Raw genomic sequence first — 50718 nt, 5'->3', positions numbered from 1 at the left:
CCGCCGTCCGGGCAGGACGCGTTCCGCGTGCCGCCGTCCGGGCACGAGTCGTTCCGCGCGCCTGGCGCCCCGCCCGCCCAGGCCGGCCGCACGGCCTATCGTCCGGAAGGAGGGACGTCGATGAGCACGAAGGACTTCGTCGAGAAGGACTACTACAAGGTCCTCGGCGTCCCCAAGGACGCCACCGACGCCGAGGTCAAGAAGGCGTACCGGAAGCTCGCCCGCGAGTTCCACCCGGACGCCAACAAGGGCGACGCCAAGGCCGAGGAGCGCTTCAAGGAGATCTCCGAGGCGAACGACGTCCTCGGTGACCCCAAGAAGCGCAAGGAGTACGACGAGGCGCGCGCCCTCTTCGGCAACGGAGGCTTCCGGGCGGGTCCCGGCGGCGCGGGCGGCAACTTCAACTTCGACCTGGGCGACCTCTTCGGTGGCGCCCAGGGCGGCGGCCAGGGCGGTGCCGGAGGCTTCGGCGGTGGCGGCGGCGGTGGCCTGGGCGACGTGTTCGGCGGGCTCTTCAACCGTGGTGGCGGCGGCACGCGGGTCCAGCCGCGGCGCGGCCAGGACATCGAGTCCGAGGTGACGCTCAGCTTCACCGAGGCGGTCGACGGGGCCACGGTCCCGCTGCGGATGTCCAGCCAGGCGCCCTGCAAGGCGTGCTCGGGCACCGGCGACAAGAACGGCACCCCGAGGGTCTGCCCGACCTGCGTCGGCACAGGACAGGTCTCCCGGGGCACCGGCGGCGGCTTCTCGCTCACCGATCCCTGCGTCGACTGCAAGGGGCGGGGCCTCATCGCCCAGGACCCCTGCGACGTCTGCAAGGGCAGCGGCCGGGCGAAGTCGGCGCGCACGATGCAGGTCAGGATTCCCGCGGGGGTCCTGGACAACCAGCGGATCAGGCTGCGCGGCAAGGGCAGCCCGGGCGAGCGCGGCGGACCGGCCGGCGACCTCTACGTCGTCGTCCACGTCGACGCCCACCCGGTCTTCGGCCGCAAGGGCGACAACCTCACGGTCACCGTGCCCGTCACCTTCCCGGAGGCGGCGCTCGGCGGCGAGGTGAAGGTGCCCACGCTCGGCGGGCCCCCGGTCACCCTGAAACTCCCGGCGGGCACCCCCAACGGACGTACGATGCGGGCCCGGGGGAAGGGCGCCGTGCGCAAGGACGGCACCCGGGGCGACCTCCTGGTCACCGTGGAGGTGTCCGTCCCCACGGACCTCGGCGCGGACGCTCAGGACGCACTGGAGGCCTACCGGAAGGCGACCGCGGGGGAGGACCCGCGGGCGGAGCTGTTCCAGGCTGCGAAGGGAGCTTGAGATGGACGGCCGTCGACGCAATCCGTACCAGCTGACCGACGAATCACCGGTGTACGTGATCTCGATCGCGGCCCAGCTCTCGGGCCTGCACCCGCAGACGCTGCGCCAGTACGACCGTCTCGGCCTGGTCTCGCCCGACCGCACGGCCGGGCGCGGCCGGCGGTACTCCGCGCGGGACATCGAACTGCTCCGCACCGTCCAGCAGTTGTCGCAGGACGAGGGCATCAACCTCGCGGGCATCAAGCGCATCATCGAGCTGGAGAACCAGGTCGCCGCGCTCCAGCAGCGCGTCGCCGAGCTCTCGGCGGCGGTGGACGGCGCGGCCGTCGCCATGCAGCAGCGCGAGGCCCAGGTGCACGCCTCCTACCGGCGCGACCTCGTGCCGTACCAGGACGTGCAGCAGACCAGCGCGCTGGTCGTCTGGCGGCCGAAGAGGCCCAAGGACTGAGGCGTCCGCCCGGCAGGGCCCGCCCCGGAGTTCCACTACTCCGGGGCGGGCCCTGTCCGCGTGCCGGGGGCGTCCACGATGCCCGACCGCACGATGAGGGCGCCGAGATGGGTGCGGCTGGTGGCGCCGAGGGCCTGCATGAGCTTGGCGATGTGGGAGCGGCAGGTGCGGACGCTGATGCCGAGCTTGCGGGCCACGACGTCGTCGACATGGCCCTCGCTGAGGAGCCGGGCGACGGTCTGCTGGACGGTGGTTACCTGGGCGCCGGGGGCGGTCGTCCGCAACTGCTCGGTGAACGGGGTGGCCTGGGCCCAGAGGACCTCGTAGACCTGGACGAGATAGCGGACGAGCGCGGGGTGGCGGATCTCCAGGGCGATGGTGCGCTCGGGAGTGGCCGGGATGTACGCGAGGGCGCGGTCGAAGATGATCAGGCGCTCGACGGACTGCTCCATCGTGCGGACCTGGAGGCAGCCGGACGGCACCTGCGCCATGTAGTCCTTGACCCGGGGGTTGTAGCGCGCCGGGTGCTGGTAGATGTGCCGGAGCCGCGCTCCTCCGGCGATGGCCGAGCGGGCGTTCTCCACCCCCTGCCGCATGTTGTGTTCCAGACGGTTGCCTCCCGGCTGCGCCGTCAGCACCTCCTCCCGGGCGCGGAGAGCCGCCTCCTGGAGCGCCGAGACGATCTGCGGCCGTCCGGTGAGCACCGTGATCCCCAGATTGGGGTCCTCGTCCACGACGGAGGCCAGCGGCGCCAGGGCGTGGCTCAGGGCGGTGCTCAGCCGTATCCGCTCGTCGATCTCCCGCGTGATGGGCTGCAGCAGGTGGGCCAGCGCGGCGGTGGGCGGGACGGGGCGCATCCAGGCGTCGTCGCCCGGGTCCGGGTGCACCAGGGCCATCTCGATCAGACAGGGGGCCGGTGCGAGGGCGGTGCGGGAGACACGGCCGACGCGGAGCGCTCCCTCGTACAGCTGGATCGCCGGTGCGCAGAGTTCCCTGGGGCCGTGTGAATGCGCCGGAATTGTCTCGTCGGTATTCATTTGATGACCCCTCACTTTGTGCAGTGCCAAAAGATGACGGTGGTGCGGGTGGCGCCGTCGGTGGAGTGTGGACCTGCCGGGAGAGGGGGGCCGCCCGGCACGATGTGGGCATGGCCGCCGCTCTCCCCCTGATGGGGGCATGCCCTCGGCCCTGGGGGGGATGCCTCGGGCCTGCACGTTCAGGAGTCCTGGTCCAGGATTCCTGAACGTGCGATCAGATAGCCGAGCTGGGCACGGCTGGTACTGCCCAGGGTGGCCGACAGCTTGGCGACATGGGCCCGGCAGGTGCGGACGTTCATGCCGAGGCGGCGGGCGATGGAGTCGTCCACATGGCCCTCGACGAGGAGTTGGGCGATGGAGCGCTGGACACCGGTGATCCCCTCGGGGGTCGGCTCGTACTTGATCTCCTCGAGCAGCGGGGCGGCCCTGGTCCAGAGCTGCTCGAACACCTTGGCCAGATACTCGACCAGGCCGGGGTGGCGCAGTTCCAGGGCGACCATGCGGTCGTCCTGGGCGGGAATGAAGGCGACGGTGCGATCGAAGACGATCAGACGCTCGATGAGCTCTTCCAGCGTGCGTATCTCCACGTGGTCGCCGGCCATGCGCTCGGCGTAGGCCAGTGTGCTCTGGCTGTGGCGCGCCGTGTGCTGGTACAGCGTGCGGATCCTGATGCCGCGGTCCACGACGGACAGGCCGCGCTCCAGGGACCGGCTGAGGATGTCCTCGGGCCTTCCTCCGCCCGGCTGGACGGTGAGGACCTCGGAGCGGCACTCCGCGGTCGCGAGATCGAGGGAGGCGTTGATCCGGTTGACGCCCTCCAGCACGGTGATCGCGTGGGTGGCCGACGGGCCCTGCGCGCTGATGTCCATGAACGGCTCGAAGCATTCGGTCAACGCCAGGGAGTGCCGCCGGCGTTCCTGAATCTCGCGTTCTATGGGATGAAGGTGTTGTGCGAGTGCCGCCGACGGTGCGACGGGGCGGAGCCAGTCCGCGGCATCGGGGTCGGGGTGCAGCAGCGCGAACTCGATCAGACAGGGCGCCGAACCCACTTCGGCGCGTGCGATGCGTCCGGTGCGCAGCGCGATGGCGTAAAGGCGTGCTCCGTCCTCACATAGTTCGGCAATCCCGTGAGGATGTGTCGGTTTTGTGGTTCTTGCGCCCATATCTCCACCCCCCAGGTTCCTGAACTTGCAGGAACATGATGCATCGACGCAGTGGTGTTCGAGTGCCCAGGTGAGACATCGTCTTCAGTGCGGGGGAGAAGAATCCACAAGTGAGGACGAAGCCGACTATGTACAAGCGAATGCTTCGCTCGGCGCTTGCCGCCACGTTCGTCGCGGCCATGGGTTTCGGGCTGTCGAGCGCAGGCGACATCGGCTGGAGCAGCGAGGCGGCTGCTGCGCCGGGTGACATCGGCTGGAGCGTGCAGGCAGCCGCGCCGTCCGACATCGGCTGGGCCGCTCCCGCGAGCGGCCAGGGCGACATCGGCTGGTCTTCTCCGACCGACATCGGCTGGTCCTCTCCGACTGACATCGGATGGGCCGCCCCGACCGGCACCGCGGCATGACCACCCCACCGGACGACCGCACCTTCCGGCGGGAGATGGCCACGGCGTACCGCTCAGGGTGGCATTTCATCGATCTGCTCACGGCACTTACCCGCCAGGGCGATTCGTTGATGGTCACCCTGTTCGGAGAGCCGATTGTCGTTGTGATGGAAACGGACGACGATATCCGCGCCTATCGCTGTCTTCGCCGACCGCGCGGAGCGCCGCAACCTGTTCGCTGTGCCGTGAGGTACGGCATGATTTTCGTAAATCTCGATCAGCGCGACCATGAGCTGTTCGAACCAGAAACCATTTCCGCCACCCCCCGCAGTGCCTGAACGATTCCCCCGTCGTTCCATATCGTTCCGGCACTTCCCCCACACAACGGCGCCATCGTGACCTGAACACGGTGGCGCCGTTGTGCTGCCCGGAATTGTTCAGCCTTTTCCGAGAGCCCTGTCGACGGCGATCTCGATGACGACCCGGTCCGGGTTGTGCCGGGGTGTGCGCTCGTAGCGATCCGCGTAGCGGCGTACCGCGTCCGCCACCTCCGCGGGCTCCGCGCGGACCACCGCCCGGCCCTCCAGGGTGGCCCAGCGGCGCCCCTGCATCTGGCAGACCGCGACCCGTGCCCCGTCCGGGCCGGCCGCCAGGACATGGGCGACCTTCCTGCTGTTCCTGTCGGTGATGACGCGGGCGGTCCGCGTCTCCGGGTCGTACGTCACGCCGACCGGCACCACGTGCGGGGTGCCGTCCGGGCGGAGCGTGGTCAGGGTGCACACGTGGCGTTCCCGCCAGAAGGCGAGGTACTCGGGGCCGGGGTTGCGTACGTCAGGCATGGGGTCAGCCTAGAGACAGCGGGATACGGAGGTCCGTGCAGTGGTGCGCACAGCGGGACACCGAGACCCGGGGAGGCGTGCGCGTACAGCCTTGAGTGGAATAGACTCAAGTTTGTACCTGTTGTGGGAGTCATAGTTCCAGGAAGCACCCGTACGAGGAGGAGGCAGCGCCCGTGGACGCCGAGCTGACCAACAAGAGCCGCGACGCCCTCAACGCGGCCACCGGCAGGGCCGTCAAGGACGGCCACCCCGACCTGACCCCCGGGCACCTGCTGCTGGCACTGCTCGCGGGCGAGGACAACGCCAACATCACCGACCTGCTGGCCGCCGTCGAGGCCGACCAGGCCGCCGTGCGCGCCGGCACCGAACGGCTCCTGGGCTCGCTGCCCAGCGTCACGGGATCGACCGTGGCACCGCCGCAGCCCAACCGTGAGCTGCTCGCCGTCATCTCCGACGCCGCCCAGCGGGCGAAGGAGCTCGGCGACGACTACATCTCCACCGAGCACCTGCTGATCGCCGTCGCGGCGAAGGGCGGCCGTGCCGGTGAGATCCTCGACGGGCAGGGAGCCAGTGCGAAGAAGCTGCTGGACGCATTCGAGAAGAGCAGGGGAGGGCGCCGGGTGACCACTCCCGACCCCGAGGGCCAGTACAAGGCGCTGGAGAAGTTCGGCACCGACTTCACGGCGGCCGCGCGCGAGGGCAAGCTCGACCCGGTCATCGGCCGTGACCAGGAGATCCGCCGCGTCGTGCAGGTGCTGTCGCGCCGCACGAAGAACAACCCCGTGCTCATCGGCGAGCCCGGCGTCGGCAAGACGGCCGTCGTCGAGGGGCTCGCCCAGCGCATCGTCAAGGGCGACGTCCCCGAGTCCCTGCGCAACAAGCGGCTCGTCTCCCTGGACCTCGGCGCGATGGTCGCCGGCGCGAAGTACCGCGGCGAGTTCGAGGAACGCCTCAAGACCGTCCTCTCCGAGATCAAGGAGAGCGACGGCCAGATCATCACCTTCATCGACGAGCTGCACACCGTCGTCGGCGCGGGCGCCGGTGGCGACTCCGCGATGGACGCGGGCAACATGCTCAAGCCGATGCTCGCCCGCGGTGAGCTGCGGATGGTCGGTGCCACCACGCTGGACGAGTACCGCGAGCGCATCGAGAAGGACCCCGCCCTGGAGCGCCGCTTCCAGCAGGTCCTGGTCGCCGAGCCGTCCGTCGAGGACACCATCGCCATCCTGCGTGGCCTCAAGGGCCGCTACGAGGCCCACCACAAGGTCCAGATCGCCGACTCCTCGCTGGTGGCCGCCGCGACCCTCTCGGACCGCTACATCACCTCCCGCTTCCTCCCCGACAAGGCGATCGACCTCGTCGACGAGGCGGCCTCCCGGCTCCGCATGGAGATCGACTCCTCGCCCCTGGAGATCGACGAGCTCCAGCGGTCGGTCGACCGGCTGCACATGGAGGAGCTGGCGCTCAGGAACGAGAACGACGAGGGCTCCAAGCAGCGGCTGGAGAAGATCCGCCGCGACCTCGCCGACAAGGAGGAGGAGCTGCGCGGTCTCACCGCCCGCTGGGAGAAGGAGAAGCAGGGCCTGAACCGCGTCGGTGAGCTCAAGGAGCGCCTCGACGAGCTGCGGGGCCAGGCCGAGCGCGCCCAGCGCGACGGCGACTTCGACACCGCGTCCAAGCTGCTCTACGGGGAGATCCCCGGTCTGGAGCGCGAGCTGGCCGAGGCGGACGAGGCCGAGCAGGAGGCCGCCGTCGACACCATGGTCAAGGAGGAGGTCGGCCCGGACGACATCGCCGACGTCGTCGGCGCCTGGACCGGCATCCCGGCCGGACGGCTCCTGGAGGGCGAGACCCAGAAGCTGCTGCGGATGGAGTCGGAGCTCGGCAGGCGGCTGATCGGCCAGGGTGAGGCCGTGCGATCCGTGTCGGACGCCGTGCGCCGTACGCGCGCCGGCATCGCCGACCCCGACCGGCCCACCGGCTCGTTCCTCTTCCTCGGCCCCACCGGGGTCGGCAAGACGGAGCTGGCCAAGGCGCTCGCGGACTTCCTGTTCGACGACGAGCGGGCCATGATCCGCATCGACATGAGCGAGTACAGCGAGAAGCACAGCGTCGCCCGGCTCGTCGGTGCCCCGCCCGGATACGTCGGCTACGAGGAGGGCGGCCAGCTCACCGAGGCGGTCCGCCGCCGCCCGTACAGCGTCGTGCTGCTGGACGAGGTCGAGAAGGCCCACCCCGAGGTCTTCGACATCCTGCTCCAGGTGCTCGACGACGGCCGGCTCACCGACGGGCAGGGCAGGACGGTGGACTTCCGCAACACCATCCTGATCCTCACGTCGAACCTGGGAAGCCAGTACCTCGTCGACCCGGCGACCGACGCCGAGACCAAGAAGGCGCGGGTCCTGGAGGTCGTACGCGCCTCCTTCAAGCCGGAGTTCCTGAACCGGCTCGACGACCTGGTGGTCTTCTCCGCGCTGTCCGGCGACGAGCTCGCCCACATCGCGGGGCTCCAGGTGGCCCGGCTCGCCGACCGGCTGGCCGACCGCAGGATCACCCTCGACGTCACGCCTCAGGCCCTGGCCTGGCTCGCCGAGGAGGGCAACGATCCGGCGTACGGCGCCCGGCCGCTCCGCAGGCTCATCCAGACGGCGATCGGCGACCGGCTCGCGAAGGAGATCCTCGCGGGCGAGGTCAAGGACGGCGACACCGTCCGGGTCGACCGGGCCGGCGACGGGCTGATCGTGGGGACCGCGACGGCGGCCAAGACCCTGTAGACGGAGGTACGGACGCTCCCCGTGTCCCCGGCCGGCGGCCCGCGCCCCGGCCGGGGACGTCCGTGTGAGGGCACCGGCCCTATTGATGTGTGCATCCGGCACGCATCGACGGTGGAGCCGCCCTCGATATTGAGCCGAAAATTTACATTCCGTGGCTGATTGGCGGACGGGGAAGGCTCCTGGCCGTTGTTATTTGTACCCGGGCGATACATATCGACACCCTCGGCGGGAGCGGGAACGGCCGAGTTCGACGTGATCGTGATCCGCGCAATATCGGGACACTCCGGGCCCTTTTCCTTTACGTCGAGGGAGGCTCTGCGGAATTCGGAAGCCGGTAAGGTACGCGCATGACGGAGCGGATACCTGGCGGGACGAGTGCGGAGTCGAAGGATTGCAGAAGTGACAGTCTGATTCGCCTCAGCGAATTCAGAACGCTGTGGGCTGCTTTCGCTCAGTCCGTGCTCGGCGACCAGCTCGCCCGGGTCGCGCTGTCGCTCCTGGTCTTCGAACGCACCGAGTCGGCGGGCTGGACCGCGGCGACGTACGCCCTGACGAGCCTGCCCGCCCTGCTCTCCGGAGTCCTGCTCTCCGGTCTCGCCGACCGCTTCCCCCGGCGCACGGTCATGATCGGCTGCGACCTGGTGCGCGCCGTCCTCGTCGGACTGATGGCCCTGCCCCATACGCCGCTGCCGGTGCTGGCCGGACTGCTGGTCCTGGCCCAGCTCGCCGAGGCCCCGTTCGGGGCCTCGCAGGGGGCCCTGATGCCCGCCGTGCTGGGCGAGCGCCTCTACGAGCGCGGGCAGCGCGTGATGATGATCACCCATCAGACGGGACAGCTGCTGGGCTTCGCCGCGGGCGGGGTGCTCGTCGTGTGGCTGGGGAGCCATGTCTCGCTCGGGCTGAACGCGGTGACCTTCCTGATCTCCGCGCTCCTGATCCGGCTGGGTGTGAAGGCGAGGCCCGTGGAGAAGGGCACCGACGAGCAGCCCAAGCGGGTGCACACCCAGGTGTGGAGCGCGGCGGCGCTGATCTGGTCGGACCCCCGGCTGCGCTCGCTGGTCGCGCTCGCCTGGCTGGCGGGGTTCATCGTGCTGCCGGAGGGTCTCGCCGCCCCCTTCGCGGAGGAGGCGGGCGGGAGCGCGGCCTCGGTGGGGCTCCTGCTCGCCGCGCACCCCGCGGGCATGGTCCTGGGCGCCGCCCTCCTCGGCCGGGCGGGCTTCGACGCCGAGCGCCGCCGCCGGCTGCTCGGGCCGCTGGCGGTGGGCGCGAACCTTCCGCTGGTCATCTACTGGGCGGGTCCCGGCGTGGGCGTGGCCCTGGTGGTGCTGCTGGTCTCCGGCATCTGCTCCGTGTACCAGATCACCGCGGCGGCGACCTTCGTCCTGCTCACCCCGGACGCCCAGCGCGGTCAGGCACTGGGGCTGGCCAGGTCGGGGCTGACCGCCATGCAGGGCATCGGCGTCGCGGCGGGCGGCCTGGCGGCGGAGCTGTCCGGGTCCTCGGCCCAGACCATCGGCGGGGCCGGCCTCGTCGGAACGCTGTGCGCGGTCCTGGTCGGGGTTTCCTGGTCGCGTGCCAGGGGAACGAGCGCCGGGACGATTCCCCTCAGCGCGTAGAAGCGGGGGCAGGACTACTGGCCGCCATCGCGGCTAGGGTCGGAGCCAGGAAACCACGTGCGATCCACAGGAGTACCCAGCGATGTCTATCGACCCGTCCTCGATCCCCAACTTCGGGGGACAGCCCGAACCGCAGGCGGCAGGACCCGAGGGCCCCGTGGTCCCTGACCAGGACCTCGTCAAGCAGCTTCTCGAGCAGATGGAGCTGAAGTACGTCGTCGACGACGAGGGCGACCTCGCCGCACCGTGGGAAGAGTTCCGCACGTACTTCATGTTCCGCGGCGAGGACGAGCAGCAGGTCTTCTCGGTCCGGACGTTCTACGACCGGCCCCACGCCCTGGACCAGCGCGCCGTGCTCCTCGACGCGATCGACGACTGGAACCGCCGCACCCTGTGGCCCAAGGTCTACACGCACTCCCACGAGGGCGAGGAGGGCGCCGCGGCGTCCGTGCGGCTGATCGGTGAGGCGCAGATGCTCATCGGCACCGGCGTCAGCCTGGAGCACTTCGTCTCCTCGACGGTCAGCTGGGTGCGGGCCTCGATCGAGTTCGACAAGTGGCTCGTGGAGCGCCTGGGCCTGGAGCCGGCGGACAAGAAGCCCGAGGGCGAGGCCGCGGGCGAGGAGTCCACGGAGGCCTGATCCGGCTGACGGGCGAAGGCCCGGCCGGGGGCGTGGTCCATGCGGCCACCGCCCCGGGCCGGGCCTTCGCCGTGCCGCGGGTCAGGACGCCTGGAGGCTCTTCAGCCGGGTGACCGCGTCGGCGAGCACGTCGGTGCGCTTGCAGAACGCGAAGCGCACGAAGTGCGCGCCCTGCTCGCGGTGGTCGTAGAAGACGGCGTTCGGGACGGCCACGACCCCGCACCGCTCGGGCAGCGCCCGGCAGAAGGCGAAGCCGTCGCCGGACCCCAGCGGGCGGATGTCGGTGGTGACGAAATAGGTCCCCGCAGGCTTGTAGACGTCGAAGCCCGCCTCGGCGAGGCCCGTGCTCAGCAGGTCGCGCTTGGCGCGCAGATCCGCGCGCAGCTCGTCGAAGTAGCTGTCGGGCAGCCGCAGGGCCTCCGCGACGGCGTACTGGAAGGGGCCCCCGGAGACGTACGTCAGGAACTGCTTCGCGGAGCGCACCGCCGCGACCAGCTCGGGGCTCGCGGTGATCCAGCCGATCTTCCAGCCCGTCACCGAGAAGGTCTTCCCCGCGCTGCTGATCGTGACCGTGCGCCCGCGCATGCCGGGGAAGGACGCGAGGGGGATGTGCTCGCCCTCGAAGACGAGGTGCTCGTAGACCTCGTCGGTGATGACGAGGAGGTCCCGCTCGCACGCCAGCTCGGCGATGGCGGAGAGCTCGTCGCGGGTCAGGACGGTGCCGGTCGGGTTGTGCGGGGTGTTGAGCAGGATGAGCCGGGTGCGGGGGGTGACGGCGGCGCGCAGCTCGTCGAGATCGAGCCGGTAGGCGCCGTCGTGGGGGCGGAGTGTCACGGGGACCCTGGTTCCGCCCGCCATGGCGATGCAGGCGGCGTACGAGTCGTAGTAGGGCTCCAGGGCGATGACCTCGTCGCCGGGCTCCAGGAGCGCCAGCAGGGAGGCGGCGATGGCCTCGGTCGCGCCCGTGGTGACGAGGACCTCGGCGTCGGGGTCGTACTCCAGCCCGTAGCGCCGCAGCTGGTGCTCACTGATCGCGGTGCGCAGCTCGGGGACCCCGGGGCCGGGCGGGTACTGGTTGCCGTGGCCGGCGCGCACGGCGCGGACCGCGGCCTCACGGATCGCCTCGGGCCCGTCGGTGTCGGGGAAACCCTGGCCGAGGTTGATCGATCCGGTCCGCACGGCCAGCGCCGACATCTCCGCGAAGATGGTCGTCCCGAACTCCGCGAGGCGGCGGTTGAGCAGCGGTCGTTCCTGTGTCATGACGCCATCCTGGGCCGAAGCTCTGGAGTTGCTCAAGTCTGCTTTCGCCGTGGAGGGGCGCGGGAATCCAAGGGGCACGTGAGAAGCGGGGACCTCGCTTCGGGGGAAGAGAAGGATGTGGGGTCGATGGAGTTGTTCGTCTTCATCGTGTTCCTGGTGATCGTGGTGGCGGGGATCGCCGCGCTCGCCTCGGGGTCGGGAAGCAGGAAGAAGCCGCTCGCGGGACGCTCCGGGCGCCGTGGCCGGCAGAGCGGGGACAGCGGCGGTGGTGGTGCCGCCGACACGGGAAGCTGGTGGGGCGGCGGCGACTCGGACGGGGGCGGCGGGCACTCCGGCGGGCACTCCTGCGGTGGCGGGGGTGGCTGCGGGGGCGGCGGGGGCGACTGACCCGGCGCCGTCGGCCGCGTGCAGCGGACGGAAGGGTGCGAGATGTCCGGCGGGAGGTGAACTCCCGCCGGACATCTTTTGGTTGGAGGCACCTGGAACACGTGAACCGTGCTGCCCCCTGACGGATGGAAACCACGGCAAGTTGGGTAAAAGCGCTGTGAGTGCCGCGTACTTCGTGATTGCATCGATGTAGAGAACATTCAGCCCTCGGAGCCCAGTTGGGCCGGATCGGGCTTCCCTGCCCCCTGTGTGCGCCGCACGGGGGCCTCCTGTCCATGTGTCCCTGTGTGTCCTGCGGAGCCGATCCATGCTCACGACCCTCCAGACCTCCTATTCCGATACCCGCGCCGCCGATCTGGCCTGGGCGCTCGGGTGCGAACCCCTGCCCGCGCTCGCCGTGCTCGACCTCGAACTGGACGGCGCCAAGGTGCAGATGCGGCTCCTCGGCGCCTCCCACCAGGTGCTGATGGAGGAGGAACGGCGGTCGTGCTCCGAGACCGTCGCCTGCCTCCCGGGCAGCAGCACCCCTCTGCCCCTCGGAGTCGCCGAACGTGTGGGCGACTGGGAGTACGAGTTCGCGGCGCGCGTCGAGACGCTCTCCGAGGGGTCCTTCGCCGGACGCGCACAGGAGTTGCTCGCACTGGTGACCGACCACCCCCATGGGCTCGCGGGGACGTTTCCCGGCAGCCCCTACGCCTTCACCGCGATGCTGGCGCAGCGGACGGAGGGCCAGGTGCGCTGGCGCACCTGGCACGCGTACCCGCAGGAGGGCCAGCTCGTCGTGACCCGGACGCGGGTGGGGACGCGCGTCCGGGCGGGGGTTTCCTGAGCGGAGCGGGCGGGCCGGTCCGGGGTGGCGCGAAAGGGGCGGGGCGCATGCCTGGTGCGCCTCACTTGCACCCGTGTGGGTGACAAGGGGCAACGGATTCGTCACGTAGCGTTCGCCTCATGATCGACCAGCAGATGCCGCTGCGAGGGGGCGCGGCGCGACTTCCCGTGCGGCCGAGGACCGGAAGGTTCCTGGTGCTGGCCGTGGTGTTCATCTGCGCCGCGTGCGGTCTGGTGTACGAGCTGGAACTGGTGGCGCTGGCCTCGTATCTGATCGGCGACTCGGTCACCCAGGCCTCCGTGGTGCTCTCCGTGATGGTGTTCGCGATGGGCATCGGCTCGCTCCTCGCGAAACGTTTACGCAGCCGCGCGGCCGTCGGCTTCGGACTGCTCGAAGCGGCGCTCGCGCTGATCGGGGGCACCTCGGCGCTCGTCCTCTACGCCTCCTTCGCCTGGCTGGGCGAGTCCCGCCATGCCCTGGTGGGCTTCTCGCTGGCGATCGGCATCCTGATCGGTGCCGAGATCCCGCTGCTGATGACGCTGATCCAGCGGGTCGACCGGCAGGACGCGGGCGGGGCCGTCGCGGACCTCTTCGCCGCCGACTACGTGGGCGCGCTGGTGGGCGGGCTCGCCTTCCCCTTCCTGCTGCTGCCGATGATGGGCCAGCTCACCGGGGCGCTGTTCACCGGCGCGGTCAACGCGGCGGCGGGCGGGGCGCTGGTGCTGTGGGTGTTCCGGCGGGACCTCGGCACCCGGGAGCGCTGGCTGCTGATCGTCGTCAACGCCGCCGTCATCGCCCTGCTGGCCACGGCCACGGTCCTGGTCGACGACTTCGAGCGGGCGGCGCGGCGCGCGGTGTACGGGCCGCAGGTGCGGGTCGCCGTGCAGACGGGGGTGCAGGAGGTCGTCCTCACCGGGCCGGGGCGCGGCGCCCTCGACCTCTATCTGGACGGGCGGCTGCGGGTCAGCTCCCGCGACGAGTACCGCTTCCACGAGGCGCTCGTGCACCCTGCGATGAAGGGGACCCACCGGCGGGTGCTGATCCTGGGCGGCGGCGACGGACTGGCCGCCAGGGAGGTGCTGCGCTATCCGGACGTCGAGTCCGTGGTGGTGGTCGAGCTCGATCCGGGCGTCACCCGGTTGGCCCGTACGGACCCGGCGCTCTCCCGGCTGAACGGGCACGCGTTCGACGACCCGCGGCTGACGACGGCCTCGGCGGACGCCTTCAACTGGCTGCGGGCCACGCCCGACCGGTACGACGTGGTGGTCGCGGACCTCCCCGACCCCGGGATCACGGCCAGCACGAAGCTCTACGCCGCCGAGTTCTACGGGCTGGTCGCCGAGGCGCTGGAACCGGGCGGACGGCTGGTGGTGCACGCGGGGCCGGTGAGCGGCAGACCGGCGGTGTTCTGGACGGTGGACGCCTCGGTGCGGGCAGGCGGCCTCACGACCGTGCCGTACCGCGTCGACGGGCGCCTCACCGGCTTCGCGGCGGGTCCTGACCGGGCCACGGGCGGTTCCGGGGCGCCACGGGACTGGGGATTCGTGCTGGCCTCGCGGCGCGCGACCGGCGCGCTCGGTCTCGACCCCGGGGCGCCCGCGCTGCGGACCCTGGGCGTCCGGGAGCTGCGGGCCGCGCGGGAGGCCGCGGAGCGGACGCGGCAGCGGGGGGTGGAGCCGTCGACCCTGGTGCATCCGCGCTACCGGGAGGACCGGTGAGCGGGTGCGGTACGCACGGTGTGCGGGGTGTGGAAGCGCTGACGGGACGGCCGCGGCTGAGTAGGCTCGGGCGGTATGGAGCATGAGGTGTTCGTTCCGGTTCCGGCCGCGTCCCTTCGGCGGACGCTGGGTGATCCCGCCCGTGTCGCGCGCTGTGTGCCCGGCTTCCAGCAGGATGCCGACGCGTCGGCGGGCCCGCTGGCCGGCCGGCTGAAATTCCGGGCCGACGGCCACACGATCACGTATCGCGGGGCCCTGACGCTGCGGCCCTCCGACGGAGGTGGCCCCGATTCCTTCTCGGTGACCGGGGAGGGCGTGGAGGCGAGGGGCACGGGCTCGGCGAAGCTGACCCTGACCGTCGTGCTCACGGAGACGGACGGCGGTACGACGATCGCCTTCAGCGGGACGGCGGGCGGCGAAGGCCGCATCGCGGACCTGGAGGCGAAGACGGCGCTCGGCGCCGCGCAGCGGCTGCTGGACCGCTTCACGCAGCAGCTGGTGACGGAGACTCTGGCGGAACGGGACGGGGCGTTGGCGCAGGAGGCTTCCGGATCACCGTCCGCCTCCGGTGCCGCTGGGGCGGCGGCTGCTTCCGGTTCCGGCCCGGGAGAGCCGTCCGTGGAGCCGTCCGTGGAGCCGCCCTCGGCCGAGCAGCCGTCCGGTGAGCCGTTGTCCGGTGAGCCCTCGTCCAACGAGTCCGCCTCCACCGAGCCGTCCTCCGGCGAGTCCGCCTCCACCGAGCCGTCCTCCGGCGAGTCCGCCTCCACCGAGCCGTCCTCCGGCGAGTCCGCCTCCAACGAGTCGTCCTCCAACGAGTCGTCCTCGACCGAGTCGTCCTCCGGCGGGACGTCTCACGAGGCGTCCGGGGGGCCGGCCTCCCCGGACCCGGACCAGGAGCCGTTGTTCGACACACCCGTACCGCCGTCCTCGCTCGACCCTTCCGCGGAGCTGGAGTTCACCGTGCCCGACGAGCCGCCCGCCGAGGCCGCGCATGCCCGCCGCACCATGATCGGCCGCAGCACGGAGGAGGTCGACCACGCCCCGCCGCGCGGCCGGTACGCCCCCGTCCCGTCGCCCGAGGCCGGTGCCGGGGGCCTCACCCTGCGCTGGGCCGCCCCGGCCGCCGCCCTCGCGATCGCCTCGGCCGTGGTGGTCGGCAGGGCTCTGCGGCGCCGGAGGCCCTGAGGGGCACCCCGCGCCAGTAGTGTCATGGCGTGAGCGATGTTGGGAAGAACGTCCGGCTGACCGCCGGCGATGCCGAGTTGACCGTTGACCCCGTCCATGGCTGCCGGATCAGCAGCCTGCGGATCGGAGGCACCGAACTGCTGCGCCAGGGCGAGCGGTACGGCAGCTTCCCGATGGTGCCGTGGTGCGGACGCACCGAGAACGGCCTGTTCCGCAACGGCGGCGAGCCGCACCAGCTGCCGCTGAACTCCCCGCCGCACGCCATCCACGGCACCGGCCGCGACACCGCCTGGAAGGTCGCCCGGCAGGACAAGGCGGAGGCGGCCTTCTACTACGACCTGGCCGACCCGTGGCCGTACGAGGGCCGGGTGACGCAGTCCTTCGAGCTGACCGAGGACTCCCTCACGCTGAGCCTCGGCGTCGAGACGTACGGGGACTCCTTCCCGGCGCAGGCCGGCTGGCACCCCTGGTTCCGGCGGAACCTCGGCGGCCAGGACGTGGGGATCGCCTTCGACGCCGCCTGGCAGGAGGAGCGGGGCGACAACCACCTGCCGACCGGCCGGCGGATCGATCCCCTGCCCGGCCCCTGGGACGACTGCTTCGGGATGCCCGACGGCGTCGACGTGAAGCTCACCTGGCCCGAGCAGCTGGAGCTGACGGTCAAGAGCCGGGACGCCTGGGTGGTGATCTACGACGAGCAGGCCGAGGCGGTCTGCGTGGAGCCGCAGTCCGGGCCGCCGAACGGGCTGAACACGGACCCCCGGCTCGTCACCCCGATCGACCCCCTGGAGATCGTGACGACCTGGAACTGGGTGCGGCTCTGAGCCTCGGCGGCAGCGCTTACCCTCGTTGACATGACTGACGTACGCGCTGAGCTGCTCCAGCAGATCAAGGACAAGGCCGTGGTGCACGGCAAGGTGACCCTCTCCTCGGGTCTGGAAGCCGACTGGTACATCGACCTGCGCCGGATCACGCTGGACGGCAAGGCCGCGCCGCTGGTCGGCCAGGTCATGCTCGACGCCACCGCCGAGCTGGACTACGACTGCGTCGGCGGTCTGACGCTGGGCGCCGACCCGGTGGCCACGTCGATGCTGCACGCCTCGGCGGCCCGCGGCACGAGCCTGGACGCCTTCGTCGTCCGCAAGGCGCAGAAGGCCCACGGGATGCAGCGCCGCATCGAGGGCACGGACGTCAAGGGCCGCCGCTGCCTGGTCGTCGAGGACACCTCGACGACCGGCGGTTCGCCGCTGACGGCGGTCGAGGCGGTGCGCGAGGCCGGCGGCGAGGTCGTGGCCGTGGCCGTGATCGTCGAGCGCGGCGCGGCTCCGGCCATCGCCGAGGCCGGTCTGCCGTACGTTCACGTCTACTCCGTGGCCGACCTCGGCCTGGCCTGACCTGCGACTTCATCGGGGCGCTTCCTGTTTCACGTGAAACAGGGAGCGCTCTTGCGATGGGCAGCGTGGAGCCGGTACGAGAGTCTGGGAAGATAAGGGCGACGATGACGTCGCCCCCAGGTCAGGGACCAAGCACTGCACACCCGCACATCCCAAGGAGCGGACAGATGCCCATCGCAACCCCCGAGGTCTACGCCGAGATGCTCGACCGGGCGAAGGCAGGCAAGTTCGCCTACCCGGCCATCAATGTGACGTCGACCCAGACCCTGCACGCTGCACTGCGCGGCTTCGCGGAGGCGGAGAGCGACGGCATCGTCCAGATCTCCACCGGTGGTGCCGAATTCCTGGGCGGCCAGCACAACAAGGACATGGTGACGGGCGCCGTAGCCCTGGCCGAGTTCGCGCACATCGTCGCCGCCAAGTACGACATCACGGTCGCGCTGCACACCGACCACTGCCCCAAGGACAAGCTGGACGCCTACGTGCGCCCGCTGCTCGACGTGTCCGCGGAGCGTGTCGCCAAGGGCCTGAACCCGCTGTTCCAGTCGCACATGTGGGACGGCTCGGCCGAGACCCTCGCCGACAACCTGTCCATCGGTCAGGAGCTGCTGGCCAAGGCCGCCGCCGCCAAGATCATCCTTGAGGTCGAGATCACCCCGACCGGTGGCGAGGAGGACGGCGTCACGCACGAGATCAACGACGAGCTGTACACGACCGTCGACGACGCGCTGCGTACGGCCGAGGCGCTCGGCCTGGGCGAGAAGGGCCGCTACCTGCTGGCAGCGTCCTTCGGCAACGTCCACGGCGTCTACAAGCCGGGCAACGTCGTCCTGCGTCCCGAGCTCCTCAAGGACCTCCAGCAGGGCGTCTCCGAGAAGTACGGCAAGCCGGCCGGCAGCCAGCCCTTCGACTTCGTCTTCCACGGCGGCTCGGGCTCCACCGCCGAGGAGATCGCCACCGCGCTGGAGAACGGTGTCGTGAAGATGAACCTCGACACCGACACCCAGTACGCCTTCACCCGCCCGGTCGCGGACCACATGTTCCGCAACTACGACGGTGTCCTGAAGGTCGACGGCGAGGTCGGCAACAAGAAGACCTACGACCCGCGCACGTGGGGCAAGGCCGCCGAGGCGGGCATGGCCGTGCGTGTCACCGAGGCGTGCGCCAACCTGCGCTCCTCGGGTACCAAGCTGAAGTAAGTACGTCACGGACGTAACGGGCGGGCCCGGTCACCCTGCGGGGGGCCGGGCCCGCTCCATGTCCGAGAACCCGAGGAATCCGCATTGAGTACGTCTGCGCGCTACGACTTCGACACCGTCATCGACCGCCGGGGGACCTGGTGTGTCCAGTGGGACGGGGTCGCCGAGCGCTTCGGGGTGGACGGGCTGCTGCCGTTCACCATCTCCGACATGGACTTCGAGACCGCGCCCGAGGTGCTGAGCGCCCTGCGCGCCCGCCTGAGCCACGGGGTTCTCGGCTACACCACGTGGCAGCACGAGGATTTCCTCTCGGCGATCGGTCACTGGTACGCGACGCGCTACGGCACCGGGATCGACACCGGGCGGGTGGTCTACGGGCCCTCCGTGCTCAGCCAGCTCTCCCAGCTGCTTCAGATGTGGACGGCCGAGGGCGAGGGCGTGGTCACCCACACCCCTGTGTACGACGGTTTCCGCAAGGCGGTCACCGGGCTCGGGCGGGAGTTGCGGGGCGTACCGCTGGGGGACACGGCCTCCCTGGAGCGGGAGCTGGCGCGGGACGACGCCAAGGTGCTGGTGCTCTGCTCGCCGCACAATCCGACGGGGCGGGTGTGGACGGAGGCCGAGCTGCGGGAGACGGCCTCGCTCGCACGGCGGTACGGGGTGGCGGTGGTCTGCGACGAGATCCACGCGGACTTCGTGCACGAGGGGTACACGCACGTCCCGTACGTCCGGGTGGCCGGTGACGGGCGGTGGGCCGTCATCACGTCCGCGTCGAAGTCCTTCAACTTTCCGGCTCTGACCGGGTCCTACGGGATCATCGGGGACCCGGCGGACCGGGCGGAGTATCTGCGCCGCATGGAGACGGCGGAGGGGCTCGCCTCGCCGGCGGTGCTGGCGCTGACCGCGCACATCGCGGCGTACCGGTCGGGCGGGGAGTGGCTGGACGCGCTGCGCGCGTACATCGCGGAGAACCTGGCGCTGGTGGCGGAGCGGCTCAACGGGGCGTTCCCCGAGCTGGCGTGGGAGCCGCCGCAGGCCGGGTATCTGGCGTGGATCGATCTGCGTCCCCTGGGTGTGGATGACGAGGCGTTGCAGCGGGTGCTGATCGAGCGGGAGAAGGTCGCGATCATGCCGGGCGAGGTGTACGGGGCGCCGGGGTTCGTGCGGCTGAACGTCGGGTGCCCGCGGAGCAAGGTGCTGGCGGGGGTCTCCGCGCTGGTCCGGGCGCTGGAGGGGTAGAGCGGGGGCGCGGGCGGGCGCCGGAGGGGCAGGACGGGGCCTGCGGGGCGGGGTGCCGCTCCGCCGCGCGCCGGGCAGGCATCCGCGCCGCGTGAATGGCCCCTCGGGGCGGCAGCGGTGATGCTGCTCGTATGAGTGATGTGGACGGGGACGGGATCAGGGTCGCCTCGCCCGTCGGGCGGTGGGTCGTCCTGACCACCGTGCTCGGGTCGAGCATGGCCCTGCTCGACTCCACCGTCATCAACGTGGCCCTTCCGCGCATCGGCCAGGACCTGGGCACCGATCTCGCCGCCCTGCAGTGGACCGTGAACGCCTACATGCTCACCCTGGCGGGGCTGATCCTGCTCGGGGGTGCGCTCGGCGACCGGTACGGGCGGCGGCGGGTGTTCGTGCTGGGGGTCGTCTGGTTCGCCGTGGCCTCGCTACTGTGCGGGATCGCGCCGAACGCCGAGGTGCTGATCGCCGCGCGGGCCCTCCAGGGGGTCGGGGGCGCGCTGCTCACGCCCGGCTCGCTGGCGATCATCCAGGCGAGCTTCCACCCCGACGACCGGGCCCGTGCCGTGGGGCTCTGGTCCGGGCTCGGCGGAGTCGGGGCCGCCGTCGGGCCGTTCCTCGGGGGCTGGCTGGTGGACGGGCCGGGCTGGCGCTGGGTGTTCCTGCTGAATCTGCCGCTCGCCGCCGTCTGCGTGCCCGTGGCCCTGCGTCACGTACCGGAGTCGCGGGACCCCGGCGCCCATGGCCGCTTCGACGTGCTGGGGGCCGCGCTCGCCGCGCTCGCGCTCGCCCTGGTCACCTATGCGCTGATCGAGGTGCCGGAGCAGGGCGCGTCCGTCCTGGTCGTCGGGGCGGCGCTCCTCGGCGTGGTGCTCGGGGTGGCGTTCGTCCAGGTGGAGCGGCGCAGGGCCGAGCCCATGGTGCCGCCCTCGATCTTCGCGTCCCGGCAGTTCACCTCCGTCAACATCGTCACGTTCTGCGTGTACGCCGCCCTCGGCGGGTTCTTCTTCCTGTCCGCGATCCAGCTCCAGGTGGTCGCCGGCTACTCCGCGCTCGGGGCGGGCACCGCGCTCCTGCCCACGACGGTGCTGATGCTGCTGTTCTCCGCGTCCGCCGGCGATCTCGGCCGCCGGATCGGGCCCCGCATCCCGCTGACGGTCGGCCCGCTGCTGGCGGCGGCCGGAATGCTCCTGATGCTGCGGGTCGGCCCGGACGCCTCGTACCTGGCCGACGTCCTGCCCGCCGTGCTGGTGCTGGGCCTCGGCATGGTCACCCTGGTGGCGCCCCTCACCGCGACCGTCCTGGCCGCCGTGGACACCGGCCGGGCCGGGCTGGCCAGCGGGATCAACAACGCCGCCGCACGGGCCGCGGGGCTGCTCGCGGTGGCCGCGCTGCCGCTGCTGGCCGGGATGGGCCCGGAGGCGTACCGGGACGCGGGGGAGTTCGCCTCGACGTTCCGGCGGGCGATGCCGATGTGCGCCGGGCTGCTGGTGGCCGGTTCGGTGATCGCCTGGTGGAGCGTGCGCGGGCCCGAGGCGGCCAGGGAGGAGCCACAGCCCGCGTGCACCATGCACTGCGGTGTCTCGGCCCCGCCCTTGGAGCCGGAGCCCGGACCCAGGCACACTTGAACCATGTCCATCCACGAGAACCTGCTCGGGGGCCCCGCCCCGACCCATCTGCCCGACGACCCGGAGCCGCGTGAGCTGCTCGCCGCAGGCACGGCGCCCGCCGATGTCGCGGCGAAGTACCCCACCTCCTCGCTGGCCTGGGCGCAGCTCGCCGACGAGGCGTACGAGGGCGGCCGGGTCATCGAGTCGTACGCGTACGCGCGCACCGGCTACCACCGGGGCCTGGACGCCCTGCGCCGCGCGGGCTGGAAGGGCCATGGCCCCGTCCCGTTCGAGCACGAGCCGAACCGCGGCTTCCTGCGCGCCCTGCACGCCCTCGCGCGCGCCGCGCAGGCCATCGGTGAGCAGGACGAGTACGAGCGCTGCTCGGCCTTCCTGCGCGACTCCTCGCAGACCGCCGCCGACACCCTGGGCTGAGACGGCCCCCGGCTTCCGGGCCCCGCGGGCAGCAGCCCCGCGGGGCCCGACGCGTTCCCGGGAAGGCCGTTAGGATGCCGATCAGGGGACCGGAGCTCCACCACCTCAGAGGAAGGGGCGGACCGCTACCCGGAAGCTCGTGTCGAGGAGACAGAAATGTCCATCCACCCCGACCCCGAAGCCACCGGTGCGGACACTCCGCATCTGGACTTCGCGGGAACCACTCCGTACGAGGACTACGTCCAGGCGGACGTCCTGACCCATCTCCAGCACCTGCGCTCCGACGATCCCGGAGAGATGGTCTTCCTGGTCACCACCCAGGTCATGGAGCTGTGGTTCACGGTCATCGTCCACGAGTGGGAGACGGCGGCGCACGCCCTGCGCGAGGACCGCATCCCGGTCGCCCGCGACGCGCTGAAGCGCTCGCTGCGGGAGCTGGAGGCGCTGAACGCCTCCTGGAAGCCGCTGGCCGGCCTCACCCCCGCCCAGTTCAACTCCTACCGGGGCTCGCTCGGCGAGGGGTCCGGCTTCCAGTCCGCGATGTACCGGCGGATGGAGTTCCTGCTGGGTGACAAGTCCGCTTCCATGCTCGTGCCGCACCGGGGCGCGCCCCGGGTCCACGCCGAGCTGGAGAAGGCGCTGCACGAGCCCGGCCTGTACGACGAGACGCTGGCGCTGCTCGCCCGGCGCGGGTACGCCGTGCCGCAGTCGGTGCTGGAACGCGACCTGTCGCAGAAGTATGAGCCCTCTCCCGCGGTCGAGGCCGTCTGGGCGGAGATCTACGCCGACCAGGACCAGAACGCCGAGCTCGTACGGCTCGGCGAGGTGCTGACCGACGTCGGCGAGCTGGTGTGGCGCTGGCGCAACGACCACCTGACCGCCACGCGGCGGGCGATGGGTTCGAAGACGGGCACCGGCGGATCGGCCGGGGTCGCCTGGCTGGAGAAGCGGGCCACCAAGAGCGTGTTCCCCGAGCTGTGGACGGCGCGCAGCCATGTCTGACTTCCGTGAGCGCGCTGAGGCGCTCGACTCCGCCGACCGACTGGCCGCCCTGCGCGAGCTGTTCCTCCTCGACGACACCGTCTACCTCGACGGCAACTCGCTGGGCGCGCTGCCCGCCCATGTCCCCGCGCGCATGCAGGAGGTCATCACCCGCGAATGGGGCTCGCTGCGCATCCGCTCCTGGGACGAGAGCGGCTGGTGGACGGCGCCCGAGCGGATCGGCGACCGGATCGCCCCGCTGGTCGGTGCGGCGGAGGGGCAGATCGTGGTGGGCGACTCCACCAGCGTGAACGTCTTCAAGGCCGTCGTCGCCGCGACCCGCCTCGCGGGTGAGGGCCGGGACGAGATCCTCGTCGACGCGACGACGTTCCCCACCGACGGCTACATCGCCGGATCGGCGGCCCGGATGACGGGCCACCGTGTCGTGCCGGTCGCCCCGGCCGACGTACCGGCCGCGCTCGGTCCGCGCACGGCGGCCGTCCTCCTGAACCACGTCGACTACCGCACGGGCAGGCTGCACGATCTGCCCGGTCTCACGGCCGCCGTCCACGCGGCGGGCGCGGTCTCCGTCTGGGACCTGTGCCACAGCGCGGGCGCCCTGCCGGTCGGCCTCGACGCCCACGGCGTGGACCTGGCCGTCGGCTGCACGTACAAGTACCTCAACGGCGGCCCCGGTTCGCCCGCGTACCTCTACGTCGCCGAGCGCCACCAGGCGGCCTTCGACTCGCCCCTGCCCGGGTGGACCTCGCACGCGGACCCGTTCGGGATGACTCCCGGCTATGTCCCGGCGGACGGTTCCGTACGGGGCCGGGTCGGCACCCCCGACATCCTGTCCATGCTGGCGCTGGAGGCGTCGCTGGACGTCTGGGACGGCGTACCGGTCGAAGCCGTGCGGGCCAAGTCCCTCGCCCTGACGGACTTCTTCCTGGAGTGCGTCGCCGCCTACGTCCCCGGGGGCAGGGTCACCCCGGTCACCCCGGTCCCGCACGCGGAGCGCGGCAGCCAGGTCTCGCTGCGCTGCGCGGTGCCCGAGGAGACCGAGCCGGTGATGCGCGCGCTCGTCGAGCGCGGAGTGGTCGGCGACCTGCGGCGCCCGGACATCCTGAGGTTCGGTTTCACCCCGCTGTACGTGGGCTTCGCGGACGCGGAGCGTGCGGCGCGGATCCTGGCGGAGGTGCTGGGGGTCTGAGCCGCCCGCCGCCGTACGCGTCCGCTCTCCGGGCCCGTGCGGCGGCGGTCCGCCGTACTGGTACCGTCCCCGCAGGTCAGTCCAGTTGGGCACAGGCGTAGGACGGTTGGAGCAGCATGTCGGATTCTGCCGCGCGTGATCGGGACGCCGCCGAGACCGAGTCGGCGTTCGCGCATCCGGTGGTCGCCCCCGACGGGTCCGCGGCCTACGGGAGCCACCCCGACCAGGTGATCGACTTCTTCGCGCCCCGGGACGGCCGTGAGGGTGCCCCGCTCGTGGTGCTGCTGCACGGCGGGGCCTGGCGCGCCCCGTACGACCGGCAGCACGTGTCGCCGTTCGCGGACTTCCTGGCGCGGCGCGGCTTCGCCGTGGCCAGTGTCGAGTACCGGCGCGGCGGCGAGATCCCGCGGCAGGGCGGGGAGGGACCGGTCGCCGGGCGGTGGCCCGAGACCTTCGACGACGTGGCCGCGGCGATGGACGCCCTGCCGGCGCTGGCCGCCAGGGAGCTCCCCGGCGCCGATCCGCGCAAGACCGTGGTCACCGGGCACTCGGCCGGCGGGCAGCTCGCCCTGTGGGCCGCGGCCCGGCATGTACTCCCGGAGGGCTCGCCGTGGCGGCTGCCCGCGGCACCGCCGCTGCGCGGGGTCGTCGCGCTGGCGCCGATCGGGGACTTCGCGAGCGCGGTGGAGCTCGACGTCTGCTCCGGTGCGCTGCACCAGCTTCTGGGCGGCGCCGACGACTTCGAGGCGCGGAGCGCGCACGTCGATCCTGCCCTGCTGCTGCCGACCGGGATCGCGACGGCCGTCGTCCAGGGGGTGGAGGACACCACCGTGCCGCAGGCCGTCACCGAGGCGTTCGTGGACGCCGCGGCCAAGGCCGGGGAGATGGTGGGGCTGACGCTGCTGGACGGTGTCGGGCACTTCCCGCTGATCGACCCGTCGGCGGACGCCTGCGCGGTGGTGGCCGAGGAGATCGCCCAGCTGGCCTGGTAGTACTTGCGACGGACGGCCGGGAATCCGCTTCACTGCTGACGACCGGGGCCCCGGTCGGCACCTACCGTGTCAACGTGACCGAGACCAAGACCAGAAGCCCGGAATTCCGGCTGGCCGCAGGGGCGATAGGCGGCCTGCGGCAGGACCTCCTCCACGACGTGTTCGCCTACCGCCCGCTCGGCCCGCTCGGCACGGACGGACCGGTGATCCGCCGGCTGCCGAGGGCCGTGAGGGCCCGGGCCGTCTGGTTCCCGCACGCGGTGGTCGGCGCGGTCGCGCTGATCGCGCTGCTGGACGGTGTCTTCACGGCGAACGACTACTCGCCGTTCGGCATCGCCACCCTCATCACCGCGTTCCTGCCGGTCGCCACGCTGCTGATGACACTGATCCGCCCCGTCCTCGCGTTCTGGGTCTCGCTCGTGTCGACCCCGGTGGTGGCCGTGGTGGGCAGTGGCGACTGGCCCTGGCAGGTGAGCGCCTTCATCTGCCACCTGGGGGTGCTGGTCGTCGTCGCGGCGAGGACCCGGCCGCGTACCGCCGCCTGGATGTGGCTGGGCACCCTCGTCGTCGGGAGCCTCCTCGGCAACATCGGCCCCGGCTTCTCCAACACCGCGCCCATGGCCGTCACCTCGGCGTTCGCCCTGCTCGTCGTCGCCATGGTGCAGGTGCGCCGGGAGGCAGAGCGGGAGGTGACCGTGCAGCGCACCGTCACCGCCGTCGAACGGGACCGGCGCACGCTCCTGGAGGAGCGCACCACCATCGCCCGGGAGCTGCACGACGTCGTCGCGCACCACATGTCCGTCGTCGCCATCCAGGCCGAGGCCGCCCCGTACCGGGTGGAGAATCCGCCGCCCGAGTTGGAGCAGGCGTTCGCCACGATCCGGGAGAATGCCGTGGCCGCCCTCACCGAGCTGCGCCGTGTGCTCGGCGTCGTACGGGCGGAGGACTACGAGGCGCCGGACGCCCCGCAGCCCACCCTCGCCGAGCTCGACCGGCTGCTGGACAACGTCCGGGAGACCGGACTGGAGACGGAGAAGACGGTCACCGGTGCGGTGCGGGAGCTTCCGCAGGGCGTCGAGCTGTCGGCGTACCGGATCGTCCAGGAGGCGCTGAGCAACACGCTCAGGCACGCGCCGGGAGCCTCGGCGCGGGTGGAGATCGGCTATGTGCTCGGCGGGCTGGGCGTACGTGTCGTCAACGGCCCGGCGCGGGGGCTGGTCAAGCCGTCGCCGGGGGCCGGCCACGGGATCACGGGGATGCGGGAGCGGATCGCGATGCTGAACGGGGAGATGACCGCGGGCGGGACCGAGGACGGCGGATACGAGGTCGCCGTGTTCATTCCCGTACCGGCCGACCGTGAGCGCGCCGAGGACGGTGGGGGCGCATGAGCGAGCCGCCCATCCGGGTACTGATCGTCGACGACCAGATGATGGTCCGCGAGGGCTTCTCCGTCCTGCTCAACGCGATGCCCGGCATCGAGGTCGTCGGCGAGGCCGTCGACGGGCGCCAGGCCGTGTCACAGGTCGCCGCGCTGCGGCCCGACGTGGTGCTGATGGACATCCGGATGCCGGAGCTCAACGGCATCGAGGCCACCCGCGAGATCGTCGCCGCCGACGCCGACGCCAAGGTGCTGGTCCTGACCACGTTCGATCTCGACGAGTACGTGTACCAGGCGCTGCGGGCCGGTGCCTCCGGCTTCCTGCTGAAGGACGCCTCCGCCCGGCAGCTCGCCGACGGCGTGCGGGTGGTGGCCTCCGGCGAGGCGCTGCTCGCCCCGACCGTCACGAAACGGCTGATCACCGAGTTCTCGAAGATCGCCGAGGCGCCCCGGCCGCCCGCCATGGCACGGATCGGCGACCTCACGGAGCGGGAGACGGAGGTGCTGGTGCTGATCGCCCAGGGGCTCTCGAACCTGGAGATCGCCTCGCACCTCGTGGTCGCCGAGTCGACGATCAAGACGCACGTCAGCCGCGTCCTGGTGAAGCTGGGGCTGCGGGACCGCACTCAGGCGGCCGTGTTCGCCTACGAGGCACGGCTGGTCACGCCCGGGTAGCGTCGGCACATGCACGTGTCCTTCGACCCCTGGTCCCCGGCGTTCGTGGCCGACCCGTACCCCGCCTACGCCGCGCTGCGCGCCACCGGCCGGGCGCACTGGTTCGAGCCGACGCGGCAGTGGCTCGTCCCGCACTACTCCGACGTGTCCGGGCTGCTGCGGGACCGGCGGCTGGGGCGGACGTATCTGCACCGCTTCAGCCACGACGAGTTCGGGGTGGCGGCCCCGCCCGAGGCCCACGAGCCGTTCCACACGCTCAACGGGAACGGCATCCTCGATCTGGAGGCCCCCGACCACACCCGTATCCGGCGGCTCGTGGCCAAGGCGTTCACACCCCGCAGGGTCGAGGCGCTCGCCCCGACCGTGGAGCGGCTGGCCGCCGGCCTCGTCGACGACTTCGTCGGCGCGGGCGGAGGTGACCTGCTGAGCGCGGTCGCCGAGCCGCTGCCGGTGGCCGTCATCGGCGAGATGCTCGGTGTGCCGGAAGCCGACCGGGGGCTGCTGCGGCCCTGGTCGGCGGCGATCTGCGGGATGTTCGAGCTGAACCCGCCGGAGGAGACCGCGCGGGCCGCCGTACAGGCGTCGGTCGAGTTCTCCGCGTATCTGCGGGAACTGATCACCGCGCGCCGCGCGGACCCGGGCACCGACCTGATCTCCGGGCTCATCGCCGCCCATGACGACGAGGACCGGCTGACCGAGCAGGAGATCATCTCCACCTGTGTACTGCTGCTCAACGCGGGCCACGAGGCGACGGTCAACGCCACCGTCAACGGCTGGTGGATGCTCTTCAGGCACCCCGAGCAGCTGGCCTCGCTGCGCGCCGACCACGGGATGCTGCCGACGGCCGTCGAGGAACTCCTGCGCTACGACACCCCGGTGCCCATGTTCGCGCGATGGGTCCTGGACGACATCGAGATCGACGGCACCGTCATCCCGCGCGGCGCGCAGGTCGCCCTGCTCTTCGCGTCGGCCAACCGGGACCCGGAGCGCTTCGCCGACGCGGAGACGCTGGACCTGACCCGGCAGGACAACCCGCACATCTCGTTCGGCGCGGGTATCCACTACTGCCTGGGCGCGCCGCTCGCCCGTCTCGAACTCGGTGCCTCGTTCGGCGAACTGCTGCGCAGGGCACCCGGGATGAGGCTGGTGGCGGAGCCGGAGTGGAATCCGGGATATGTGATCCGGGGGCTGCGGGAGCTACTGGTCGAGATCTGAGACGAGGACGCCCGACAGCCGTACGCGGTCCGGGTCGTACGGGTTGGCCCAGGAGTGCAGGGCCCACGCGGACCCGGCCAGTACGGCCGTCGTGCACACGGCGGCGACGAGGGCACGGGCCCGCAGGGCGCCGTGCCCGCGCAGCAGACGCAGGGTCAGCAGCCAGGTGAGCGGGGGGATCAGGGCTCCGGCGAGCAGGACGAGGGGCAACTCCGTCCAGAGGACGGAGAGGTCCCGGCCGTTCCCCTCCAGGCCGGTGCCCATGTGCAGACCGGTGCGGGTCGACGCGCCCCAGACGTACAGGGCGGTGGCCGCCCCGAGCGCCGCCGCCGCACATCCGCCGTACCCTGCCGCGTCACGTTGCTCCATGACCATCAGGACGTACGAACCCCCTGGCCAGTTCCCTACTTCGTCAGGAGGTCCCGGCGCCGGAAGCCCTCCAGGCCGAGCCACAGCAGGGCGGCGGCGACCAGGGTGAGGACCACCAGGGGCGTCCACTCCATGGGCGCCGCGGGCAGCTGCGGGACATGGCCGAAGGGGGACAGGCCGTTCATCCAGTCCGGGAACCGCAGCAGCTGGCCCAGATAGCCGGTCACGAACGCGTACACCGGGACCGCCCAGGCCGCCTGCGCCGCCCGGGGCAGCCAGCCGAACAGGACCGCGGTGGCCCCGGTGGTGACCCAGAGCGCCGGCGCGTAGGCGAGCGCCGCGCCCGTCAGGGAGAGCGCGAGCCCTGGGTCGCCGGCCGAGGCCGCCCCCGCGAGCCCGATGCCGAGTCCGGCCGCCAGCAGCATCGCCGTACCGCCGGCGAGTGCGACCGCGAGATGGCTGCCCGCCCAGCGGGCGCGGGACAGGCCGGTGGCCAGGACGGGTTCGGCGCGGCCCGCGTTCTCCTCGGCGCGGGGCCGCAGAGCTGCCATCACGACGTACACGGAGGCGACGACGGCCAGGATCACCATGATCATCGAGGCGAACGACTCGGCCATGGTCGCGCCGCCGATCCTGCGGAGCGCCTCCTGGACCTGGTCGATGTCCTTCAGCATGTCGTCGGCCTCGCCGAGGACCGACCCGTACATCGCTCCCATCAGGAACAGTCCGGCACCGAATCCGGCCAGCATGGAGCGGTGCAGCCGCAGCGCGAACCCCAGCGGCCCGAGCAGCGCGCCGGAGGCCTCGGGGCGGCCCGGCCGGGTGGCGCGGAGCCCCGCGCCCACGTCACGCCGGGTCGACAGGACGAAGCCCGTACCGGCGCAGAGGGCGGCGAACACCAGGCAGAGCAGCAGCGGCCACGCGTTGCCGTCCACGTACGGGTAGGTGCGCTGGACCCAGCCGATCGGGGAGAGCCAGGAGAGCGCGGCGTCGCCGCCCGCGTCACCGGCGGCCCGCAGGGCGTAGGCGAGGCCGATCACGGCCAGCGCCATGCCGGACGCGCCCCGGGTGTGGGCGGTGATCTGCGTGGTGATGGCGGCGACGGAGGCGAAGACGATGCCGACGGCCGCGTGGGCGAGGCCGTAGAGCAGCGGGCCCGTGGCGCCTCCGGGTCCCAGGCCCATGGCCCCGAGGGTGACGGCGAGCAGCGCGGCCAGGGTGAGGTTGGCGATCACCGCGGTCCAGAGCGCGGCGGCCAGGTGCGCGTGACGGCCCACGACGGTGGAGCGGACCAGCTCGGCGCGGTTGGTCTCCTCCTCGTCGCGCGTGTGGCGGGTGATGACCAGGACGCTCATGAGGCCCGTCAGGACGGCCGTGAACCCGAGCATCTGATGGCCCAGCATCGCGCCGAAGGTGTAGTCGTCCAGATAGTGCCGGGGCCCGGACATGGCGAGTCCGGCAGGTCCGCCCATGGTCTTCATGACGGAGGCGCGGGCCTCCGCATCGGCGTACAGCGTCGTGAACTTGTCCGCGGTGGAGAGCGTGCCCAGGGACAGGGCGAGGATCCACACGGGGAGCCGGACACGGTCCCTGCGCAGGTCGAACCGGAGCAGGGTGCGGGTTCCCGTCAGCGCCCCGGGGCCCGCGAGGGGCCGGGCCGCCGTCGGTGTCCTGGTGGCGGTGGCGGCGCTCATCGCGCGCTCCGGTGCGCCTCGGCGGTGTCCTGGCCCGCGGGGGCGCCCCGGCCGTCACGGCCGTTGGCGGCGAGCTCGTCGCCGTAGTGGCGCAGCATCAGCTCCTCCAGGGTCGGCGGGTGGCTGATCAGGCTGCGTACGCCGAAGGAGGCGAGCCTGCTCACGGCGCCGTCGAGATGGCCGCCGTCCACGGTGAACCGCACCCGGCCCCCGGCCCCTTCGTCCACCCTCTCCACGGAGTGCACGCCGGGCAGCCGGTCGAGCCCTTCGGCGGGCCGGTCGGTCTCCGCCTCGATCGTCGTACGCGTCAGATGCCGCATCTCGCTCAGCGACCCGGACTGCACGGTCCTGCCGAGACGGATGATGCTGACCCGGTCGGCGAGCTTCTCGACCTGGGCCAGGACGTGGCTGGAGAGCAGCACGGTCCTGCCCGCGGCCTTGGCCTGGAGGATCACGTCCTGGAAGACCACCTCCATGAGGGGGTCGAGTCCGGCGGTCGGCTCGTCCAGGAGCAGCAGCTCCGCGTCCGAGGCCAGGGCCGCGACGATGGCCACCTTCTGGCGGTTGCCCTTGGAGTAGGCCCGGCCCTTCTTCGTCGGATCGAGGCCGAAACGCTCGATCAGCTCGTCGCGCCGCCGCTTGTCGGCCCCGCCGCGCAGCCGCGCGAGCAGATCGATGGCCTCGCCGCCCGTGAGCCCCGGCCAGAGCTCCACGTCGCCGGGCACATAGGCCAGGCGGCGGTGCAGCTCGACCGCGTCGTGCCAGGGGTCCTTGCCGAGGAGCCGCGCCGCTCCCGAATCGGCGCGCAGCAGCCCCAGCAGAACGCGGATGGTGGTCGACTTCCCGGCGCCGTTGGGGCCCAGGAAGCCGTGGACCTCACCGGTCTCGACGGTGAGGTCGAGGCCGTCCAGCGCGTGTGTCCGCCCGAACGACTTGTGCAGTCCGGCCACGGTGATTGCCTTCGTCATGATTTTGAACGTACGCGGATTTCACAATCTTGTGAAGTTAAGGAACCGTATAAAGTTGGCGCCATGGACAGGGCAGGGGAGACGGTGGAGGTCATGGCCGGCGGAACCGAGGACATCAGCACCGGCGGCGTCGGGACCGGCGCCGCCGGCTCCGGCGTGGGCGCTCCCGGCGCGGTCGCTGCCGGCCCCGGCGGACGTGACGAGGACGCGGTGTCGCGGTTCGTCGAGCGCTTCGCGGCCGACATGACGGAGGCCGGGATGCAGCGGATGGCCTCGCGCGTCTTCGCGGCGCTTCTCGCGGACGACGACGGCTCACTGACCTCGGCGGAGCTGGGCGAGCGGCTTCGGATCAGCCCGGCCGCGGTCTCGGGCGCGATCAACTACCTCACCCAGGTCAGCATGGTCGGCCGTGAACGCGACCCGGGCTCCCGCCGTGACCGCTACCGGCTGCACAACGAGGTCTGGTACGACAGCTTCGCCAACCGTGACCAGGTGCTGACCCGCTGGGAGCGCACGCTGAGGGACGGCGCGCGCACCCTCGGCGAGGACACCCCGGCGGGCGCGCGGCTCCTGGAGACGGCGGAGTTCTTCGCGTTCGTGCAGAGCGAGCTGGTCGGCGTCCTGGCCCGGTGGCGCGAGAGCCGCGAGGCCACCGGCTGAGGTCCCGGGGAGGCTGCCGGTTCCCGGAGGCGGTTCGAGTTCCCTCGGACGGGCGGTGGCTGTTTACACCCACCGCACCACCGCTCCCCGTCCTCGCGCCCGGTCAATGCCCGGTTTCCGCCGGGAGCACCAGGCCCCAGGCCCCCGCCCGGACCGTCCACGTACGGGTCCTGACCGGTCCCGCCACATGTATGTCCGCGCGGTAGCGGAAGTCCGGGCCCGCGACCGTGACCGCCTTGGCCTCCGCGACGAGGGTGTCGCCCCCGGTCGTGTGGATCACCACGTCCGCCAGGCCGCCGTCGCCCTGGGCGGTCACCGACACGCCTTCGACCGGGCGGTCCAGGTCGTTCAGCAGCACCCCGTCCGCCTCGACCCGCAACCGGTGGGCGCGGGCGGGGCCGGGATGCGAGGGAGGGGCGGGGCGGACCAGGGCGGCCATCAGGGAGCGGCAGGCGTCCCAGACCGTGTGGGGCTGGTCGGTCCGGCTGCTCACGGCCGGGATGCGCAGATCGCCGAGCACGACCCCGTCGCTGTCGTCGACGAGCAGGTCCAGCCGGCGCGCGGTCCCGTCGAGGGCCGTGCGGGCAGCCGCCACCGCGCCCCGGGGCACGCCGAGCGCGTGCGCCAGTTCCAGCGAGTGCGCGGCGCCGACCGGGATCAGGGAGAGCGCGCCTTCGGAGAGCTCGCGCTCCCGGTGGAGCTGGGACACCGCGCGCAGCAGCGCGTGATCGTCGCCGACGACCACCGGCCGTCTGGCACCCCGCCGGGACAGGGCCCTGGCGAACTCGTCGGGGCCGTCGGGAAGGCAGATCTTGGCGTGAGAACCGGCGCTCAGCACGTCCTTCGCGATGCGCACGGACTCGCCGTCGTAGCGGCGGGCAAGGGGATCGATGAGTACGAGTAGCTGGTGGTCGCCGTCGCCGGGGGGCTCTGCAGCCGACACCTCGGTCCTTCCTCGGGTAGCATCTTGGTGCAAGAGCCCCTTGCGCTATTGCGCCAGGGGCTTCGTCTATTCCGGGGCACCCGGTTCGACGGCTCAGGCTTTGCCGTACATCGTCGTACGGCAGGTACGACCTTTACGTACGCCCCCTGACCTTGGACATGCCCCGCCCGGAAGGGGTGTACGCCTGTGCCCGCACTTGTGCTGCTCGGTGCTCAGTGGGGTGACGAGGGCAAGGGGAAGGCCACCGACCTGCTCGGTGGATCCGTTGACTATGTGGTGCGCTACCAGGGCGGCAACAACGCCGGCCACACGGTTGTCGTAGGCGACCAGAAGTACGCACTGCATCTCCTCCCCTCCGGAATCCTGTCGCCGGGGTGTACTCCGGTCATCGGTAACGGTGTCGTCATCGACCCGGCGGTCCTGCTCTCCGAGCTGAGCGGTCTGAACGAGCGAGGCGTCGACACGTCCAAGCTCCTGATCAGCGGCAACGCTCATTTGATCACTCCGTACAACGTCACCGTCGACAAGGTGACCGAACGCTTCCTCGGCAAGCGGAAGATCGGCACGACCGGGCGCGGCATCGGCCCGACATACGCCGACAAGATCAACCGCGTGGGCATCCGCGTCCAGGACCTCTACGACGAGTCGATCCTGGAGCAGAAGGTCGAAGCGGCGCTGGAGCAGAAGAACCAGCTCCTGGCGAAGGTCTTCAACCGGCGCGCGATCGACGCCGGCAAGGTCGTCGAGGACATGCTCCAGTACGCGGAGCAGATCAAGCCGTTCGTCGCCGACACGACGCTGATCCTGAACAACGCCATCGACGAGGGCAAGGTCGTCCTCTTCGAGGGCGGCCAGGGCACGTTGCTGGACGTCGACCACGGCACGTACCCCTTCGTCACCTCGTCGAACCCGACCGCGGGCGGCGCCTGCACCGGGGCCGGCGTGGGCCCGACGAAGATCAGCCGGGTCATCGGCATCCTCAAGGCCTACACCACGCGCGTCGGTGCCGGCCCCTTCCCGACCGAACTTCTCGACGAGGACGGCGAGGCGCTGCGCAGGATCGGCGGCGAGCGCGGTGTCACCACCGGCCGTGACCGCCGCTGCGGCTGGTTCGACGCCCCGATCGCGCGCTACGCGACCCGGGTCAACGGCCTCACCGACTTCTTCCTCACCAAGCTGGACGTGCTGACCGGCTGGGAGCAGATCCCGGTGTGCGTGGCGTACGAGATCGACGGCAAGCGCGTCGAGGAGCTCCCGTACAGCCAGACCGACTTCCACCACGCGAAGCCGATCTACGAGATGCTGCCGGGCTGGTCCGAGGACATCACGAAGGCCAAGACCTTCTCCGACCTGCCGAAGAACGCGCAGGGTTACGTGAAGGCGCTGGAGGAGATGTCCGGCGCCCCGATCTCCGCGATCGGTGTCGGCCCCGGCCGTACCGAGACGATCGAGATCAACTCCTTCCTCTAGAAGTCAGCTCGACGGCGGCCGGTCCCTCCTCGCGGAGGGGCCGGCCGCCGTCGTGCTGTGCGGGGAGGGGTGGCCTGCGGGGCCTCCCGCTCCGGCAGGGGGCGGCTCAGTACGCCCCGCAGATCCGCATGCCCACCGGAGTCGCGCAGGGCAGGTGGCCGTTGGTCCGCATGACCTCCTCGCCGTAGTTGTCCAGGTAGTTCAGGAAGCTGGACACCAGGGAGTTCGCGGGCGGCGAGCCGTAGGTGTAGGCGTACTCGATCTCCTGGTACGGGTAGTCGCTGGTGTCGATCGTCTCGACGGACGGGGTGGTGCCGTCGATGGACAGCTGGTGCACGCCCTTCGGTACGGCGCCGGTGCGCAGCTCGGTGTAGCCGATCGCGCCCGGGAGCTCGGCGACCTTGGGCAGGACCTGGTCCGTGCCGTCGAGTTCGCAGCGGATGACCGGGGCCCGGCGGTCGTCCTTGGTGGTGCAGTCGCGCGAGGACGCGGCGAGCTCGTTGCTGTCGAGGACGCGGCGCTGGAACACCTCGCGGGTGCCGGAGTTGGCGTCCCGGCTCACCAGCAGGATCTCCAGGTCGGGGCCGCCCCCGATCTGCTTCCAGTTGCGGATCTCGCCGCTGTAGATCCGTCGGATCTGGTCGAGGGTGAGGTCGCGCACGGGGACGGTGTCGTTGACGACGAGCGAGAAGAGCGAGACGGCGACCCGCTTCTCCCGCAGCTTGGCGAGACCGGCCGGCTTCGGGCCGTCCGACAGGGCGATCAGCGAGGGGGAGCCCGAGGAACCGGCCTTCGCGCCCCGCGCGTCGAGCTCCCGCACCCCGGCGTTGCTGCCGTGCGTGTCCACGACGATCGTGGAGCCCTCGCACTCCTTCTCGTACTTCTTCTTGAGCTCCTCCACGACCGGGCGGAACGCGGTGGAGCCCGTGACGGTCAGGGTCCCCGTCGCGCAGTCCAGCGGGGGCGGGGTGTCGTCCCGTACGACGATGATGCCGGCCAGCGTGAGCACGCAGACGGTGAGCGCCACGGTGATGATCCTGGCCGCACGGCCGAACATCGGCGGCTTCTCGTCGGGGCGGGCGGCCTTGTTCGGGGCGACCGCGCCGTCCCGGATGCCGCCGGTGACCTTGATCGGGGCGCCCACGTGCGAACCGGTCAGCAGGACCAGCAGCTTGAAGTGCTCGTTGCGGTTGAGCGGGACGCGCGGCAGCTGGATGAGGGAGCCGTTGTGGCGCACGGCCGCCGAGGTGAAGTGGTCCATCAGGTGATCGGCGCCCGGTGAGTGGGTCACGGCGATCCCGCGGACGGTGCGGTCGGTGAACTCGGCGGTGAGGCCGTGGAGGTCGCCGCGGCCCGTGTAGTCCTCGTCGGCGATCGACTGCGAGCCGTCGTTCTCGATGCGCAGCAGGACGAGGGTGGCGTCGGCCATGTCCGGGGTCTCGCTGAAGAGCCCGAGCCGCACATTGGCCCGGCCCTGGCTGACCTCGCTGCCTATCGGGGTGTCCATCTGGACGCGGTAGCCGATGCGCTTGCGGCGTGGCACCCGGCGCTCGTACCAGAGCACGCCCGCCGAGGTCAGGACGCCCAGCACGGCGGTGAGGACGGCGACGACGTTCTCGGGGCTGAACCACTCCATGGTCCGGGGGCTCCCTCATGGCTCCGGTGTGCCGGTGGGTCGGCGTCACCGTACGGCCTGGACACCCGGGGGAGGCGACTGGCCGGAATCCTTCCGGTGAAGTTCGTCTTTCGTTCAACAAGCCTGTGCGCGAGGTGAGTTGGGGCGGCCCGTGGGTACTGGCCGGTTCTGGTCTAGACCTTGACAGGTCCAGACCATCGACGCTTGAGTGGGTGCAACCCCCCATGGCGGCGCGCGCTCGGCGCGGGCGCCGCGCCGAAGGAGTGATCGCGTGATCAAACGTGTCATGGCCCTGATCGCCGCGCTGGGCGCGGTCGTCGCGACGTTCGTCATCCTCCCCGCCTCCACGGCTTCGGCCGCCGCCTGCGCCCCGGCCTGGAGCGCCTCCGCCGTCTACTGGGGCGGCGGCTCCGCCTCGTACAACGGGCACAACTGGTCCGCGAAGTGGTGGACCCAGAACGAGCGGCCCGGCACGGCCGATGTCTGGGCCGACCAGGGCACCTGCGGCGGCGGCACGGACCCCGGCCAGCCGAACCCCTCGGGCTTCGTGGTCAGCGAGGCCCAGTTCAACCAGATGTTCCCGAGCCGGAACTCGTTCTACACGTACAGCGGTCTCACGGCGGCCCTGAGCGCCTACCCCGGCTTCGCCAACACCGGAAGCGACACGGTCAAGAAGCAGGAGGCGGCGGCCTTCCTCGCCAACGTCAGCCACGAGACCGGCGGCCTGGTGCACATCGTGGAGCAGAACACCGCCAACTACCCGCACTACTGCGACACCAGCCAGTCCTACGGCTGCCCGGCCGGCCAGGCCGCCTACTACGGGCGCGGCCCGATCCAGCTCAGCTGGAACTTCAACTACAAGGCCGCCGGTGACGCGCTCGGCATCGACCTGCTCGGCAACCCCTGGCAGGTGGAGCAGAACGCGTCCGTGGCATGGAAGACCGGGCTCTGGTACTGGAACACCCAGTCCGGCCCCGGCACGATGACGCCCCACAACGCCATCGTGAACGGCGCGGGCTTCGGCGAGACCATCCGGTCCATCAACGGCAGCCTGGAGTGCAACGGCGGTAACCCCGCCCAGGTCCAGAGCCGCATCGCGAAGTACCAGGCGTTCGTGCAGATCCTCGGCACCACGCCCGGCTCGAACCTGAGCTGCTGAGCCCGGCCCCACCCCGGGGAAGGGGCGCGCCCGGCAGCCGCCGGGCGCGCCCCGATTCGTGTGCTGGTTCGCCTCCGATTCGTGCCCCGATTCGCGTCCCGGTGCAGGTGGTTGGCAGGATCACGCACCATGGAAACGGACAGCGACAGCACCCCGCCCGCGACGACCGAGGCCCGTCTCGCCCTGATCGACTCCGTCCTCGCCCTGCCCTTCCCCGCAGGTGACGAGAGCGAGGACAGCGGCGCGCACAGCAGCGGCCCCGGGCATCATCTGCTGATCCTGCGGGCCAGCCAGGACTTCTGGGACGACCGGTCGCCCGAGGTCGTCGAGCCGGCCGAGCAGGAGATCGAGGACGAGTTCAGCGTCCTGGCGACCGCGTTGAGCGAGCGGTGGGGCGAGCCGGAGACCGTCGACCTCTGGCCCTACCTGGAGGGCGACGAGGGGGACGAGGCTCCTCCGGAGCCCATGGGCCAGCTCTGCAACCTGGCGGGCAGCATGCAGGCCTGGCGCGTCCCCGGGACCACGCGGTGGCTGGGTCTTGCCGTGGGCCAGGCCGATCCGGAGTTCCCCATCTGGCTGCTGGCGGCAGTCGGTGAGACGGCGACACTGCCGGAGTGAGACCCGGCCGTGCCCGGCCGCCGCCCGGCCGCCACCGGACCGCCCTCCGGACCACCCCTGGGCCGCTTGGAGCGCCCAGCCGGGCCACCTGCCGGACCGGCCGCCCCGGATCTCAGAGCAGCGCCGGCTTCACGGACATCAGCAGATGCTGGTGGCTCGGAGCCTCACTGTCCTCCCCGCCGGTGATCATCGCGCGCTGCCCCGGCCCCAGCAGCTTCATCCGGACCGAGGTGTCCTCGATGGAGGAGAGGGCGTCCATGAGATAGGACGGGTTGAAGGCCACCGTCATCTCGTCGGCACCCTCCAGGGCGGCCGGCAGCCGCTGCGAGGCGATGTCGTCCTCGAATCCGGCCTGGAGCAGCACGGAACCCTCCGGCCCGGCGGAGAACGTCATCTGTAGCGGGCTTCCGCCGTCCGCGACCACCGAGACCCGTCCGACCGCCTCCACCAGCCCGGCCCGGTCCAGCACGGCGACGGCGGGGTCCGCCATCGCGAACAGCTTCTCGTGGCGCGGCAGTCCGCCGTCCAGGAGGCGCACCGTCGTACGCGTACCGGCGTGCTCGAAGCCGACCGAACCGCTGTCGACGGCGACGTCGACCAGCCCCGACCTGCCCAGCGACCGGGCGATCCCGGTCAGCCGCCGGGCCGGCACCAGGACGTCGGCCGGGACCGCACCGGCCGCCGTCGCCTTGAACGGCAGGGTGCGCACCGCGAAGCGGTACCGGTCGGTCGCCGCCAGCGTCATTGTGGAACCGTCGAGCGCGAGCCGTATCCCCGTGAGCGTCGGCAGGGAGTCGTCCCGCCCCGCGGCCGGGGCCACCTGCGCGACCGCCGAGGCGAACTCCCCGGCGTCCACCGCCCCTCGGACCTCCGGCAGCGGCGGCAGGGCGGGGTAGTCGTCGAGCGGCAGGACCGAGAGACCGAAGCGGGAGCCGTCACCCGAGACCGTGAAGCGCGAGCCCTCCACCGCGCACTCCACGGGCCCCTCGGGCAGCACCTTGCAGATGTCGAGCAGCCGGCGCCCCATCACCAGCACCTTCCCGGCCCGCACCGTCTGCGCCTCGGTCTCGACGCGGGCGGAGGCCTCGAAGTCCAGCGCGGACACCCGGAGCACTCCGGCGTCCACGTCGAGGAGGAGCCCGCCGAGGACGGGGACGGGTGTACGGGCCGGCAGCACCCGGGCCGCCCTGGACACGGCGTCGGTCAGTGCGCCTCGCTCGATGCGGAACTCCACGGCAGGGGCCTCTCGTCCGGAATGCGGCACGGTCGAGATCCACGCTAGGCGGCACCACTGACAATCACCGGCGGCCGACGACAGCGACCACCCCCGTGAGCCGCTGCCGTCGTGCCGGAAGACGCCCCCCGGCGCCCTCGTCCCGCTACGTATCCGGGACGTTTCGACGTCCCCCGACGTCCCCCGGACGTCCCGGAACACTCTGTGGACTCTAGGGGGGCGGGGCGGCGGACGGGGAGATTCAATTCGCACTGTGTGACGCGCGACGGGTATCAAACCGCACAGCCGTACCGGTACTCTGCACTCCGGTTTTCCGGGAGGACGGGGGGACACGTGCGCGCGCGGGAACGGGCCGACGACGTACTGCTCATGTACCGGCTGGCACGGACCGGCGGATCGCCGGAGCTGCTGCGCGGACTGGCCCAGCGTGCGACGGGGTGGGCCGGGATCCTCGACGGCGACGGCACGGTGCTCCAGGCCGTCGCCGGGAACGCCCTGTGGCCGGGGCACGAGGCACCGGCACTCGCCGCCCGTGCCGCACGGGAACTGACGGCCCGTCGCACCGGTTCGTACTCCCTGGACACCGACGACTGCGCCGCTCTGCTGCTCCCCCTCGACCGGACCTCCGACGACCGGGGCCCGGTCCTCGCCCTCGTCGCGCCCAAGCCGCTGCCCGGCGGGCTGGCCACGCTGATGGCCGACGCGGTGATGCCGCTGGCCCTGTCCTGGGCCACGGAGAGCGTCGAACGCAAACGCCGCCGGGTGGACCTCGCGGAGTCCCGGGGCCGCGAGGCCGTGCTGCACCTGCTGATGACCGGCCAGCTCTCCATAGCCCACCAGGTCGCGGGCGCCCTGCGGCCCAGGCTCCCCGATCCCGTGCGTGTCTGCGTCGTCGAGTGCTCCGGCGGACAGCGGGACGAGGTGGCCCGGATCTGCGCGGACGCCTCGGGCGGCCGGACCTGGATCGTCCGCTGCCCCGTCTACGCCCGCCATCTGATCCTGATCACGCCGGCCGACGAGGAAGCGGAACCCGGCGGCCGTACGCTCGACCGGACCGTCGCCGGGCTCGTGGACGACTGCGTGGTGGGCGTCAGCGAGGAGGTGCGGCTGCCCGACACCGCGACCGCCTACCAGCAGGCCTTCCACGCCCTGGCCGTCGCCCGTGGAGTCCCCGGCCGCCACTCCCGGTTCGGCGCCGCCCCGGAACCCGCGCTGCTCGTCGGGGCGGCCGGAGCCCGCTGGGCCGACGGACTGCTCGCCCCGCTCCTCGCCTACCGTCCGCGCCGCTCGCAGGACCCCGGCAGCCAGGAGCTGGCGGCGACCGTCGCGTCCTGGCTGGCCTTCGCCTCGCACGCCACCCAGCACCTGAAGATCCACCGGAACACGCTGGCCGCCCGCATCAAGCTCGTGGGCGACCTCCTCGGCCTCGACCTCAACCGGGTCGCCGACCAGGCCGCCGTCGACCTGGCCCTGCGCATCAGGGCCACCCCCGCGCTGCACCGCACCGGCGCACCGGACCCCGGGGCGCCCGGGGACCTCGACGCGGTCCTGTGCACCTCCGGGGTCCAGGACTGGGCCGTCCAGCAACTGCGCCAGCTCGCCCAGGCCGGCCCCATGGGCGAGGAGACGCTGCGGACCTGGCTGCGCTGCGAGGCCCAGCTCAGCCCGGCGGCGGCCGAACTGGGCATCTCCGTACCGGGTGCGCGCAAGCGTCTGACCCGGCTGGAGGCCCTGCTGGGCCGGTCGCTGCTCCAGACGCCGAGCGCGCGGTACGACCTCTGGCTCGCGTTCCGGGCGGTGGACCTCGCGGCGTGAGCCGCTCAGCCGGTCCTGGTGTACGTCAGGCTGTCGCCGGTGGCCGTGGTCTCGCGGCGGAGTTCGTCGTCGGAGAGCAGCGTGAGGACGGTCGGCCTGCCCGGGGTGCAGGAGGACATCGGTTCGCCCGAGGTGACCCGGGAGGGCCCGATGGAGACGGACTCGCCGGATGCCGGGGCCGTCACCAGATCTGCCTCGAACTCGCAGTGGTAGGTGGCGCCGTTGTCGAGAGGGCCCTCGACGGTGAGGGACAGGACGGGGTCGCCGGTGCCGCCCTGCTGGATGACGAGTTGGCGGGTCGACGCCCCCGCACCGTTGCCGACGTTCCCCGACCAGGTGCCCAGATAGCCGGCGGGGACCGAGCCCTCCGCGCTCTTCCCGTCCTGGCCGGTGCCGTCGGCGTCCGTCCCGTCGGGGGAGGAGGCGCTGCCGGAGGGAACCGCCGTGCGGTCGACGGCCGTTCCGCCCTTGTCCCCGCCGACCATCAGGGCGTAGACGCCCCAGGCCGCCCCCACCGCCACGAGCACCGCGACGGCGAACAGCAGCAGGACGGCGCCCGCACCCCGGTTGCGCTCGGGAGGGGGGACGGGCGCGGGTGCGGCCGTGGGGAAGCCGCCAGGCGGAGCGCCGTACGGCGGGTTGGGCCCGTAGCCGTATCCGTAGGCAGGGACGGGCTGTTGCGGGTAGCCGTACGAGGGCGGCGGCGGTGTCCCCTGCGGTCCGGAGGGCGTCATGGGCCCCTGAGCGACGCCGGGCGGCCCCACGGGCGCGTGCGGGGCGGTCTGGACGGGCGGCCCGTGGAGCGTCGCCGGGGCCGGCGGGTGCGGAGCGGCGGGCTGCGGCGTCGGGTGCGCGGGTGCCGGCTGTGCGGCGGCGGCCCCGGAGGGCTGCGCCTCGCCGGGCGGGCCGGCCTCCTCCGGGTCCTCGGAGTCCAGCAGTTCCACCGCGTGCCGCCCCAGCTGGGCGATCAGCGCCCCGGGCAGCCACGGCTCCGCCGAGTCCGTGTCGCCGAGCCGCTCCAGGACGGCGTCGGTGGTGGGGCGCGCGGCCGGATCCTTCGTCAGGCAGTCCTGGATCAGCTCGACGAGGTCCACCGGTACGCCCGTGAGGTCCGGGTCCTCCTGCGCGATCCGGAAGAGCATCGCGTGGACCTGGCTGTCCGCCATGCCGAAGGGCTGCCGGCCGGTCGCCGCGTACGCGAGCACGGAGCCGAGGCAGAAGACGTCGCAGGCGGGCGTCACGCGCTCGCCCCGCACCTGCTCGGGCGACATGAAGCCGGGGGAGCCGACCATCGCCCCCGTGCGGGTGAGGCCGCCGTCGGAGACGGTGTCCAGGACGCGGGCGATGCCGAAGTCGATGACCCGGGGGCCGTCGATCGTCAGCAGGATGTTGGACGGCTTCAGGTCACGGTGGATCAGCCCGGCACGGTGGATGTCCTGGAGCGCCCCCGCGAGCCCCGCGCCCAAGGCGCGGACCGAGCGCTCGGGAAGCGGGCCGTACGCCCCCGATTCGGCCGCGGGCACGCCCCGGAGCCCCGACACGACGCGCTGCAGCGAGGGCCCGGCGACGTAACCCGTGGCGACCCAGGGCACCCTGTCGTCCACGTCCGCGTCGAGCACCGGCGCGGTCCAGGCGCCGCCGACCTTCCGGGCAGCCTGCACCTCCGCACGGAAGCGGTCGCGGAAGTGCTGCTGTTCGGCGAGATCGGGGCGGATCAGCTTGATGGCGACGGTGCGGCCCCGCTCCGAGCGGGCCAGGAAGACCTGGCCCATCCCGCCCGCGCCGAGACGCCCCAACAACCGATAGGTGCCGATGCGTTGCGGATCGCCGGAGCTGAGCTTCTCCATGTGCGCTTCCTCCCCCGTCCGGTCATGGAAGACCGTGGTCGAGAATAGCGGCGCCCGGCGCGGCTGACCTCCTCAGTCCCCGGGGCTTTCCGGCAGCCGCCCACCTCGGTCCCCGGGGCTTTCCGGCGGCTGCCCGGCCGTCGAGGTGACGGTGTCCATCGCCTCCGTCAGCCGCTCCAGCATCCGGACGGTCCGCGCGAACTCCTCCTCGCCCAGCTCCTCGGCCAGGCGCTCCGCGAACTCCGCGTGGGCGGGGCCGATCCGGCTCACCGCCGCCCGCCCCTCCCCGGTCGGGCGGAGCAGTTTGGCCCGCCGGTGCGCGGGGTTCACGACGTACTCGGCGAGCCCCTGGGCCACCAGCAGATCGGCGATCCGCTGGACGCTCTGGCGGGTGATCCCCATCGCGCGGGCGATTCCCGACACCGGGAGCGGCTCGGTCAGTACGGCGCCGAGCACCTGCCACCGGGCCGCCGTGAGCCCGGCGGGGCCGGCCAGCTCCTCGGCGACGGACAGGAAGCGGCCGTTGAGCCGGAACACCCCGATCGCGGTACGGCTGAAGTGGTCCTGGTTGCCGGAGCTCATCCCTGGAGCACCTCGTAGGCGCTCGGGTCCGAGTCGTGGAAGAGGCGGTACCAGGCGTCCAGCTTCTTCGGCTCGAACACCCCGAGCAGTCCGAAGATCTCGCGGGCGAAGGCGACCGGCTCGGTCGGTCCCGCCGTGACGAGGGCGCCGCGGGACGCCCCGCCGGGGTCCGTCACCGCGTCGGCCTCGACGTAGTGCGCGCCGCCCGCGTATCCCGTGGCCGCGAGGTAGAAGGACACCGCGCTCGTGTGGCGCCGGTCGTCGAGCAGCCCCTCGCGGGCCAGCCCCGCCGTCGCCCCGCAGATGGCCGCGACGGGCACACCCGCGTCCAGGAAGGTCCGCGCGGCGCGGGCGAAGGGGGCGAGGTCGTCGCCGGTGTCCCAGAGGGAGGCGCCGGTGAGGAGGAGCAGCCCACTGTCGCGGGGGTCCAGCTCGTCCAGCGCGAGGTCGGGCTGGACGCGGATGCCGCCCATGGTGGTGACCGGCTCGGTGGTGGGGCCGACGGTCACCACCGTGTGGCCGTGCTGGGTGAGATGCGCCGTGGCGAAGCCCGGCTCCCAGTCGGCGAAGGTGTCGTAGACGGCCAGGTGAACGGTCGTGCTGGTCATGGTGACCTCCGGTGACGGAACGCCGAACCTCGATGGAAGGCTTATGACAGAAGACTGTCATGATGGCAGCATGCTGTCAATTGCTTGGCGTCGGCGCGGCACCGCGCGGGGCCGCCCGCCCGGACCCGACACCCTGCCGAGCCGAGCGGCCCACGCCATACAGAGTGGTCATGGAAGGCGGACCGCCCCGCCGCCTACGCTCGCCGCATGACCCTCGATGCCTCTCGCGCCCCGTACGCCGACCCCGCCGCCGGCGCGGCCGTGAAAGCGGCCGACCGCGCGCACGTGTTCCACTCCTGGTCCGCCCAGGGCCTGATCGACCCGCTCGCCGTCGCCGGCGCCGCGGGGGCGTACTTCTGGGACTACGACGGCAACCGCTACCTGGACTTCACCAGCGGTCTCGTCTTCACCAACATCGGCTACCAGCACCCCACGGTCGTCGCCGCGATCCAGGAACAGGCGGGCAGGCTGGCCACGTTCGCACCCGCCTTCGCCGTCGAGGCGCGCTCCGAGGCCGCGCGCCTCATCGCCGAACGTACCCCCGGTGACCTGGACAAGATCTTCTTCACCAACGGCGGTGCCGAGGCCGTCGAGAACGCCGTCCGCATGGCCCGGCTGCACACCGGACGCCCGAAGGTGCTCTCCGCCTACCGTTCGTACCACGGTGCCACCGCCGCGGCGATCAACCTCACCGGCGACCCCCGCCGTTGGGCGTCGGACAGCGGCTCGGCGGGTGTCGTCCGCTTCTGGGCCCCGTTCCTCTACCGCTCCCCGTTCTACGCGCGGACCGAGGCCGAGGAGTGCGCCCGCGCGCTCCAGCACCTTGAGGACACGATCGCCTTCGAGGGCCCGGCGACCGTCGCGTCCGTCGTCCTGGAGTCCATCCCCGGCACGGCGGGCATCATGACGCCGCCGCCCGGCTATCTCGCGGGTGTCCGCGAGATCTGCGACCGGTACGGGATCGTCCTCGTGCTGGACGAGGTGATGGCCGGCTTCGGGCGCACCGGGAAGTGGTTCGCCGCCGACCACGACGAGGTCGTACCGGACCTGCTGACGTTCGCGAAGGGCGTCAACTCCGGTTACGTGCCGCTCGGCGGCGTCGCCATCAGCGCCGAGATCGCCGCCACCTTCGAGACCCGCCCCTACCCCGGCGGACTCACCTACTCCGGGCACCCGCTCGCCTGTGCCGCCGCCGTCGCCACGATCAAGGTCATGGAGGAGGAGCGGATCGTAGAGAGCGCCGCACACCTCGGGGAGCACGTGCTCGGACCCGGTCTGCGCGAGCTCGCGGAGCGCCACCCGTCCGTCGGCGAGGTCCGCGGGCTCGGCGCGTTCTGGGCGCTGGAGCTCGTCCGGGACCGGGAGACCCGCGAGCCCCTGGTGCCGTACAACGCGACCGGTGAGGCGAACGCGCCGATGGCGGCCTTCGGCGCGGCCTGCAAGCGGAACGGTCTCTGGCCCTTCATCAACATGAACCGCACCCATGTCGTGCCCGCCTGCAACATCTCGGAGGCGGAGGCGAAGGAAGGGCTCGCCGCCCTCGACGCGGCCCTCTCGGTCGCCGACGAACACACCGTGTAGACCGCACGGGACATGGCCCCCTCCCCCGTGCCCGGAACCGGGCACACCCCTGGCTTAAGGTGACCCGGAGCCGACAAGGGAGGGGCGTCATGGGTGCGAGCGGAGGTGTGACCCGCAGCACGCTGCGGCAGCAGATCGCCGACGCACTGCGTGACGAGGTCCTCGCGGGGCGTCTGCAGCCGCGGGTGGAGTTCACCGTCAAGCAGATCGCCGAGCAGTACGGGGTGTCGGCGACGCCCGTCAGGGAAGCGCTCTTCGACCTCTCCGCGCAGGGGCTGCTCGAATCGGACCAGCACCGCGGCTTCCGGGTCCGCGAGTTCACCGTCGCCGACTACCGGTCGATGGTGGAGGCGCGCGCCCTGGTCATAGACGGGGTGTTCCGGGGCATCTTCGACGGGACCGGATCGGCGCCGGTCCTGCTCGGGGCGCACAAGGCGGCCCTCGTCTCCGTACGCCGCAGGGCCGAGGAGGCCGCGCGGGCGGCGCGCGGCGGTGACCTCGACATCCTCATCGGCTACGACCTGCGGTTCTGGCGGGAGCTCGGGGCGGTCGTCGGCAACGTCTACATCACCGACTTCCTGCAACGGCTGCGGATGCAGGCCTGGGCCTTCGCGGTGCCGTACCTGCGCGGGGACGCCGATGTGCGCGACTGGCTGTGGAACGGCCACCAGGAGCTGGTGGAGGCGATCACGGCCGCCGACGGCCCCGCCGTGCGCGCGGTGCTGGACGACTACTACGCGCACGGACTGAACTGGGCGGACCGGCTGGCGGCCGGAAACCCCCCGCACCCGGGCCACGGAGGCTGACCGCACGTCCTGGCCGAACCCCCTGGCCGAACCTCCCGGCCGCAGGTCGTGGCGGAACCTCCCGGCCGCAGGTCCTGGCCGAACCCCCCGGCCGCAGGTCCTGGCCAGGAGGGCGACCGTACGTCCCGGCGTAGGTCCGGCCACGGCTGACCGCATCTCCCGGGCGCGCGGGGGCGACCGTACGTCGTGCCCGTGGCCTGTGCGCGGGGTCCCGGTCGCATTACGCTGTCCCGACCACCGCACGAACCCGTTGGAGAGCGAGACTTCGTGGCCTGTGACCTGTGGCTGGTCCCCCTCGTCGATGTGCTGTGCCACAGCCCCGACAATCCGTTCGCCGAAGAGATCGCCGTCTACGACAAGGCGCTGACCGAGGCGGGACTGCCGCCCGTACCCGTCTACGCCTACATGCCGGGCCTCACCGGGGACGTCGCCCCGGTCGCCGGCTTCGACATGACGCGCTGCACTTCCTGCGCCGCGCCTACCTGCTCCAGCTGAGCGGACTCGCCGTCACCCCCGTCGACGAACTGGGCGGGGACTACGAGCAGTTGCTGGAGATGTTCGAGCAGAGCGCGCAGGAGTCGCACCTGGTCTGGCACTACGACCACGCCGGGGCGTACGTCCCGCTGGACTTCCCCCGTCCACTCTCCGACGACCAGCTGCTGGAGGGCGGCGGGCCGCTGGGCTCCTCGCACGGCCTGCTGCGGGAGCTGGAGTTCGTCGCGCCGTCCATCGGCATCGACCCGGCCAACCCGCCGGCCGCGCCGCTCCCGCCCGCCGGGCCGACCGATCTGGAGGAACCGGCCGCGCCGGTTCTGTACGACGACAATCCGTTCGCCCGGGAGCGGCACGTCTGGCTGGGTCTGCACGCGGCGGCCACGCGAAGCCTCGCGCAGGGCTCGATGATCATCTTCAGCTGACCTGCGGCCCCTCCGGGATCATCTTCAGCTGACCGGCGGCCCTCCGGGCCCGAGGGGGTTGCCGGCTCCCTCACGAGCGGCCGGCGGCCGGACCTGTGGGCCCCTGGGCCCGCCCCGTTCACCGGGGCGGCTCCGGGGGCCGCTGGCGCGGCATGTTCGGCCGGGTCAGCGAGGGCACCGTGAGCCGGCCGGGAGCGGAACCCTGCTCGGGGCGGCCGCCCGTCCCGCCGGACACCAGCGACTGCATCCCCATGGGCGCGGGCCCGGCGCGGAACTCCACCATCCAGTCCGCCGTCTCCATGCGGACCAGCTCGGTGATGTCCTCCGAGAACCGGCGCAGCACTCCCAGGCACCGCTCCGCGGCCTCGCTGGCCGTGCCCTCCGTCGGGCCGAGCATCTCCCGCACGCACTCGGAGGCCCAGTCGAACTGGAGCACCTGGAGGCGCCGCTGCACGGCCTGCGCCGTCGCGAGATTCCTTATCCAGCCCGAGGTCAGCCCGAAGTACCGGTCGCAGGCCATGCAGGCGGCGCCCAGCAGCAGCGAGAGATAGCCCAGGCCCGCCGACCCGTGCAGCTCCCCGGTCAGGTCGAGCAGCGGGAGGGCCGCGCCCGCGACCACCCCGGCCGCGGTGCCGAAGCGGAGCAGCCTCGCCGTGCGCCGCTTGCGCACGCGGTCGCGGAGATACCAGTCGGCGGTCTCCAGGGCGCCGGCCTCGACCCAGCGGTAGAGCTCGTCGAGCCGTTCGGCGGGTTCGCCCCAGTCGCCGAGGGGGAAGGCGCGGCCGGTCAGGTCCCGGGGGCCCGAACCGTAGCGCGAAACGGACCGTTCGGTTCCGGTGTCAGCACCGGGTCCCGCGCCGGACTCCTTGCGGGGCGGCCCTTCGGGCTGCATCTCCGGCTGACTCACCGGGGTACTCCTCTGCACTCTGCGTTCGGCGCGTCTCGACGCGGGATCGGCACGGTTCTCTGTCACGGATGGGACGGATCTCCGGCATATGACCGGGGCCCCACCCGTGTAACTCTGCGTTACCTTTGATGTGCGTATGGGTACGGCTACGCATGCTCTTCCTACCGCCGAATGGTGGGCCATGGGGTCGAAATCGCGGGATTCCCGGGTGTGCACGGCCTCTGGTCAGGTATAGGAGCACGCCAGGCGCTTTTCAGAACTCACCCGAAAGAGTTGGTCCCCTGCGGGTGGGGCGGTGCGTCCGGCGAGCACGTAGGCTCGGCATACCGAAACAATCCGTTGTCGAAATGCCAGGAGTGACCGTGATTCCCGGTGGTGGCCAGCCCAACATGCAGCAGCTGCTCCAGCAGGCCCAGAAGATGCAGCAGGATCTTGCCGCGGCCCAGGAGGAGCTGGCCAGGACCGAGGTCGAGGGACAGGCGGGCGGTGGCCTCGTGAAGGCGACCGTGACCGGGTCCGGCGAGCTCCGGGCCCTGGTCATCGACCCGAGCGCCGTGGACCCGGAGGACACCGAGACGCTCGCCGATCTCGTGGTCGCGGCCGTCCAGGCGGCGAACGAGAACGCGCAGCAGCTCCAGCAGCAGAAGCTCGGCCCGCTGGCCCAGGGTCTGGGCGGCGGCGCCATGCCGGGCCTCCCGTTCTGACCCCTGTAGCTGTCCGGGCGTACCGGCTACGGTACGAGCAGGAAAAAGGAAAGGCGTTCCGTTGTACGAAGGCGTGGTTCAGGAGCTCATCGACGAGCTGGGCAGGCTGCCCGGCGTCGGTCCCAAGAGCGCGCAGCGGATCGCCTTCCACGTCCTCCAGGCCGAGCCCACCGACGTACGCCGTCTGGCCCACGCCCTCCTCGAGGTCAAGGACAAGGTCCGCTTCTGCGAGGTCTGCGGCAACGTGGCGCAGCAGGAGCAGTGCGGCATCTGCCGGGACGCCCGCCGCGACCGCACGGTCATCTGCGTGGTCGAGGAGCCGAAGGACGTCGTCGCGATCGAGCGGACCCGTGAGTTCCGGGGCCGCTACCACGTGCTCGGCGGCGCGATCAGCCCGATCGAGGGCGTCGGCCCCGACGATCTGCGCATCAGGGAGCTGCTGGCCCGGCTCGCGGACGGCTCCATCACGGAGCTGATCCTCGCGACGGACCCCAACCTGGAGGGCGAGGCCACCGCGACGTACCTCGCCAGGATGGTCAAGCCGATGGGCCTGCGGGTCACGCGCCTGGCCAGCGGCCTCCCGGTGGGCGGCGACCTCGAGTACGCGGACGAGGTCACCCTCGGCCGCGCCTTCGAGGGGAGGCGGCTGCTCGATGTCTGACCGGACGTCTGACTGTGGCTTTACGGTCGGCGGCGCTATGTTCTACCCACCGTTCGCGACCGTGCCCACGGGAGGTCTCCTCGATGTCTGACGCCACGCTGAACTCCGTCACGCAGGACCCGGACGACTTCGCCGTCCAGATCGCGGACCAGATCAAGACGTTCATCGTCGCGGTCGGCGAGGTCTCCAAGGCGGAGGAGCCAGAAGAGGCGGTCCCGGTCCTGCTCCTCCAGGTCTCCCAGCTGCTGCTGGCCGGCGGCAGGCTCGGCGCGTACGAGGACATCCTCCCGGACGAGCGCTACGAGCCGGACCTGGGCCCCGAGCCGGACGCCGACGGGCTGCGCGAGCGCTTCGCTGAGCTCCTGGAGCCGATCGACGTCTACTCCGAGGTCTTCGACCCGTACGAGCCCCGCAAGCCCCCCGTGCCGCACCGCATCTCCGACGACCTGGCCGACCTGGTCACGGACCTCGGGCACGGGCTCGCGCACTACGAGGCGGACCGCACGGCCGAGGCGATGTGGTGGTGGCAGTTCTCGTACTTCTCCAACTGGGGCTCCACCGCCTCGGCGGCGCTGCGCGCCCTCCAGTCCCTGATCGCCCACATCCGGCTGAACCAGCCGCTCCAGGAGCTCGACGGCCTGGACACCGACCAGGACCCGGGTGACGGGGACCTGGCGGAGGAGGCGGGCCGTGTGATGGCGGAGGAGATCGCGGGTCCGTTGGGCCTGCGGCCGGTTCTGTAGCCGCGTCCGGGCGCTCCCGCGGCCCTGGGGCCCTGGTGGCGCCTTCGGGGCCCCATGGCCGGCGGACCGCTCCTGTGGCTGCTGTTGCCCCTGTTGCCCCTGTGTCCTGGGACACAAACAGGCGTGCGGCGGGAGAGAGTGGGGCAGCAGCCCGGTACGAGCGGTTCGGAGCGACACGCCGTACCGGGTGGTGGGCGGGACATCTCACCATATGGTATCGACGGGTCGATTCCGGGCTGCTCGTTAAACTGAGCCGACCGCACCATTATTGAGCGAGGAGCGCACGTGGGCCTTGTCGTGCAGAAGTACGGAGGCTCCTCCGTAGCCGATGCCGAAGGCATCAAGCGTGTTGCCAAGCGAGTCGTCGACGCCAAGAAGAACGGCAACCAGGTGGTTGTCGTGGTGTCCGCGATGGGCGACACGACGGACGAGTTGATCGATCTCGCCGAGCAGGTATCCCCGATGCCTGCCGGGCGTGAGTTCGACATGCTGCTGACCGCCGGAGAGCGGATCTCCATGGCCCTGCTGGCGATGGCGATCAAAAACCTGGGCCACGAGGCCCAGTCGTTCACGGGCAGCCAGGCCGGTGTCATCACCGACTCGGTCCACAACAAAGCGCGCATCATCGATGTCACGCCGGGCCGCATCCGGACCTCGATCGACGAGGGCAACATCGCCATCGTCGCCGGGTTCCAGGGCGTGAGCCAGGAGGGCAAGAACATCACCACCCTCGGCCGCGGCGGGTCGGACACCACCGCCGTCGCGCTGGCCGCGGCGCTGGACGCCGAGGTCTGTGAGATCTACACCGATGTGGACGGTGTCTTCACCGCCGACCCCCGGGTCGTGAAGAAGGCCCAGAAGATCGACTGGATCTCCTTCGAGGA

General features: G+C 71.8%; 47 protein-coding genes and 3 pseudogenes (1 of these 50 only partly in view). 36 read left to right on the top strand and 14 right to left on the bottom strand.

Annotated elements, in window-relative coordinates:
* Positions 1–120 precede the first annotated feature (120 nt).
* Both dnaJ and ACWCQM_RS23085 read left to right on the top strand, forming a co-directional pair.
* Positions 121–1311, top strand: a complete 1191-nt coding sequence (gene dnaJ, locus ACWCQM_RS23090; RefSeq protein WP_450917030.1) for a molecular chaperone DnaJ — start codon at positions 121–123, stop codon at positions 1309–1311.
* Position 1312: 1 nt separating this feature from the next.
* Positions 1313–1759 carry a heat shock protein transcriptional repressor HspR gene (locus tag ACWCQM_RS23085; RefSeq protein ID WP_014155378.1) on the top strand — a complete coding sequence of 149 codons (447 nt, stop codon included), beginning with the start codon at positions 1313–1315 and terminating at the stop codon, positions 1757–1759.
* A gap of 35 nt (positions 1760–1794) precedes the next feature.
* Here ACWCQM_RS23085 and ACWCQM_RS23080 read toward each other — a convergent pair whose 3' ends face one another.
* Positions 1795–2796 (bottom strand): LuxR C-terminal-related transcriptional regulator, encoded by a 1002-nt coding sequence (locus ACWCQM_RS23080; protein ID WP_450917029.1) that lies wholly within the window; start codon positions 2794–2796, stop codon positions 1795–1797.
* A 179-nt stretch (positions 2797–2975) separates the two neighbouring features.
* Positions 2976–3959 (bottom strand): helix-turn-helix transcriptional regulator, encoded by a 984-nt coding sequence (locus ACWCQM_RS23075; RefSeq protein ID WP_450917028.1) that lies wholly within the window; start codon positions 3957–3959, stop codon positions 2976–2978.
* A 128-nt stretch (positions 3960–4087) separates the two neighbouring features.
* Here ACWCQM_RS23075 and ACWCQM_RS23070 point away from each other — a divergent pair, with 128 nt between their 5' ends.
* On the top strand, positions 4088–4363 hold the full coding sequence (locus ACWCQM_RS23070; RefSeq protein ID WP_450917027.1) for a hypothetical protein: 276 nt from the start codon (positions 4088–4090) through the stop codon (positions 4361–4363).
* Positions 4360–4680, top strand: coding sequence for a Rieske (2Fe-2S) protein (locus ACWCQM_RS23065; RefSeq protein ID WP_014155382.1), 321 nt, complete (start codon positions 4360–4362; stop codon positions 4678–4680). Before ACWCQM_RS23070 ends, ACWCQM_RS23065 begins: the two co-directional genes overlap by 4 nt.
* A gap of 99 nt (positions 4681–4779) precedes the next feature.
* On the opposite strand, the gene ACWCQM_RS23060 is transcribed toward ACWCQM_RS23065, so the two are convergent.
* Positions 4780–5181 carry a pyridoxamine 5'-phosphate oxidase family protein gene (locus tag ACWCQM_RS23060; protein WP_359657195.1) on the bottom strand — a complete coding sequence of 134 codons (402 nt, stop codon included), beginning with the start codon at positions 5179–5181 and terminating at the stop codon, positions 4780–4782.
* Between the two features lie 173 nt (positions 5182–5354).
* Between ACWCQM_RS23060 and clpB the strand changes: the two genes are divergently transcribed.
* The 3 genes from clpB (at position 5355) to ACWCQM_RS23045 (ending at position 10211) form a co-directional block, all read left to right on the top strand.
* Positions 5355–7955 (top strand): ATP-dependent chaperone ClpB, encoded by a 2601-nt coding sequence (clpB, locus tag ACWCQM_RS23055; RefSeq protein WP_450917026.1) that lies wholly within the window; start codon positions 5355–5357, stop codon positions 7953–7955.
* Positions 7956–8302: 347 nt separating this feature from the next.
* Positions 8303–9571: an MFS transporter gene (locus ACWCQM_RS23050; RefSeq protein ID WP_450917025.1), complete on the top strand. Its 1269-nt coding sequence runs from the start codon at positions 8303–8305 to the stop codon at positions 9569–9571.
* Between the two features lie 82 nt (positions 9572–9653).
* Positions 9654–10211: a type III secretion system chaperone family protein gene (locus tag ACWCQM_RS23045; protein WP_073750379.1), complete on the top strand. Its 558-nt coding sequence runs from the start codon at positions 9654–9656 to the stop codon at positions 10209–10211.
* Between the two features lie 81 nt (positions 10212–10292).
* Here ACWCQM_RS23045 and ACWCQM_RS23040 read toward each other — a convergent pair whose 3' ends face one another.
* Positions 10293–11471: a pyridoxal phosphate-dependent aminotransferase gene (locus tag ACWCQM_RS23040; RefSeq protein WP_450917024.1), complete on the bottom strand. Its 1179-nt coding sequence runs from the start codon at positions 11469–11471 to the stop codon at positions 10293–10295.
* A gap of 126 nt (positions 11472–11597) precedes the next feature.
* On the opposite strand from ACWCQM_RS23040, the gene ACWCQM_RS23035 reads away from it, so the two are divergent.
* The 17 genes and pseudogenes from ACWCQM_RS23035 to ACWCQM_RS22955 all read left to right on the top strand — a co-directional run bounded on the left by ACWCQM_RS23035 (position 11598) and on the right by ACWCQM_RS22955 (position 27912).
* Positions 11598–11858 carry a hypothetical protein gene (locus ACWCQM_RS23035; protein ID WP_450917023.1) on the top strand — a complete coding sequence of 87 codons (261 nt, stop codon included), beginning with the start codon at positions 11598–11600 and terminating at the stop codon, positions 11856–11858.
* Positions 11859–12165: 307 nt separating this feature from the next.
* Positions 12166–12687, top strand: a complete 522-nt coding sequence (locus ACWCQM_RS23030; RefSeq protein WP_450917022.1) for a DUF2617 family protein — start codon at positions 12166–12168, stop codon at positions 12685–12687.
* Between the two features lie 119 nt (positions 12688–12806).
* Positions 12807–14405 (top strand): polyamine aminopropyltransferase, encoded by a 1599-nt coding sequence (locus ACWCQM_RS23025; protein ID WP_450917021.1) that lies wholly within the window; start codon positions 12807–12809, stop codon positions 14403–14405.
* A gap of 75 nt (positions 14406–14480) precedes the next feature.
* A pseudogene (locus ACWCQM_RS23020) lies at positions 14481–14894 on the top strand (SRPBCC domain-containing protein); the annotation flags it as partial.
* Between the two features lie 251 nt (positions 14895–15145).
* Positions 15146–15610: pseudogene (locus ACWCQM_RS23015) on the top strand (hypothetical protein); the annotation flags it as partial.
* Between the two features lie 9 nt (positions 15611–15619).
* Entirely contained in the window at positions 15620–16414 is a 795-nt protein-coding gene (locus tag ACWCQM_RS23010) for an aldose epimerase family protein (protein WP_450917020.1), read from the top strand.
* A 30-nt stretch (positions 16415–16444) separates the two neighbouring features.
* Complete coding sequence (pyrE, locus tag ACWCQM_RS23005; RefSeq protein ID WP_450917019.1) at positions 16445–16984, top strand: orotate phosphoribosyltransferase; 540 nt, start codon at positions 16445–16447, stop codon at positions 16982–16984.
* Between the two features lie 167 nt (positions 16985–17151).
* Complete coding sequence (gene fbaA / locus ACWCQM_RS23000; protein ID WP_073750371.1) at positions 17152–18183, top strand: class II fructose-bisphosphate aldolase; 1032 nt, start codon at positions 17152–17154, stop codon at positions 18181–18183.
* Positions 18184–18267: 84 nt separating this feature from the next.
* Positions 18268–19422, top strand: coding sequence for a MalY/PatB family protein (locus ACWCQM_RS22995; protein ID WP_450917018.1), 1155 nt, complete (start codon positions 18268–18270; stop codon positions 19420–19422).
* A 131-nt stretch (positions 19423–19553) separates the two neighbouring features.
* On the top strand, positions 19554–21044 hold the full coding sequence (locus tag ACWCQM_RS22990; protein WP_450917017.1) for an MFS transporter: 1491 nt from the start codon (positions 19554–19556) through the stop codon (positions 21042–21044).
* Positions 21045–21047: 3 nt separating this feature from the next.
* The gene (locus ACWCQM_RS22985; RefSeq protein WP_450917016.1) at positions 21048–21461 is read left to right on the top strand and encodes a DUF3151 domain-containing protein; all 414 of its coding nucleotides are present in this window, start codon (positions 21048–21050) and stop codon (positions 21459–21461) included.
* Positions 21462–21617: 156 nt separating this feature from the next.
* A complete protein-coding gene (locus ACWCQM_RS22980; protein WP_450917015.1) occupies positions 21618–22463 on the top strand; it encodes a tryptophan 2,3-dioxygenase family protein in 846 nt (281 codons plus the stop codon).
* Positions 22456–23652: a kynureninase gene (gene kynU / locus ACWCQM_RS22975; protein ID WP_450917014.1), complete on the top strand. Its 1197-nt coding sequence runs from the start codon at positions 22456–22458 to the stop codon at positions 23650–23652. The genes ACWCQM_RS22980 and kynU overlap by 8 nt, the downstream gene beginning before the upstream one ends.
* A 116-nt stretch (positions 23653–23768) precedes the next feature.
* A complete protein-coding gene (locus ACWCQM_RS22970) occupies positions 23769–24644 on the top strand; it encodes an alpha/beta hydrolase (RefSeq protein WP_267074905.1) in 876 nt (291 codons plus the stop codon).
* 74 nt (positions 24645–24718) lie between these two features.
* Positions 24719–26032 carry a histidine kinase gene (locus ACWCQM_RS22965; RefSeq protein WP_450917013.1) on the top strand — a complete coding sequence of 438 codons (1314 nt, stop codon included), beginning with the start codon at positions 24719–24721 and terminating at the stop codon, positions 26030–26032.
* Positions 26029–26697 (top strand): response regulator, encoded by a 669-nt coding sequence (locus ACWCQM_RS22960; RefSeq protein WP_450917012.1) that lies wholly within the window; start codon positions 26029–26031, stop codon positions 26695–26697. Before ACWCQM_RS22965 ends, ACWCQM_RS22960 begins: the two co-directional genes overlap by 4 nt.
* A 9-nt stretch (positions 26698–26706) precedes the next feature.
* The gene (locus ACWCQM_RS22955; protein WP_450917011.1) at positions 26707–27912 is read left to right on the top strand and encodes a cytochrome P450; all 1206 of its coding nucleotides are present in this window, start codon (positions 26707–26709) and stop codon (positions 27910–27912) included.
* On the opposite strand, the gene ACWCQM_RS22950 is transcribed toward ACWCQM_RS22955, so the two are convergent.
* Genes ACWCQM_RS22950 through ACWCQM_RS22940 form a run of 3 tightly spaced genes read right to left on the bottom strand, consistent with a single transcriptional unit; the run spans position 27895 to position 30943 of the window.
* A complete protein-coding gene (locus tag ACWCQM_RS22950) occupies positions 27895–28281 on the bottom strand; it encodes a hypothetical protein (protein ID WP_450917010.1) in 387 nt (128 codons plus the stop codon). The two genes, ACWCQM_RS22955 and ACWCQM_RS22950, sit on opposite strands and share 18 nt — an antisense overlap.
* Before the next feature lie 35 nt (positions 28282–28316).
* Complete coding sequence (locus ACWCQM_RS22945; protein ID WP_450917009.1) at positions 28317–29975, bottom strand: ABC transporter permease; 1659 nt, start codon at positions 29973–29975, stop codon at positions 28317–28319.
* Positions 29972–30943 carry an ABC transporter ATP-binding protein gene (locus tag ACWCQM_RS22940; RefSeq protein WP_450917008.1) on the bottom strand — a complete coding sequence of 324 codons (972 nt, stop codon included), beginning with the start codon at positions 30941–30943 and terminating at the stop codon, positions 29972–29974. The genes ACWCQM_RS22945 and ACWCQM_RS22940 overlap by 4 nt, the downstream gene beginning before the upstream one ends.
* 243 nt (positions 30944–31186) lie before the next feature.
* On the opposite strand from ACWCQM_RS22940, the gene ACWCQM_RS22935 reads away from it, so the two are divergent.
* Positions 31187–31603, top strand: coding sequence for a GbsR/MarR family transcriptional regulator (locus ACWCQM_RS22935; protein ID WP_450917040.1), 417 nt, complete (start codon positions 31187–31189; stop codon positions 31601–31603).
* A gap of 103 nt (positions 31604–31706) precedes the next feature.
* On the opposite strand, the gene ACWCQM_RS22930 is transcribed toward ACWCQM_RS22935, so the two are convergent.
* Entirely contained in the window at positions 31707–32546 is an 840-nt protein-coding gene (locus tag ACWCQM_RS22930; RefSeq protein ID WP_450917007.1) for a diacylglycerol kinase, read from the bottom strand.
* Between the two features lie 186 nt (positions 32547–32732).
* Here ACWCQM_RS22930 and ACWCQM_RS22925 point away from each other — a divergent pair, with 186 nt between their 5' ends.
* The gene (locus ACWCQM_RS22925) at positions 32733–34016 is read left to right on the top strand and encodes an adenylosuccinate synthase (RefSeq protein WP_450917006.1); all 1284 of its coding nucleotides are present in this window, start codon (positions 32733–32735) and stop codon (positions 34014–34016) included.
* A 106-nt stretch (positions 34017–34122) separates the two neighbouring features.
* Here ACWCQM_RS22925 and ACWCQM_RS22920 read toward each other — a convergent pair whose 3' ends face one another.
* Entirely contained in the window at positions 34123–35652 is a 1530-nt protein-coding gene (locus ACWCQM_RS22920; protein WP_450917005.1) for a substrate-binding domain-containing protein, read from the bottom strand.
* Positions 35653–35923: 271 nt separating this feature from the next.
* Between ACWCQM_RS22920 and ACWCQM_RS22915 the strand changes: the two genes are divergently transcribed.
* Both ACWCQM_RS22915 and ACWCQM_RS22910 read left to right on the top strand, forming a co-directional pair.
* Positions 35924–36811 (top strand): glycoside hydrolase family 19 protein, encoded by an 888-nt coding sequence (locus ACWCQM_RS22915; protein ID WP_450917004.1) that lies wholly within the window; start codon positions 35924–35926, stop codon positions 36809–36811.
* 129 nt (positions 36812–36940) lie between these two features.
* The gene (locus ACWCQM_RS22910) at positions 36941–37429 is read left to right on the top strand and encodes a hypothetical protein (RefSeq protein WP_450917003.1); all 489 of its coding nucleotides are present in this window, start codon (positions 36941–36943) and stop codon (positions 37427–37429) included.
* Positions 37430–37541: 112 nt separating this feature from the next.
* Here the strand turns inward: ACWCQM_RS22910 and dnaN are convergent, their stop codons facing one another.
* On the bottom strand, positions 37542–38663 hold the full coding sequence (dnaN, locus tag ACWCQM_RS22905; protein WP_450917002.1) for a DNA polymerase III subunit beta: 1122 nt from the start codon (positions 38661–38663) through the stop codon (positions 37542–37544).
* A 369-nt stretch (positions 38664–39032) separates the two neighbouring features.
* Here dnaN and ACWCQM_RS22900 point away from each other — a divergent pair, with 369 nt between their 5' ends.
* Positions 39033–40478, top strand: coding sequence for a helix-turn-helix domain-containing protein (locus tag ACWCQM_RS22900; RefSeq protein WP_450917039.1), 1446 nt, complete (start codon positions 39033–39035; stop codon positions 40476–40478).
* A gap of 5 nt (positions 40479–40483) precedes the next feature.
* Here the strand turns inward: ACWCQM_RS22900 and ACWCQM_RS22895 are convergent, their stop codons facing one another.
* From ACWCQM_RS22895 to ACWCQM_RS22885, 3 genes are all read right to left on the bottom strand, one after another.
* Positions 40484–42325 (bottom strand): protein kinase domain-containing protein, encoded by a 1842-nt coding sequence (locus tag ACWCQM_RS22895; RefSeq protein WP_450917001.1) that lies wholly within the window; start codon positions 42323–42325, stop codon positions 40484–40486.
* Positions 42326–42397: 72 nt separating this feature from the next.
* The gene (locus ACWCQM_RS22890) at positions 42398–42907 is read right to left on the bottom strand and encodes a MarR family winged helix-turn-helix transcriptional regulator (RefSeq protein WP_450917000.1); all 510 of its coding nucleotides are present in this window, start codon (positions 42905–42907) and stop codon (positions 42398–42400) included.
* Positions 42904–43515 (bottom strand): DJ-1/PfpI family protein, encoded by a 612-nt coding sequence (locus ACWCQM_RS22885; protein ID WP_450916999.1) that lies wholly within the window; start codon positions 43513–43515, stop codon positions 42904–42906. The genes ACWCQM_RS22890 and ACWCQM_RS22885 overlap by 4 nt, the downstream gene beginning before the upstream one ends.
* Positions 43516–43722: 207 nt before the next feature.
* Between ACWCQM_RS22885 and ACWCQM_RS22880 the strand changes: the two genes are divergently transcribed.
* The 3 genes and pseudogenes from ACWCQM_RS22880 to ACWCQM_RS22870 all read left to right on the top strand — a co-directional run bounded on the left by ACWCQM_RS22880 (position 43723) and on the right by ACWCQM_RS22870 (position 46819).
* Entirely contained in the window at positions 43723–45096 is a 1374-nt protein-coding gene (locus tag ACWCQM_RS22880; protein ID WP_450916998.1) for an aminotransferase class III-fold pyridoxal phosphate-dependent enzyme, read from the top strand.
* A gap of 89 nt (positions 45097–45185) precedes the next feature.
* Positions 45186–45902, top strand: coding sequence for a GntR family transcriptional regulator (locus ACWCQM_RS22875; protein WP_267074923.1), 717 nt, complete (start codon positions 45186–45188; stop codon positions 45900–45902).
* Positions 45903–46169: 267 nt separating this feature from the next.
* Positions 46170–46819: pseudogene (locus tag ACWCQM_RS22870) on the top strand (hypothetical protein).
* A gap of 118 nt (positions 46820–46937) precedes the next feature.
* Here the strand turns inward: ACWCQM_RS22870 and ACWCQM_RS22865 are convergent.
* Positions 46938–47726, bottom strand: coding sequence for an SLATT domain-containing protein (locus tag ACWCQM_RS22865; RefSeq protein WP_450916997.1), 789 nt, complete (start codon positions 47724–47726; stop codon positions 46938–46940).
* Positions 47727–48088: 362 nt separating this feature from the next.
* Here ACWCQM_RS22865 and ACWCQM_RS22860 point away from each other — a divergent pair, with 362 nt between their 5' ends.
* The 4 genes from ACWCQM_RS22860 to ACWCQM_RS22845 all read left to right on the top strand — a co-directional run.
* Positions 48089–48430, top strand: a complete 342-nt coding sequence (locus ACWCQM_RS22860) for a YbaB/EbfC family nucleoid-associated protein (protein ID WP_073750345.1) — start codon at positions 48089–48091, stop codon at positions 48428–48430.
* A gap of 61 nt (positions 48431–48491) precedes the next feature.
* Entirely contained in the window at positions 48492–49091 is a 600-nt protein-coding gene (gene recR, locus ACWCQM_RS22855) for a recombination mediator RecR (protein ID WP_073750344.1), read from the top strand.
* An 83-nt stretch (positions 49092–49174) separates the two neighbouring features.
* Entirely contained in the window at positions 49175–49834 is a 660-nt protein-coding gene (locus tag ACWCQM_RS22850) for a DUF5063 domain-containing protein (RefSeq protein WP_073750343.1), read from the top strand.
* A 285-nt stretch (positions 49835–50119) separates the two neighbouring features.
* Positions 50120–50718: the beginning of an aspartate kinase gene (locus tag ACWCQM_RS22845; RefSeq protein WP_450916996.1), read on the top strand. The gene runs 673 nt beyond the window's last position; only the first 599 of its 1272 coding nucleotides appear in the window; its start codon is at positions 50120–50122; its stop codon lies beyond the right edge, outside the window.

The sequence above is a fragment of the Streptomyces sp. NPDC002125 genome, from assembly GCF_053593715.1.
Note: the sequence above shows the minus strand (reverse complement) of the source record. Positions and strands in the feature narration are given on the sequence as shown.

Coding starts and splice junctions, on each gene's coding strand:
- dnaJ (WP_450917030.1), top strand. CDS start 121: ATGAGCACGAAGGACTTCGTCGAGAAGGACTACTACAAGGTCCTCGGC.
- ACWCQM_RS23085 (WP_014155378.1), top strand. CDS start 1,313: ATGGACGGCCGTCGACGCAATCCGTACCAGCTGACCGACGAATCACCG.
- ACWCQM_RS23080 (WP_450917029.1), bottom strand. CDS start 2,796: ATGAATACCGACGAGACAATTCCGGCGCATTCACACGGCCCCAGGGAA.
- ACWCQM_RS23075 (WP_450917028.1), bottom strand. CDS start 3,959: ATGGGCGCAAGAACCACAAAACCGACACATCCTCACGGGATTGCCGAA.
- ACWCQM_RS23070 (WP_450917027.1), top strand. CDS start 4,088: ATGTACAAGCGAATGCTTCGCTCGGCGCTTGCCGCCACGTTCGTCGCG.
- ACWCQM_RS23065 (WP_014155382.1), top strand. CDS start 4,360: ATGACCACCCCACCGGACGACCGCACCTTCCGGCGGGAGATGGCCACG.
- ACWCQM_RS23060 (WP_359657195.1), bottom strand. CDS start 5,181: ATGCCTGACGTACGCAACCCCGGCCCCGAGTACCTCGCCTTCTGGCGG.
- ACWCQM_RS23050 (WP_450917025.1), top strand. CDS start 8,303: ATGACGGAGCGGATACCTGGCGGGACGAGTGCGGAGTCGAAGGATTGC.
- ACWCQM_RS23045 (WP_073750379.1), top strand. CDS start 9,654: ATGTCTATCGACCCGTCCTCGATCCCCAACTTCGGGGGACAGCCCGAA.
- ACWCQM_RS23040 (WP_450917024.1), bottom strand. CDS start 11,471: ATGACACAGGAACGACCGCTGCTCAACCGCCGCCTCGCGGAGTTCGGG.
- ACWCQM_RS23035 (WP_450917023.1), top strand. CDS start 11,598: ATGGAGTTGTTCGTCTTCATCGTGTTCCTGGTGATCGTGGTGGCGGGG.
- ACWCQM_RS23030 (WP_450917022.1), top strand. CDS start 12,166: ATGCTCACGACCCTCCAGACCTCCTATTCCGATACCCGCGCCGCCGAT.
- ACWCQM_RS23025 (WP_450917021.1), top strand. CDS start 12,807: ATGATCGACCAGCAGATGCCGCTGCGAGGGGGCGCGGCGCGACTTCCC.
- pyrE (WP_450917019.1), top strand. CDS start 16,445: ATGACTGACGTACGCGCTGAGCTGCTCCAGCAGATCAAGGACAAGGCC.
- fbaA (WP_073750371.1), top strand. CDS start 17,152: ATGCCCATCGCAACCCCCGAGGTCTACGCCGAGATGCTCGACCGGGCG.
- ACWCQM_RS22990 (WP_450917017.1), top strand. CDS start 19,554: ATGAGTGATGTGGACGGGGACGGGATCAGGGTCGCCTCGCCCGTCGGG.
- ACWCQM_RS22985 (WP_450917016.1), top strand. CDS start 21,048: ATGTCCATCCACGAGAACCTGCTCGGGGGCCCCGCCCCGACCCATCTG.
- ACWCQM_RS22980 (WP_450917015.1), top strand. CDS start 21,618: ATGTCCATCCACCCCGACCCCGAAGCCACCGGTGCGGACACTCCGCAT.
- kynU (WP_450917014.1), top strand. CDS start 22,456: ATGTCTGACTTCCGTGAGCGCGCTGAGGCGCTCGACTCCGCCGACCGA.
- ACWCQM_RS22970 (WP_267074905.1), top strand. CDS start 23,769: ATGTCGGATTCTGCCGCGCGTGATCGGGACGCCGCCGAGACCGAGTCG.
- ACWCQM_RS22960 (WP_450917012.1), top strand. CDS start 26,029: ATGAGCGAGCCGCCCATCCGGGTACTGATCGTCGACGACCAGATGATG.
- ACWCQM_RS22955 (WP_450917011.1), top strand. CDS start 26,707: ATGCACGTGTCCTTCGACCCCTGGTCCCCGGCGTTCGTGGCCGACCCG.
- ACWCQM_RS22950 (WP_450917010.1), bottom strand. CDS start 28,281: ATGGAGCAACGTGACGCGGCAGGGTACGGCGGATGTGCGGCGGCGGCG.
- ACWCQM_RS22945 (WP_450917009.1), bottom strand. CDS start 29,975: ATGAGCGCCGCCACCGCCACCAGGACACCGACGGCGGCCCGGCCCCTC.
- ACWCQM_RS22940 (WP_450917008.1), bottom strand. CDS start 30,943: ATGACGAAGGCAATCACCGTGGCCGGACTGCACAAGTCGTTCGGGCGG.
- ACWCQM_RS22935 (WP_450917040.1), top strand. CDS start 31,187: ATGACGGAGGCCGGGATGCAGCGGATGGCCTCGCGCGTCTTCGCGGCG.
- ACWCQM_RS22920 (WP_450917005.1), bottom strand. CDS start 35,652: ATGGAGTGGTTCAGCCCCGAGAACGTCGTCGCCGTCCTCACCGCCGTG.
- ACWCQM_RS22910 (WP_450917003.1), top strand. CDS start 36,941: ATGGAAACGGACAGCGACAGCACCCCGCCCGCGACGACCGAGGCCCGT.
- ACWCQM_RS22900 (WP_450917039.1), top strand. CDS start 39,033: ATGTACCGGCTGGCACGGACCGGCGGATCGCCGGAGCTGCTGCGCGGA.
- ACWCQM_RS22895 (WP_450917001.1), bottom strand. CDS start 42,325: ATGGAGAAGCTCAGCTCCGGCGATCCGCAACGCATCGGCACCTATCGG.
- ACWCQM_RS22890 (WP_450917000.1), bottom strand. CDS start 42,907: ATGAGCTCCGGCAACCAGGACCACTTCAGCCGTACCGCGATCGGGGTG.
- ACWCQM_RS22885 (WP_450916999.1), bottom strand. CDS start 43,515: ATGACCAGCACGACCGTTCACCTGGCCGTCTACGACACCTTCGCCGAC.
- ACWCQM_RS22880 (WP_450916998.1), top strand. CDS start 43,723: ATGACCCTCGATGCCTCTCGCGCCCCGTACGCCGACCCCGCCGCCGGC.
- ACWCQM_RS22875 (WP_267074923.1), top strand. CDS start 45,186: ATGGGTGCGAGCGGAGGTGTGACCCGCAGCACGCTGCGGCAGCAGATC.
- ACWCQM_RS22850 (WP_073750343.1), top strand. CDS start 49,175: ATGTCTGACGCCACGCTGAACTCCGTCACGCAGGACCCGGACGACTTC.